52 protein-coding genes and 1 rRNA gene (1 of these 53 running past the window's edge) are annotated in these 53,709 nt (G+C 61.3%); 25 read left to right on the plus strand and 28 right to left on the minus strand.

All coding sequences use genetic code 11. The features are described from left to right. From WKI89_RS06890 to WKI89_RS06940, 11 genes are all read right to left on the minus strand, one after another. Nucleotides 1–432, minus strand: the beginning of a protein-coding gene (locus WKI89_RS06890; protein WP_337868436.1) for an FAD-dependent oxidoreductase. Its footprint begins 849 nt before the window's first position; 432 of the gene's 1,281 nt are visible here — the first part of the coding sequence; its start codon is at nucleotides 430–432; its stop codon lies off the left edge, out of view. A 126-nt stretch (nucleotides 433–558) separates the two neighbouring features. Beyond that, nucleotides 559–1,425 carry a translation initiation factor 2 gene (locus tag WKI89_RS06895; protein WP_337868437.1) on the minus strand — a complete coding sequence of 289 codons (867 nt, stop codon included), beginning with the start codon at nucleotides 1,423–1,425 and terminating at the stop codon, nucleotides 559–561. Between the two features lie 9 nt (nucleotides 1,426–1,434). Next, nucleotides 1,435–1,866: a rhodanese-like domain-containing protein gene (locus tag WKI89_RS06900; protein ID WP_337868438.1), complete on the minus strand. Its 432-nt coding sequence runs from the start codon at nucleotides 1,864–1,866 to the stop codon at nucleotides 1,435–1,437. Nucleotides 1,867–1,877: 11 nt separating this feature from the next. Continuing rightward, complete coding sequence (soxA, locus tag WKI89_RS06905; RefSeq protein WP_337868439.1) at nucleotides 1,878–2,675, minus strand: sulfur oxidation c-type cytochrome SoxA; 798 nt, start codon at nucleotides 2,673–2,675, stop codon at nucleotides 1,878–1,880. Nucleotides 2,676–2,679: 4 nt separating this feature from the next. After that, nucleotides 2,680–3,243 (minus strand): sulfur oxidation c-type cytochrome SoxX, encoded by a 564-nt coding sequence (gene soxX, locus WKI89_RS06910; protein ID WP_337868440.1) that lies wholly within the window; start codon nucleotides 3,241–3,243, stop codon nucleotides 2,680–2,682. A 19-nt stretch (nucleotides 3,244–3,262) separates the two neighbouring features. Further along, on the minus strand, nucleotides 3,263–4,969 hold the full coding sequence (gene soxB, locus WKI89_RS06915; RefSeq protein WP_337868441.1) for a thiosulfohydrolase SoxB: 1,707 nt from the start codon (nucleotides 4,967–4,969) through the stop codon (nucleotides 3,263–3,265). A gap of 57 nt (nucleotides 4,970–5,026) precedes the next feature. Continuing rightward, nucleotides 5,027–5,602 (minus strand): sulfur oxidation c-type cytochrome SoxX, encoded by a 576-nt coding sequence (gene soxX / locus WKI89_RS06920; RefSeq protein WP_337868442.1) that lies wholly within the window; start codon nucleotides 5,600–5,602, stop codon nucleotides 5,027–5,029. 9 nt (nucleotides 5,603–5,611) lie between these two features. Then, a complete protein-coding gene (soxA, locus tag WKI89_RS06925; RefSeq protein ID WP_337868443.1) occupies nucleotides 5,612–6,403 on the minus strand; it encodes a sulfur oxidation c-type cytochrome SoxA in 792 nt (263 codons plus the stop codon). 9 nt (nucleotides 6,404–6,412) lie between these two features. Further along, nucleotides 6,413–6,739 (minus strand): thiosulfate oxidation carrier complex protein SoxZ, encoded by a 327-nt coding sequence (gene soxZ / locus WKI89_RS06930; RefSeq protein WP_337868444.1) that lies wholly within the window; start codon nucleotides 6,737–6,739, stop codon nucleotides 6,413–6,415. 11 nt (nucleotides 6,740–6,750) lie between these two features. Then, nucleotides 6,751–7,212: a thiosulfate oxidation carrier protein SoxY gene (gene soxY, locus WKI89_RS06935; RefSeq protein ID WP_337868445.1), complete on the minus strand. Its 462-nt coding sequence runs from the start codon at nucleotides 7,210–7,212 to the stop codon at nucleotides 6,751–6,753. Then, complete coding sequence (locus WKI89_RS06940; RefSeq protein WP_337868446.1) at nucleotides 7,205–7,639, minus strand: thioredoxin fold domain-containing protein; 435 nt, start codon at nucleotides 7,637–7,639, stop codon at nucleotides 7,205–7,207. The genes soxY and WKI89_RS06940 overlap by 8 nt, the downstream gene beginning before the upstream one ends. A 265-nt stretch (nucleotides 7,640–7,904) precedes the next feature. Between WKI89_RS06940 and WKI89_RS06945 the strand changes: the two genes are divergently transcribed. Further along, on the plus strand, nucleotides 7,905–8,384 hold the full coding sequence (locus WKI89_RS06945; protein ID WP_337868447.1) for a TlpA disulfide reductase family protein: 480 nt from the start codon (nucleotides 7,905–7,907) through the stop codon (nucleotides 8,382–8,384). 84 nt (nucleotides 8,385–8,468) lie between these two features. Here the strand turns inward: WKI89_RS06945 and WKI89_RS06950 are convergent, their stop codons facing one another. The 7 genes from WKI89_RS06950 to WKI89_RS06980 form a co-directional block, all read right to left on the minus strand. Then, nucleotides 8,469–8,921: a CZB domain-containing protein gene (locus WKI89_RS06950; protein WP_337868448.1), complete on the minus strand. Its 453-nt coding sequence runs from the start codon at nucleotides 8,919–8,921 to the stop codon at nucleotides 8,469–8,471. Between the two features lie 261 nt (nucleotides 8,922–9,182). Beyond that, on the minus strand, nucleotides 9,183–9,947 hold the full coding sequence (locus tag WKI89_RS06955; RefSeq protein ID WP_337868449.1) for a sulfite exporter TauE/SafE family protein: 765 nt from the start codon (nucleotides 9,945–9,947) through the stop codon (nucleotides 9,183–9,185). Further along, nucleotides 9,938–10,312 (minus strand): rhodanese-like domain-containing protein, encoded by a 375-nt coding sequence (locus WKI89_RS06960; RefSeq protein WP_337868450.1) that lies wholly within the window; start codon nucleotides 10,310–10,312, stop codon nucleotides 9,938–9,940. Before WKI89_RS06960 ends, WKI89_RS06955 begins: the two co-directional genes overlap by 10 nt. Then, nucleotides 10,288–10,629 (minus strand): rhodanese-like domain-containing protein, encoded by a 342-nt coding sequence (locus WKI89_RS06965; RefSeq protein WP_337868451.1) that lies wholly within the window; start codon nucleotides 10,627–10,629, stop codon nucleotides 10,288–10,290. The genes WKI89_RS06960 and WKI89_RS06965 overlap by 25 nt, the downstream gene beginning before the upstream one ends. Continuing rightward, the gene (locus WKI89_RS06970) at nucleotides 10,626–11,288 is read right to left on the minus strand and encodes a rhodanese-like domain-containing protein (RefSeq protein WP_337868452.1); all 663 of its coding nucleotides are present in this window, start codon (nucleotides 11,286–11,288) and stop codon (nucleotides 10,626–10,628) included. The genes WKI89_RS06965 and WKI89_RS06970 overlap by 4 nt, the downstream gene beginning before the upstream one ends. 37 nt (nucleotides 11,289–11,325) lie before the next feature. Then, nucleotides 11,326–11,634 (minus strand): rhodanese-like domain-containing protein, encoded by a 309-nt coding sequence (locus WKI89_RS06975; RefSeq protein WP_337868453.1) that lies wholly within the window; start codon nucleotides 11,632–11,634, stop codon nucleotides 11,326–11,328. Nucleotides 11,635–11,701: 67 nt separating this feature from the next. Further along, a complete protein-coding gene (locus WKI89_RS06980) occupies nucleotides 11,702–13,144 on the minus strand; it encodes a rhodanese-like domain-containing protein (protein WP_337868454.1) in 1,443 nt (480 codons plus the stop codon). Nucleotides 13,145–13,358: 214 nt separating this feature from the next. Between WKI89_RS06980 and WKI89_RS06985 the strand changes: the two genes are divergently transcribed. Next, nucleotides 13,359–14,279, plus strand: coding sequence for a LysR family transcriptional regulator (locus WKI89_RS06985; protein WP_337868455.1), 921 nt, complete (start codon nucleotides 13,359–13,361; stop codon nucleotides 14,277–14,279). Between the two features lie 54 nt (nucleotides 14,280–14,333). On the opposite strand, the gene WKI89_RS06990 is transcribed toward WKI89_RS06985, so the two are convergent. Next, nucleotides 14,334–16,160 (minus strand): Ig-like domain-containing protein, encoded by a 1,827-nt coding sequence (locus WKI89_RS06990; RefSeq protein ID WP_337868456.1) that lies wholly within the window; start codon nucleotides 16,158–16,160, stop codon nucleotides 14,334–14,336. Between the two features lie 381 nt (nucleotides 16,161–16,541). On the opposite strand from WKI89_RS06990, the gene WKI89_RS06995 reads away from it, so the two are divergent. Beyond that, the gene (locus tag WKI89_RS06995) at nucleotides 16,542–17,633 is read left to right on the plus strand and encodes a GAP family protein (RefSeq protein ID WP_337868457.1); all 1,092 of its coding nucleotides are present in this window, start codon (nucleotides 16,542–16,544) and stop codon (nucleotides 17,631–17,633) included. A gap of 301 nt (nucleotides 17,634–17,934) precedes the next feature. Continuing rightward, a complete protein-coding gene (locus tag WKI89_RS07000) occupies nucleotides 17,935–19,341 on the plus strand; it encodes a mercuric reductase (RefSeq protein WP_337868458.1) in 1,407 nt (468 codons plus the stop codon). A 53-nt stretch (nucleotides 19,342–19,394) separates the two neighbouring features. On the opposite strand, the gene WKI89_RS07005 is transcribed toward WKI89_RS07000, so the two are convergent. Then, nucleotides 19,395–19,961, minus strand: a complete 567-nt coding sequence (locus tag WKI89_RS07005) for a DUF99 family protein (protein ID WP_337868459.1) — start codon at nucleotides 19,959–19,961, stop codon at nucleotides 19,395–19,397. A 47-nt stretch (nucleotides 19,962–20,008) separates the two neighbouring features. On the opposite strand from WKI89_RS07005, the gene argC reads away from it, so the two are divergent. From argC to WKI89_RS07030, 5 genes are read left to right on the plus strand one after another with little or no spacing between them, the layout of a single operon-like run. Beyond that, the gene (gene argC / locus WKI89_RS07010) at nucleotides 20,009–21,046 is read left to right on the plus strand and encodes an N-acetyl-gamma-glutamyl-phosphate reductase (RefSeq protein ID WP_337868460.1); all 1,038 of its coding nucleotides are present in this window, start codon (nucleotides 20,009–20,011) and stop codon (nucleotides 21,044–21,046) included. Between the two features lie 3 nt (nucleotides 21,047–21,049). Beyond that, nucleotides 21,050–21,601: an inosine/xanthosine triphosphatase gene (yjjX, locus tag WKI89_RS07015; protein WP_337868461.1), complete on the plus strand. Its 552-nt coding sequence runs from the start codon at nucleotides 21,050–21,052 to the stop codon at nucleotides 21,599–21,601. A 36-nt stretch (nucleotides 21,602–21,637) separates the two neighbouring features. After that, nucleotides 21,638–22,447, plus strand: a complete 810-nt coding sequence (locus WKI89_RS07020; protein WP_337868462.1) for a [LysW]-aminoadipate kinase — start codon at nucleotides 21,638–21,640, stop codon at nucleotides 22,445–22,447. A 34-nt stretch (nucleotides 22,448–22,481) separates the two neighbouring features. After that, nucleotides 22,482–23,102 (plus strand): hypothetical protein, encoded by a 621-nt coding sequence (locus tag WKI89_RS07025; protein WP_337868463.1) that lies wholly within the window; start codon nucleotides 22,482–22,484, stop codon nucleotides 23,100–23,102. Then, the gene (locus tag WKI89_RS07030; protein WP_337868464.1) at nucleotides 23,033–23,413 is read left to right on the plus strand and encodes an aminoglycoside phosphotransferase family protein; all 381 of its coding nucleotides are present in this window, start codon (nucleotides 23,033–23,035) and stop codon (nucleotides 23,411–23,413) included. Before WKI89_RS07025 ends, WKI89_RS07030 begins: the two co-directional genes overlap by 70 nt. A gap of 32 nt (nucleotides 23,414–23,445) precedes the next feature. Here WKI89_RS07030 and WKI89_RS07035 read toward each other — a convergent pair whose 3' ends face one another. Then, a complete protein-coding gene (locus tag WKI89_RS07035) occupies nucleotides 23,446–24,411 on the minus strand; it encodes an NAD(P)-dependent alcohol dehydrogenase (RefSeq protein WP_337868465.1) in 966 nt (321 codons plus the stop codon). 186 nt (nucleotides 24,412–24,597) lie between these two features. On the opposite strand from WKI89_RS07035, the gene WKI89_RS07040 reads away from it, so the two are divergent. Further along, nucleotides 24,598–25,071 carry a serine hydrolase gene (locus WKI89_RS07040; protein ID WP_337868466.1) on the plus strand — a complete coding sequence of 158 codons (474 nt, stop codon included), beginning with the start codon at nucleotides 24,598–24,600 and terminating at the stop codon, nucleotides 25,069–25,071. Nucleotides 25,072–25,117: 46 nt separating this feature from the next. Here the strand turns inward: WKI89_RS07040 and WKI89_RS07045 are convergent, their stop codons facing one another. Then, nucleotides 25,118–25,618, minus strand: coding sequence for a DUF3916 domain-containing protein (locus WKI89_RS07045; RefSeq protein WP_337868467.1), 501 nt, complete (start codon nucleotides 25,616–25,618; stop codon nucleotides 25,118–25,120). 189 nt (nucleotides 25,619–25,807) lie between these two features. Here WKI89_RS07045 and WKI89_RS07050 point away from each other — a divergent pair, with 189 nt between their 5' ends. After that, nucleotides 25,808–27,586, plus strand: coding sequence for an acyl-CoA dehydrogenase (locus tag WKI89_RS07050; protein ID WP_337868468.1), 1,779 nt, complete (start codon nucleotides 25,808–25,810; stop codon nucleotides 27,584–27,586). 155 nt (nucleotides 27,587–27,741) lie between these two features. Further along, nucleotides 27,742–29,244, plus strand: coding sequence for a phosphodiester glycosidase family protein (locus WKI89_RS07055; protein WP_337868489.1), 1,503 nt, complete (start codon nucleotides 27,742–27,744; stop codon nucleotides 29,242–29,244). Here the strand turns inward: WKI89_RS07055 and WKI89_RS07060 are convergent. Beyond that, nucleotides 29,241–30,308 carry a DNA adenine methylase gene (locus WKI89_RS07060; RefSeq protein ID WP_337868469.1) on the minus strand — a complete coding sequence of 356 codons (1,068 nt, stop codon included), beginning with the start codon at nucleotides 30,306–30,308 and terminating at the stop codon, nucleotides 29,241–29,243. The genes WKI89_RS07055 and WKI89_RS07060 overlap by 4 nt on opposite strands. 360 nt (nucleotides 30,309–30,668) lie before the next feature. Here WKI89_RS07060 and bshA point away from each other — a divergent pair, with 360 nt between their 5' ends. Together bshA and WKI89_RS07070 are read left to right on the plus strand one after the other, a co-directional pair. Then, a complete protein-coding gene (gene bshA, locus WKI89_RS07065; protein WP_337868470.1) occupies nucleotides 30,669–31,949 on the plus strand; it encodes an N-acetyl-alpha-D-glucosaminyl L-malate synthase BshA in 1,281 nt (426 codons plus the stop codon). A 271-nt stretch (nucleotides 31,950–32,220) separates the two neighbouring features. Beyond that, nucleotides 32,221–33,636 (plus strand): DUF4832 domain-containing protein, encoded by a 1,416-nt coding sequence (locus tag WKI89_RS07070; protein ID WP_337868471.1) that lies wholly within the window; start codon nucleotides 32,221–32,223, stop codon nucleotides 33,634–33,636. Between the two features lie 4 nt (nucleotides 33,637–33,640). Here the strand turns inward: WKI89_RS07070 and WKI89_RS07075 are convergent, their stop codons facing one another. Beyond that, entirely contained in the window at nucleotides 33,641–34,252 is a 612-nt protein-coding gene (locus tag WKI89_RS07075) for a hypothetical protein (RefSeq protein WP_337868472.1), read from the minus strand. Between the two features lie 411 nt (nucleotides 34,253–34,663). On the opposite strand from WKI89_RS07075, the gene WKI89_RS07080 reads away from it, so the two are divergent. From WKI89_RS07080 to ilvA, 6 genes are all read left to right on the plus strand, one after another. Continuing rightward, a complete protein-coding gene (locus WKI89_RS07080) occupies nucleotides 34,664–35,962 on the plus strand; it encodes a DUF4832 domain-containing protein (RefSeq protein ID WP_337868473.1) in 1,299 nt (432 codons plus the stop codon). 17 nt (nucleotides 35,963–35,979) lie between these two features. Further along, nucleotides 35,980–36,453 (plus strand): CYTH domain-containing protein, encoded by a 474-nt coding sequence (locus WKI89_RS07085; protein WP_337868474.1) that lies wholly within the window; start codon nucleotides 35,980–35,982, stop codon nucleotides 36,451–36,453. 190 nt (nucleotides 36,454–36,643) lie between these two features. Then, a complete protein-coding gene (locus tag WKI89_RS07090; RefSeq protein WP_337868475.1) occupies nucleotides 36,644–37,639 on the plus strand; it encodes a MoxR family ATPase in 996 nt (331 codons plus the stop codon). Between the two features lie 233 nt (nucleotides 37,640–37,872). Beyond that, the gene (locus tag WKI89_RS07095) at nucleotides 37,873–40,731 is read left to right on the plus strand and encodes a hypothetical protein (protein WP_337868476.1); all 2,859 of its coding nucleotides are present in this window, start codon (nucleotides 37,873–37,875) and stop codon (nucleotides 40,729–40,731) included. A 19-nt stretch (nucleotides 40,732–40,750) separates the two neighbouring features. Further along, nucleotides 40,751–41,980, plus strand: a complete 1,230-nt coding sequence (locus WKI89_RS07100) for a VWA-like domain-containing protein (protein ID WP_337868477.1) — start codon at nucleotides 40,751–40,753, stop codon at nucleotides 41,978–41,980. 111 nt (nucleotides 41,981–42,091) lie between these two features. After that, nucleotides 42,092–43,324 (plus strand): threonine ammonia-lyase, encoded by a 1,233-nt coding sequence (gene ilvA, locus WKI89_RS07105; RefSeq protein ID WP_337868478.1) that lies wholly within the window; start codon nucleotides 42,092–42,094, stop codon nucleotides 43,322–43,324. Between the two features lie 341 nt (nucleotides 43,325–43,665). Here the strand turns inward: ilvA and WKI89_RS07110 are convergent, their stop codons facing one another. Next, the gene (locus WKI89_RS07110; protein WP_337868479.1) at nucleotides 43,666–44,544 is read right to left on the minus strand and encodes a hypothetical protein; all 879 of its coding nucleotides are present in this window, start codon (nucleotides 44,542–44,544) and stop codon (nucleotides 43,666–43,668) included. A gap of 434 nt (nucleotides 44,545–44,978) precedes the next feature. After that, complete coding sequence (crtI, locus tag WKI89_RS07115) at nucleotides 44,979–46,634, minus strand: phytoene desaturase family protein (RefSeq protein ID WP_337868480.1); 1,656 nt, start codon at nucleotides 46,632–46,634, stop codon at nucleotides 44,979–44,981. An 81-nt stretch (nucleotides 46,635–46,715) separates the two neighbouring features. Here crtI and WKI89_RS07120 point away from each other — a divergent pair, with 81 nt between their 5' ends. The 5 genes from WKI89_RS07120 to solA all read left to right on the plus strand — a co-directional run bounded on the left by WKI89_RS07120 (nucleotide 46,716) and on the right by solA (nucleotide 52,596). Then, nucleotides 46,716–47,687, plus strand: a complete 972-nt coding sequence (locus WKI89_RS07120; protein WP_337868481.1) for an NADPH:quinone oxidoreductase family protein — start codon at nucleotides 46,716–46,718, stop codon at nucleotides 47,685–47,687. A gap of 46 nt (nucleotides 47,688–47,733) precedes the next feature. Next, nucleotides 47,734–48,081: a hypothetical protein gene (locus tag WKI89_RS07125; RefSeq protein WP_337868482.1), complete on the plus strand. Its 348-nt coding sequence runs from the start codon at nucleotides 47,734–47,736 to the stop codon at nucleotides 48,079–48,081. A 289-nt stretch (nucleotides 48,082–48,370) separates the two neighbouring features. Continuing rightward, nucleotides 48,371–49,537: a xylose isomerase gene (xylA, locus tag WKI89_RS07130; protein ID WP_337868483.1), complete on the plus strand. Its 1,167-nt coding sequence runs from the start codon at nucleotides 48,371–48,373 to the stop codon at nucleotides 49,535–49,537. A 1-nt stretch (nucleotide 49,538) separates the two neighbouring features. Beyond that, nucleotides 49,539–51,017 (plus strand): xylulokinase, encoded by a 1,479-nt coding sequence (xylB, locus tag WKI89_RS07135; protein ID WP_337868484.1) that lies wholly within the window; start codon nucleotides 49,539–49,541, stop codon nucleotides 51,015–51,017. Between the two features lie 409 nt (nucleotides 51,018–51,426). Continuing rightward, nucleotides 51,427–52,596 carry an N-methyl-L-tryptophan oxidase gene (gene solA / locus WKI89_RS07140; protein WP_337868485.1) on the plus strand — a complete coding sequence of 390 codons (1,170 nt, stop codon included), beginning with the start codon at nucleotides 51,427–51,429 and terminating at the stop codon, nucleotides 52,594–52,596. 183 nt (nucleotides 52,597–52,779) lie between these two features. On the opposite strand, the gene WKI89_RS07145 is transcribed toward solA, so the two are convergent. Next, nucleotides 52,780–53,226, minus strand: a complete 447-nt coding sequence (locus tag WKI89_RS07145) for an NUDIX hydrolase (protein ID WP_337868490.1) — start codon at nucleotides 53,224–53,226, stop codon at nucleotides 52,780–52,782. A gap of 364 nt (nucleotides 53,227–53,590) precedes the next feature. After that, nucleotides 53,591–53,709 (minus strand): 16S ribosomal RNA (locus tag WKI89_RS07150); the annotation flags it as partial.

Below are 53,709 nucleotides of genomic sequence, written 5' to 3' on the forward strand. Positions count from 1 at the left end.
GCCGGGCGAGACCACCAGGTAGTTGTAGAAGACCAGGCCGCTGGTGGTGCGCACATAGCGGCCCGCCCGGTTGACCTCGATGGCCCGTTCGTTGATGATGGTGACCCCGGCCTTGGCCACATTGGCGTAATCGAAGACGATAAAGTCGAGATCCTTCACCCCACCCAGGTACAGGTTGCTCATGGGGCAGGACATAAAGGCGGGGTTCTTCTCGATCAGCACCACCTCGATGTTGGGGTTCTTGCGCCGCAGATGCCGGGCCGTGCTCACGCCGCCCCAGCCCCCACCGATAATCACCACGCGGTTGCCCCTGGCCGGCCCCAGCACGCTGCTGGGCTTGCTGAAAAACTCCTGGGCAAAGGCGCTGCTGGCTGCCGCCGCACCCGCTACCGCACCTGCTTTGAGAAGTTTTCGACGCGTTACCTTGCTCATGCTTCCTCCCATAACCCAAGCCACTTCGGGGGCTTTCCCTCGATAATCTCTGTGAGCTTGGGTTTAAAAGCAAATTTATCAGATTCTATCCAAGCCCATGACAGCCATAACAAAGGGTTATAACACCTATTGCTGGGGGCGATAGGGCTGGCCGCCCACCCCCTCCAGGATCTGGCTCATCACCCGCCGGGCCTCCTGGAGCATCCCCATGGTGGCCTGGTTCTGAGCCACCCCTGGCATGATGCCCATCAGCATGGGCTCGATGGCCCCCACCAGCACCCCGCCGGGCATGGGGGCCACAAAGAAACGGCAGGGCGCGGCAAAGCCACCGGCCGGCTGGGCCATGAACATCTCGTAGGCCCACTCGCTCTTGCAGGGCTGGATGCTCACTACCTCGCCCATCTTGACCGAGGGCAGCACGTTGAGGCCGTTATTCCCCAGCTCGCTTTCGATCAGGAGGGTGAGTTCATCCACGTTGCCCCCCTCGACCACATACATCAGGGCTGGCATCATGCCGGAGCTGGGGTCGGGCATCATGGCCGGCGCCACTTTACGGGGCAGCCCCAGGCTGGCAATTACCGCTTTGAGCCTGGCTCCCAGAAGGCGGCTCTTGGTGTTTTTGACCCCCAGCATGGCAAACATCAGGTCGGGGTCGAAGGTGCCCACCGTAACCATCCCGGGCCGGGCGGCGTGCACGTAGATGGTGGGAGGCAGGATAATGGCGGTCATCACGTTTTCCTGCACCGCAGCCAGCGCCCCGGCCTCGGGCTCGAGCACCATCAACAGGTAGTCGGGGAAGTCGGCCTTAAAGTTTTTGACCTGCCCACCCAGGTTGAGGGTGCGGGCCACCTTGAGCCCCTGGGCGCCAATGGCGGCCTCGACCCGGGCCTGGGCCTCGGCCACGCTAACCCCGCGCAGGGTGGTTTCCAGCGACTGGGCTAGAACCGACAGTGAGAGAATAAAACCCAACCACAGCATCCACTTGATCTTCATAGCTCTCCTTTAGGGTCTTTGTACCGGCAGACCTAGCTCGAGCCAGGCCCGAAAACCCCCGTTCAGGTTCTTAACTTCGCGGTAGCCCAGGGCCCGCAAATAGGCCGCCGCTACCGCACTGACGTGCCCGGTGCCGCAGTAGACCAGGATGGGCTTATCTTTTTCTTTGGGCAGCTCACCCAGGCGGTCGGGGAGCTGGCTGATGTGGATGTGCACCGAGCCGGGCAGGAAGCCCCTCGAGCGTTCCTCGGCGGTGCGAACGTCTAGGATAAAAGGCTCGAAGACCTCTACAAAGTCCTTGGCCTCGGCGGCGTAGAGCAGGTAGCTGGCGGGGTTTGTTTTCTTGATGAAGTTGCCCATCTCCTGCAGTGAGGCCGGGCTCATCTCCTGGGCCAGGCCCAGGCTACCCAGCAGCACCAGCACAACCCAACCCTTCCGCATAGATGCCTCCTTTAGCGGGTAAAGCCCGGTATTTCGGTGAACTTGTTCTTGCCCTTGGTGGCCTCGGCCAGCATGTAGATGGAGAGGGCGATGTAAGGCTCGGAATAAAACTCGGGCGCGGCGATGCCCACCGACTCGTAGCAGAAGGCAATGCGGTCTTGCAGGGTGTAGAGTTTGTCGGCCTCGAAGCGATAGGCGGGCCACTCGTTGGATAGGCCCTGGCGCGGGCTGCGCACCGGCGAGAGCCGCACCTTGCCCCCGGCGTAGGCATCGTGGCAGATGGCGCAGTTCATGTCGCGGTCGCCGGCCCGGTGGTACCACAGCTCGCGGCCCAGGTTGTACATGGCGATCTCCTGGGAGGTTTTGGGTACCACGTTGATGGGCATCTCGCTGGACTTGGAAGCCACGTAGGCGGTGAGGGCCTTCACATCTTCGCGCTTGACTTCTTCGGGTTTGAAGCCCTGTAGCCGCACCATGCAGCTCACGATGCGGGTCTCGAGGTCCTCCACCCGCCTGGTATCGGCAAAGTAACGGGGGAGCTGGGTCAGGGCGCCCTCGAGCTTCCCCGGCCCCAGGCCAAAGTCGCAGGCCTCGAGGCTGACGTTCTTGGGGCCGCGTTTCTGGGCAAAGAGTTCTTCGCCCTGGGCGGCGTACAGCTCGCCGGGCAAAATGCCGGCGGTCTGGCGGAACAGCTCCCGCTGCCGCTCGGCTTCCTTGTAGGGGTCTACTTCTTGCTGCTGGGTGAGGGCGATGCTCAGGCCCAACCCCAGCGCCAACAAAAATCCAATCCACAGGCTGCGGTTGCGCATATCATCACCTCTGGGCGTTGACCGGCGAGGCCGGGTCGAGCAGGAAGGCGGTTACGTGGGCGGTTTCCTCCGGGGTCAGAATGCCGTGGTGGCCGGCTCGGTACATCAGCGAGCAGGGCATGGTGGCCCAGGCGTTATAAATCTTGTCGTAGGTGTACTTGACCACTGCCTCACTGGTGCCGCGCTGTCCGTAGTTCACCAGCCCCGGCCCCATCCGCCCGGCCCCCGCTTCCTTGGGGTCGCCGGTGTGGCAGGCGTAGCAGTTGCCTTTGCGGGGGTTGGTGAAAAGGGCCTCGCCCTGCTTCCAGTCCCCCATCAGCTTGCCGTCGGCGGGGTACTTAATCAGGGCCCGCTGGCGCTCGAGGAAAGCCCCTACCTGTTCCGGGGGCAGTTTGTCGCGGTACTGCGAGCACAGCGCCTGGTCGGGGTCTTGCTTCATGGTCTCGACGAACTTGCTACCGCCGCTCTGGATAGCTTGCTGCACCCGCTGCTGAAAGGGGCTTTGCTGGGAAAGGGTGAGCCCTGCCAGCAGCACAACCAAAACTCCTAAGGTATACCTTTTCTTCACTTCTTGTCCTCCTCAATGGTTATCCGGGCAGTACATAGCGCTGATCCAGCACCCGCACGCTGGGGCGCGGGGGGATGTTGACGGTCTTGACCTGCTTGAGGTATTCGGCAATCAGGTCGTAGATGGGACGGGGGGTGTACTTCTCCACCAGGGTGCCGCTGCGCTGGAGGCGTCCACCATAGGAGGCCAGGGTGTACTCCCGGTTGGGGTCGAGGCGGCGGCCCTGGATGGCCACGTTGCGGATACGCTGGCCGGTGGGGGCGTTCACCGCCAGGTCGTAGGTCAGGCCGAAGACCCGGCTCATATCGCCGCCCTGCTGGTAGAAGGGGTCGGGGTTGAAGGTGTTGGCCGCTACGTCCTCCAATACAGCCTGCAGGCGTTCGCCCTTGAGCTTGAACACGTAGACCTCGGGGTAGGTATAGCCGGTGTAGGCCAGGATTTGATCCATGGTGATGGGCTGGCCCGGCAGGATGGCCGTACCCCAGCGGGTACCGGTGCCAAAAGCCACCTCCACCTCTGGGTAGGCCGCCCGAACCGCCCGCCCGGCCAGCTCATCCAGGGTGGAGTAGGTGGAGTCGCGCTTGTACAGCAGGGTCTCGGTGGTGCCCAGCACCTGGTCGAGGTAGTCCAGGTGAGGGGCGTAGGCTTCGCGGATGAAGGCCTCGAGCCCAGGGTCGGGCTTGATCAGGCGGGTGGCTACCGGCAGGGTCTTGGCCCGTATATCGGCAATCCCCCCTTTCTTCATCTGCAGGTCCACCCGCACCACGGCCTTGCCCGCCGAACCTCCGGCCACCAGCCAGGTATTACCCACCCGGATGGGCGCCGGGGTGAAGTCGTGGGTGTGGCCGGTCAGAATCAGATCCAGGCCCTTGATGCGCCCGGCCAGGGCCAGATCCAAGGGCACGCCATTGTGCGAGAGCATTACCACTGCGTCCACGCCCTTGCCCCGCAGCTCTTCCACGTATTTCTGCAGCTCGTTTTCCCGGACACCAAAAGAGAGCCCCTCGGAGAACTCCTCTGGGTGTGAGACCTTCACATAGGGGAAGGTTGAACCAATCAGGCCTATGGTATAGCCCCCGATTTCGTGGATGGCGTAGGGTGGGTAGACGGGGTCGCCAAACAGATCGTCCACAATGTTGAAGCTGATGATTTTAGCCTTCAGGGCCTGCACCAGTTCCTCCACGCGCGCACGCCCCAGGGTGTACTCCCAGTGGAAGACCATGTGGTCGAAGCCCACCCGGTTCATCCAATCCACCATGACCTGCCCCTTGGTCAGAAGCGAGATACCGGAGTTGGTCCAGGTATCGCCGCCGTCCAGTACCAGGGTGCGCTTTTCACCCGCCAGCGCTTTTTGCTGCTGGATCAGGGCCCCGATGTAGGCCCCACCCCCCATCGGACCGAACCGCTGGGCCAGGGCTGCAAAGTCCACCGAGGCGAAGGTGTAGGCCTCGAGGCTACCCCGCCGGATGCCGTAGTAGCGCAAAAACGCCTCGCCGGTGAGGTAGCCCGGCTGGCCCTCCAGGGCTTTGGCCGCCAGCAGGTTGGGCGGTTCCATGAAATAGTGGGGCCGCAGCTGGCCGTGCAGGTCGGTGTTAAAGAGCAGGGTAACGTTGCCAAAAGGAGGCAGATCGTAAAGGGTCTCAGGGCGTTCCATGGCCTGGGCGAAGGCTTTGGGGGAGGTGATGCCCAGAGCCAGCATGAGTTGTACCAGTTCACGTCGGGTCACAAAACCTCCTATCCCCAGGCCTAGGCCCGCCGGGGAACGTGTTGCGGTTGAGAAACGTTAGCGCTTCAGCGCCGGTTTGGTGTTGAAGTCCGAGGCCGGGTCGAGCAGGTAGGCCACCACATGGGCGATCTCCTCCGGCTTGAGCAGGCCGCCATGCCCGAAGCGGTACATCACCGTGCAGGGGAAGTAGGCCCAGGTGTTGTAGATCACCTCGTAGGTGTACTTCTGCACTGCCTCCGAAGTGCCGCGCTGGCCGTACTTCTCCAGGCTGGGCCCCACATTGCCCCCAATGTTGCGAGGAGAGCCCACATGGCAGGAGAAGCAGTTGCCACGGGCCAGGGTGTTAAAGATGGGGTCGCCCTGCTTCCAGTCCCCCATCAGTTTGCCGTCGGCAGGGTATTTGATGGTTTGGCGCTGGGCCTCGATGAAGGGGCCCAGCACATCGGCGGGTAGCCTGTTGCGGTGGATGGAGCACAGGGCCTGGTCGGGGGCCTGTTTGAGCAGGATGTTGGAGTAGTTCTGCCCCCCTGCCTGAATCAACCGCTGAAGCTCGGCGTCAATGTAAGACGGGCCGGTCTGCCCGAGTGCCAGGCCCAGGAGCACCAGGAGCGTAAGCAGATAAATTCGCCGCACAGAACCCTCCTAGCGTATGAAACCGGGCAAGTCCATCCGGGCCCCGTTGGCCTGCACGTTCATGAACAGGGTCAGGGCGATGATGGGCTCGGAGTAGAAGTCGGGCGCGGGCATGCTGAGGTTGCTGTAGCAAGCCCGGATGCGGTCGGCCATGGTCCAGGCCTGGTCGTTGGAGTAGCGGAAGGCGGGCCAGTGGCTGGCAGCGCGCTTATCTTTGAGGATGTCGGAGTAGGGGAGCACCCCCGCCCGCTTGCCCACGTAGCTGACGTGGCAGGTGGCACAGCCCATATCGCGCGGGCCGGCCCGCAGATAAAAGAGCCGCTCGCCCAGCTCGTAGAGTTTTTTCTCCTGGGGCAGCAAGGGGCGCACCGTAACCGGCTGCTCGTTGGAGAGCGAGGCCAGGTAAAATGCGATCGCCACCACCTCGCTGCGCTTGATTTCCTCCGGTTTGAAGCCCTGCAAGCGAATCATGCAGGTGCGGATGCGCGAGTCGAGGTCTTCCACCCGCCTTGTATCGAAGAAGTAGCGGGGCAGCCGCCCCACCGCCCCCTCGAGCCTCCCCGGCCCCCGGCCAAAGTCGCAGGCCTCGAGGCTCGCTTGCTTGGGCCCGCGCTTGGCTTTGAAGAGCTGCTCACCCTGCTCCACATACAGGTCGCTGGGGAGAATCCCCCCGCTTTGTTCCAAAAGCTGCTTCTTCTGCTTCTCGGCCTCCTTGGCCGGATCCTCTTCTTCCTGGGCCAGCACCATCAGGCTAAAAAGGGCTAGAGCAACCGCCCCTACCAAACGCCAGAAGCGACCCATCCGAACCTCCTAGGCCAGGGTGAGGTCTGCGGTTCTTTCGCCGGTCTGGCCGTTCAGGTCTTTGCAGGCGACCTTGAGCTGACCGGCTTTGCTGGCTTTCATCTTGAAGGCGAACAAGGGGTTGGCGCTGGTGCCCGGGCCCGGCTTGACCTGGGCGATGAGCTGTCCGTCCATGGTCACGTTGACCTCGGTGATGTGGTCGGCAGGGATCAGCTTCCCGCTGGCATCCCGGCGGGTGCCGGGCTCCATAGGGTGCTGTGCTACAATCTGTACCCGAACCTCGTCGCCAGCTTTGGGTTTGGCTGGGTTGAAACGAACCAAGATGTTAATCGCCATGTCATGCCTCCTTAACCGCAACCGCCTACCGTGACCCGCACCGACTGTGCGGCCATCAGGAACTTGCCGTCTTTGGTCTCAACCACGGCCCGTACCGGGGCGGATTCGGCCACCCGCACGCGGGTCGCGTAGTAAGGCAGCACCCCGTTGAGAACGACCGTAAAGAGCAGGGGGTTGGCGTTTTTGTCACAAAAGCAGTGAATGGCCTTGACCTGGTCGGCGGGCAGGCTGGCCTCGATCTCCACCGGTACGTTGGCGCCCGACTCGGCGATGGTGGGGGCTACCAGCTTAACCTGCTGCGAGGGGGTCAGGTCTTTGAAGCTCTTCCCCAGCACCTGCTGCAATCCCTTCTCGAGGTTGGCGATGTCCTCGCCCTCGAGGCCTCCCTGGGCTAGCGCTGCCGTGAGCTGATTGGCCAGCACGGTTCCGGCCACGGCCCCCGCCGATGCTTTTAGAAATGTTCTTCTATCCACAACCTTCACCTCCGGCTTTCGCACAGATCTGCTGCAGTTCGCTCAGAAACTGTGCACGGGTGCGGCTACCAAATAGCCGGCCCGCTTCTTTCAACGTACCCCCCTGGGGTACGAAGAAGACAAAACTGGGAGTGCCAAACGCCCGCATTTGCGCGCTTAGGGCGCGACCTTCGGGGCTATGGCTGTCCACGCTGGCCACCACAAAGCGGCGCTCGAGCACGCTCGAGACCTTGGGGTCGGACAGCACATAAGTGTTCATCTGGTCGCAGTAAGGACAGGCCTCACTCCAGAAATAAACCATCAGGATACGGCCATGCGATTGGGCATACCGGCTGGCTTGGTCATAGGGATACCAGCGCTCAAAGTCCACCATTTGGGCGTGAGCCGCCGTGCAAATCCCGAGTATTGTGAACAGTATGTACCGCATAGCGTACCGAAGGTTTTCGATAGCCTAATTAATACTACCTAGGGGTATGGTCGTCAACACATCCATACGCTTGAACCTGGTTTTCATAATGATTATCACACATAATTGTGCAAGCTATTGCTTGGAGATATAACCCTCATTACTTTTGGGGTTGTGCTGTGGCCGCTATTTGAAAGTATGTAAACAAGCCCCTTGTGCAAAGCTGGGCGGTTGCTATTTAATTTATAGCAGTATACCCTCTGTAGGTATCAGAATGGGAGGAAGCATGAAACGCTGGCTGGCAGTTCTAACTCTGTTTGCGGTGGGCTTGGCGGTATCCCCGGGGCAAAGCGCGCCCGACTTTCGGCTGCGCGATATGGCTGGCAAGGTCTATACCCTGGATAGCTTCAAGGGTAAGCCGATGGTGATTACCTTCTGGGCCAGTTGGTGCCCCATCTGCCGGGCCGAGTTCCCCAAGTTGCACCAGCTTGCACAGGAATACCAGGTGCCTTTTGTGGTGATCAGCCGTGAGCCCCGCGACACTGAACAGGTGGTACGGGACTACATGAAAAACTACCCCCGGTTCCTTCCGCTCCTGGCCCAGCCCGGTGGTGATAATCCGGTGGCCGTAGCCAACCGCTATAAGGCGCTGGGTCACCCCTGGACCTTTGTGCTCGACGGTGAGGGGAAGGTGGTGAACCTCTATGCGGGCCGGGTAGATGTTGAGTCTCTCAAGGACGACCTGGCCCTGGCGGGCTATGAGTGAATTACTCAATGCATTGACAGGCTAGATGCCCCATGAAAAGTAGCCACACGGCCATGTATTGGCCGTGTGGCGGGTGGGTGGAATTTAGTGAAGGGTGCGCTCTTTGTGCATGAGCGCGGCCAGGTTAAACACGATGTCTTTGGATAGACGGTCGAAGTCGGCCTCGAGCATGGCCTGAGCAGCCTCCACCCCACGCATGCGGAGGGTTTGCACCACCCGGGCGGCGTAGAGGTGGAATGTACGGTGCGTTTCCCGCAGGGCCGTAAACTCGGGGTGCAGGGCCAGGGTGCTGCGGGCGGCCTGGCCATAAAGCCACTGACCCAGCAGGCACTGGTTGTCCTGCATGATGACGCCAATATCAAGCTCTTCGTTGGAGTGGCCCAGGATGGCATCTTCGAGGCGCTTTCGCCAGGCCAGATGGGCGTTGATCACGGCCTGGACATCCAGGCCCATAAAGTGCTGCTCTGCTGCATCTAACTTGGGGGCTTCCGTGGGTTGTTTGCGGCCCCAGTTGCGGAGCCAGTCGAAAAGGTTCATAAGTGGTATGGTATGGGCGGCTTGTAGAATAAATGTGAAAAAGGCCTATTTTTGCAGCGTTAAGGGGCATTACGCGCTGTAACGAGACCTCAAGCCCTCCTGTAAGAGCTATAGAGTTGGTTTACATTGCGCAATTATGCTGGAATTGTGTTCGTACCGCCAAAGTTGCCCTGGCCTAGACTAGGTGTTGCGCTACAGAATCTTGGTGTTTTTTCCTAAGCAAAGTGCCCTTGAAAGTGCCAGATTCAACCGTAAACTGGCCTAGCCATGTAACACCTTGGGCAGGTTCTGCCACAGGATAAAGACTCCCATCACCACCAAAAACCCGGCAAAGCCGCGCCGCAAGGTGAGCTGGGGGAGCGAGGCGGCCAGGCGTCCTCCAAATAGGCTACCTGCGATGCCCAGCGCCGCAAAGATCAGCACGATATCCCAGTGCACGGTGTAGCCTTGCTCGGGCAGCAGGTGCAGGTATTTGTAGAAGCCGCTGCCCGATTTCATGGCCACAATCAGCAGGCTGGTGCCCACGGCCAGGTGCATGGGCAGCCCGCCCAGCAGTACCAAGGCCGGCACAATCAAGAACCCCCCACCCACGCCCACCAGGCCGGTCAGGATGCCCACCACCAGGCCATCCAGGACAATTTTAAAGTGGGCGCGTTTTGGTGGGGTGGCCTCGAGCCTGGGGGGGCGAAACATCATATAGGCGGCCAGCAGCATTACCACTGCAAACAGCCCCAGTTGCCAGACCCCCGGCACCCATTTGGAAAAGTAGGCCCCCAGGTAGGTGCCGGCCATGCCCGGCAGGCCAAAAAACAGCACGTTGCGCCAGTCAATCAGGCCCTTCAAGGCATAGGGCACCGCCCCCACCAGGGCAATCAGGCCCACGATGGCCAGCGACTCGGCGATGGCCAGCTTGTCGGGTTCCCCCACCAGGTAGACCAGGATGGGCACCGTGAGGATGGAGCCGCCCGAGCCCAGCATGCCCAGGGCCAGGCCGATTAGAACTGCGCCTATCCAGGCTAGGAGCATGGGGCTTCCTCGGGTTTGAACGGTACCTCGGCCGCCTGGGTTGCGGTGCGCTCGAGCGGGTAGCCCTGGGCCGCGTAGCCCTGGATACCCCCCACCAGCTTCCCCACCTCGAGGCCTTCGTACCCCAATACCTCAGCGGCCAGCCCGGCCCGGCTGCCGGTGGCGCAGATGGTCACGACGGGGCTTCGCAGGGTATCCAGCGCCTCCAAAAGCTGCTCTAGGGGAAGGTTGCGCGAACCCGGAATATGCCCGCTGGCGAACTCTTCCGGCGAACGCACGTCCAGGAGCACAGCCCCGCTCTTTTGCCAGAGGGAGAGCTCGTTGGGAAAGACGTCCTGCATCACTTCACCGGAAGCTTGTGCCACTTCCAGGCCTCGAGGCCGCCCGCCAGGTTGTAGGTTTTATAGCCTTTGGCGGCCAGAAACCGCGCGGCCTGGGCGCTGCGTGCGCCGCTTCGGCACTGGCAGATGATCTCTTTGTCCTTGGGCAGCTTCTCCCATTCGCTGGCCAGCCGATCGAGCGGCAGGGCCTGCGAGCCGGGGATTTTACCCTCCTGGCGCTCCAGGGGGGTGCGGACATCCAGAATAATGGCCCCGGCCTTGGCTTTTTCGTGGGCCTCGAGCGGGCTGAGGCGGCCCACCGCCGCCCCGCCACCCAATAGGTTTTTGAGCCAGCCGATCAACGCTCCACCTCAAAGCCCGCGCTCATCCAGCCGTAGGTGCCGCCCTCGAGGTTGCCCACGTTTTCCTTGGCAAAGCCGTGCCCCACCAGGTACTCCGAGGCCTGCGACGAACGGCCCCCCGAGGCGCAGACCACCACCAGCTTGCGGTCTTTTGGGAGCTTGCCCACCTCGCTCACGAAGCGCCCCAGGGGGATATTGACCGCGCCGGGCACGTGGCCCATGGCGTACTCGTAGGGTTCGCGCACGTCCACCGCATAGGCCCCTTCCCGGATCCACTGCTGGGCCTGGTGGGGGGTGAGTTCGGTAAAGGCGGTGTCCTGGTAGGTGACCTCGAGGGGCGCTGTGTCCAGCGGCAGCCCGGCCTGGTACCAGGCCATGATGCCCCCATCGAGGTTAAGCAGGTTCGAGTAGCCCTTGGCCGAGAGCCAGGCCGCGGCCTGGGCGCTGCGGTTGCCGCTGCGGCAGTACAACACCACCGGCTGATCCTTGGGGATTTCACCAAAGCGCCCGGCAAACTCGGACAGTGGAATAAGTTCGGCCCCCTCGATGCGCACCTGGGCAAACTCCTCGGGTTCGCGCACGTCTACAAACAGGGCCTTTTCTTCTTGCAGTTTACGGGCCTCTTGCGGGCTGATGTCTTTGTATGGAACGGTGAGCATGTTTATCCTCCCTAAATAAGGTGACTCTTTTTCTCTGCTAGACCGGACTGGCACAGGGGATCCCAGCCTCGCACCAGGCTTTGATGCCGCCCTCGAGGTGCCAGACCTTGGGGTGGCCCAGGTTTTTCAGGGTTTTGAGGGCTTCTTGTGAGCGGTTACCGCTGCGGCAGTACAGCAGCACGGGCCGGTCGCGCTCGAGGTACAGAGGGGCCAGGGCCTGAAGCCTGGACAGGGGCAGGCGCAAAGCCCCAGGCAGAAGGCCATCGGCCCACTCCTCGGGCTCGCGGACATCTACCACTTGAAAGCGTTCTAGCGTGTGGTATGCGGTTTGGACAGAAAGGTTCATGGTGCTTGGATTCGTTGGGGAGCCCCCGGCCACGGCCAGGGGGCTCGGTATGCAGGGTCAGACTCGGCTAGGCATTGACCAGCTCACGGGAAGGGCCTTTCTCAACGGGGAAGCCTTCCTGCTGCCAGGCCCGGATGCCACCGGTCAGGTTGATCAGGTTGCTAAAGCCCGCGCCCATCAGCGCGCTAATGGCCGTGGACGAACGGTCGCCGCCCAGGCAGTGCACCACCACCGGCTTGTCCTTGGGGATGCGGTTCAGGTTGTTCATCACCCGCCCGGCGTGGATGTTCTGAGCACCGGGGATGTGGCCGGCCAGGTACTCGTCGGCCCCGCGCACGTCCAGAATGGTGGCCTCGCCCTTTTCCCACAGGGCTTTGGCCTGGGCTGCGGTGACCTGAGGAACGGTCTCGAGCTCACCCTGGGCGTAGCCCTCGAGGCCCGGAATATACCCCACCACCCGATCCAGCCCGATGCGGATGAGCTGCTTGACCAGCTCGCCCACCCGTTCGGGGCTGGCCAGCAGCACCAGGTCGCGCTCGTAGGGCAGCAGCCAGCCCGCCCAGGTGCTGAAGCTCTTGCCCGCCGGGATGTTGATAGCCCCCTTTAGGTGCCCTCCGGCGAAGGCCAGCTTGTCGCGGGTATCCACCAGCAAGGCCCCCTGGCCCAGCTTCTGCTGGAACTGCTCGGGGGTGAACAGGTGGGGCTCGTGCAGGTCGCCCAGGATGGGCATCCCGTCGCGGTTGAGCCGCTTCATCTGGGCAAAGTAGTAGGGGGCTTCGGGCTGGCCCGAGAGCAGGGCCTGCACAAAGCCCTCTTCGTCGCCCGTGCGCAGGTAGTCGGCCCACCAGGCGAAGCGGCGCTCGTAGCCCACGGTGGTGCTGGCCACAGCCCCCAGACCCTTACCGCAGGCGCTACCCGCGCCGTGGCCCGGCCAGACCTGCACATAATCGGGCAGGGTGAGGAATTTTTCCTTCAGGCTTTTGAACATGCGCCGGGCGCCGGGTTCGGCGGTGCCCATAATGCCGGCGGCCTCTTCCAGCAGGTCGGGACGGCCGATATCCCCCACAAACACAAAGTCGCCGGTCAGGAAGAAGCCGGGCTCGGTGGCGGCGGCGCCGTCCTGCACCAAAAAGCTGATGTGCTCGGGGGTGTGGCCTGGGGTATGCACCACCGTGAGGGTGATGTTGCCCAGCTTGATCTGGTCGCCGTCACGCACGAGCTGGTAGTCGAAGCCCTCGAGGCCCTTGTACTTCCAGTTTTCGTCGCCCTCATCGCTCAGGTAGAGCTTGGCCCCGGTGGCTTTGGCCAGCTCGCGGGCGCCCGAGAGGTAGTCGGCGTGGATGTGGGTCTCGCTCACCGCCACGATTTGCATTCCGTTCTTGCGGGCCTCGTCCAGGTATACCTGGATATCGCGCCGGGGGTCTACCACCACCGCAGCACCCGCCGACTGGCATCCGATGAAGTAGCTGCCCTGCGCGAGTCCTTCTTCGTAGATGTGCTTGAAAAGCATTCGCTAACCTCCTGACCGTAAGGATATATCCCCAGGGGGTATTTTGTCAAATACCCATAGGGGATATATGGGGCCGGGCTCACCCACCGGTTGAAGGGGGGCTCCCTGCACCGGCCCACCCCAGCAGCTAGCAGGGTAAACCCCCGTTGCGGTTTGGGTTGTGAGCAGACTTTGTGGGGATGCCAAGTGTTATATACTTCATTGGTTTGTCCCTATGCGTCTAAACCCCCGGTACTTGGTGGTATTTTGCGTGGTGGCCGAGCTGCGCAGCCTGAGCCGTGCCGCCGAAGTGTTGCACCTGAGCCAGCCTGCGGTGAGCAAAACCCTCAAGGCCCTCGAGGACGCTGTCCGTCAACCCCTCTACGAACGTACCCCTCAGGGTATCACCCTGACCGAAGCCGGCAAAGCCCTGCTGCCCTACGCCTGTGCGGTCAGCCACAGCCTGGCCCAGGCCACCCGCTTCATCGAGGAAAGGCGGCACCAGCGCATTCCCAGCCTCGAGGTGGGCCTGGCCTGGAGCCTGATTCCTCGCTATCAGGTGGCGCTGCTGGACTGGGCCAGCAGCCAACAGGAGCGCTGCGAGTTTCGGTTGGTGCACGGCACGACCCTCGAGCTAATTTCCCAGGTGTATCAGCGAGACCTGGATGGGGCGCTGGTGCTGGGCGGAAGCGAGGCCCTGCCCGAGCCGTTGCAAGCCCACCGCCTAACCTCCGACGAGGCGGTGCTGGTGGTGGCGCCCTCACACCCCTGGGCCAGGCTGGGGGGCGTGGCCTTGGGGCAGCTCGAGGGCATGACGGTTCTGGTTCCTCAGCGCAACTCGCGCTTGCGCCTAAGGCTCGAGCAGTTCCTCGAGCGCTATGGCATCGTACCCGAGCGCTGGGTGGAGTGCGGCAGTCTGTTCGGGGTTCGGGCTGCGGCTGCTGCGGGGCTAGGGGTAGGGGTTGTGGCTCGCTCTTTCGTACAGCCGGAGGTAGAGGCTGGAACCTTGCGAGCGCTCTTTATCGAAGACCCCGGCTTTTCGCTGGGGGTGCACTGGGTTACCCACCCCGAAGCTTCGCTGGGTGTTGCTACGCGTGAACTGCTAGAGCTGTTATGGCGTGCCCTCAGCGCAGCCCAGGGGCTGGTAAAAGTTTGATAAAAAGCCAGAACCCCGACTAAACGGGGTTCTGGAACGAGTTCCGGGCTGAACTCACGGATACTCATAAGTAACGATGAGTGTGGGTTTGTAGCTCGAGGCGTTGCTGGTGATGAAGTCCGCTACATCTAACCCACCATCCATATTGGTGTTGGTGGGGAAGCGCAGGCGGAACTGCGAGCGGTTGCCCCTGGCTACCCGGTTGGTGTAATCGTCGCGTACCTTCGAGGAGACCGTACTGCTCTTCCACCCCAGATCTGGCGAACTGCTCAGGGTGGTGTAGGAGAATGGGGTGGTTTCGAAGTCGGCGGCATCTAGGCTGGGGCCATAGGAAACGCTTTCAGCGCGTAAACTACCACCCAAGTCGGTGTAGGGGGCTCCCAAAACGATGTACTGATAAGCGTACAAGGTAGCCGAGTTGATGGAGGTAGCGCCATCGGCCACCAGCGGGCTTAGGTCGAAGCTTAGGAAGCCCCGCAAGTAAGTGTTGGCAGCGGAATCACCTACGGCCAAACCAATTGTGGTGCTATATACTTCGCCGATGTTGGAAATATACCCATCCAGCGCGGCCTGGCTCTCGAGGCTTAAGGTTTTCTGCCGGATTACCAAGAAGGAGCGGGTTACCGCAGCGGCCAGGGTATTGCCCGCTAGGTCTTTGGCCGCGGTGGTCACTTGCCAGGTCACGTTGGTGCCGTAGGCGAAATCGCTGCTGGGGTTGAAGACCATGCGGCTGCTGCTGGGCCAGCTAAAGGTTCCGGTTACACCGGCAGGGCTGGTGATCTGGAAGGCGGTCTGGGTGGAAGCTTTGTCCATCGGCTCCGAAAAGGTGACCTCGATGTTGGTGCTACGGGCAACCCCGATAGCCAGGTTGGCCGGAGTATACGCGGTTACGGTGGGCTTGGTGGTATCGGGCGCGCTGGCGGTTGTGAAGCTAAAGTTGTAGGGCGCAGTCATCGGGTTGTCGGCCAGGTCTTTAGCCCCCGTACCCAGGGTCACGTTGTAGGTGGTATTGAAGCTCAGATTGGTTGGGGGGTTGCAGGTGGCCAGCTTGCTGTCGGGTGTCCAGCTCCAAGCACAGGTGATCGCAGGCGAACTCGAGAAGGCACCCTCCACCGAAGCCTTGCTCATGGCCTCGGAGAAACTGAAGGAGATATCGGTGTTGACGGGGATATTGGTGTCGCCATTGGCCGGTGCCGTGCTCAAGACGCTTGGGGGGCTGCCCACGGTGGTGAAGCTAAAGGTCTTGCTGCCCGCCAGGGCGTTGCCCGCGTGGTCTTTGCCCTCTACCGTCACGGTGTAGGTGGTCTCGCCGGCCAGATTGGTGGCTGGGTCGAAGCTGATCTTGGTGTTTTCGGGGTTCCAGGTGGGGTCGCCCAGGTCGAAACTAGGAGTGATGGTCACCGCGACCGTACCCACGTCCATATCCTCGCTGAAATTGACCTCGAGGTTGCTGTTCAAAGCGACCAGCGTGGCCCCGTTGGCCGGAAGTGTGGAGGTGATGTTGGGCGGGGCGGTATCGGGTGCGACCGGCACAGTAGCCACTTCGTCGGTTTTGGCCGACTTGAGCCCGGCAGTATCCTCCGCATCCAGGGCAAAGTAGTAGATGGTGCCGTTGGTTAGGCCGGTGATGGTTTTGCTGGTGGCGGGCTGGGGTACATATTCCACATTGGTCAATGAACCCGAGGCGCTGCCCCAGTGAACGTTGTAGCCCTTGAGGTCGGGCTCGGTGTTGGCGTTCCAATTGAGTACCACCTGCTTATCGCCCGGAATGGCTACAAAGCCAGTGGGTGTGGCGGGTGGGTTGTTGACCTGCTGGCCGCATTGCCCGGCCATCAGCAACAAGCTACCCAGTGCGAGCAATAGCCAGTTTCTGGTTCTCATACAAACCTCCTAGAGAGGCTGCCCAGAACCTTGCCGCAAAATTGCTATCCAGATGTAGCTGAACAGCATGAACTTTTTTAGCGATTGAGGCCCGCTACAGCAAGGCATCCGGGACTAAAGCGGTGAGTCTGACGATTAGAACCACGTTTTCTATCACGCAAACCCCCTTTCCCAGGCGCACCAAGCAGCCCGTGTCTAACTTAGAGAAACCAGCAGAGAAACCAACTCTAATGATTTAAGGTAACAACCTAATCTGCGTTTTGTACAGGTGCGAATGCCCCGAAAAACCCGTAATGGAGCGGTAATTTCTGGGTTCGCCGGAGTGATCTACCGGGACACAAGCCAGGGGGTCTGGGGGGTAGAACATAGGGGAGGCGCACCATGCTCAACCTGCGTGTAGTGGGGGTCTGGATTCTTTTTAGCGTGGCGGCTTTGAGCTTTGCAGAGGCGCGCACCTGCCTGTACTACTTCTGGGGGGAAGGCTGCCCGCACTGTGCACGGGTGGAAGGCCACCTGCGGGCCCTCGAGCAGCGCTACAGGTGGCTGGACATTCAGCGCTTCGAGGTCTACCAGAATCGAACCAACCTGCAACGGCTGAACGAGCTATTTGAACGTTATGGGGTTTCCCGGGGCGAGCAGGGTATTCCGGCGGCCTTCATCGGGGAGCGCTACCTGGTGGGGGATACGCCCATCCTGCAACACCTCGAGAGTCTCATACTCACCCAGCAAGGTGCGGCCTGTCCGACCCTTACCGCTGCCTCTGCACCGGCTCCTGCGTCGCTGGGTTTTCCCTTTCTGCTGACCCTCCTTGGGGCAGCCCTGGTGGACTCAATTAACCCCTGCGCCATCGCGGTTATTCTGCTGCTGTTTGGCGGCCTGATGATTTTCGAGGATGCCGAAGATCGCCGTCGGGTATTGCGCACGGGTTTGGCCTTCACCCTGGGGCTGTATGTAGCCTACCTGCTATTTGGGCTGGGAATTTTCTCCGCTTTGCGCTGGACGAGTGCCGCTCTTTGGTTCAAGACCGCGGTGGGGGTGTTAGCCATTGTGATTGGGCTGGCCAACCTAAAGGACTATTTCTGGTACGGCGGAGGTGGTTTCGTGACGGAGATTCCGCGCCGCTGGCGGCCTGCCCTGTTTGGCCTGATTCGTAGAGCCACTTCGCCCCCGGTGGCTTTTGTAACCGGACTGGCCGTTACCCTTTTCGAGCTGCCCTGCACGGGTGGGCCATACCTGTTTGTGCTGGGCCTGATGGCCGAGCGCTCGACCCAGCTCCAGGCCCTGCCCTATTTGTTGATATACAACCTGGTGTTTGTCGCGCCCCTGGTTCTGCTTACCCTGGGTGTTTATTTGGGGCGTATTGGGGTTGAAGCCACCGGCGAATGGCGTGAGCGCAATATTCGCCGGTTGCATGGCATTGCGGGTGTGGTTCTGCTGGGGTTGGGCCTGGTGGTGGTGTTGGGATGGGTGTGAGGGCAGTTCTTACTGAATACCCAGCTCAACGGTTTTGGCTGTATTGGGTAGGCTGCAGGGCGCGCTGCGTAAACGTGAGAACGGTGATGGATCGTATTTGATTGTACTTGCGCACAGTGTTTGGTATTGGTATCTAGTGGCTTGGAATTGTGAGTTAGAGAGCGGTTCTGGGTCGAACTCCAAGCATTGCCGAACAATAAGACGGCGATAAGACAAGTACATCTGTACTCAAGGCTATTCGAGCAAAAGTTAGTAAAGCGTTATACCCATTGGCGAAACTGCACCGTTTATAGTTTCCAGAATGGATGACCTGACGAAACGATTCGACGCAATCATTGTCGGTACGGGACAAGCAGGGCCCGCGCTGGCGGGTCAATTGACCAGGCACGGGCGCAAGGTGGCGATTGTCGAGGGCTACCGCTTTGGTGGTTCTTGTGTGAATTATGGTTGCCGCCCTACCAAAACCCTCATCGCCAGCGCCCATGCTGTGCACATGGCCCGGCGTGGGGCAGATTTTGGCTTTACAACAGGGTCTATCGAGGTTGATTGGAATCGCGTGCGCGAACGGGTACTCGAGATCATCGAAAATACCAGCGCTGGTATCGAAAAAGGCTTGCGTTCTACCGAGGGCCTCGAGGTCTATCAGGCCTATGCCACTTTCGAGGGCAAACAAGATGGTCTTTACCGAATTCGAGTGGGGAACGAAATCATCGCAGCACCGCAAGTCTTCCTAAACACTGGCACGCGGGCCATGGTTCCCCAGGTTGAGGACATCGAGACCGTACCTTGGCTGGACAGCGAGCGCCTGCTGCGCTTGGAAATCCTGCCAGAGCACCTGATTATTTTGGGCGGAAGCTATATCGGCTTAGAGATGGGTCAAGCCTTCCGTCGGTTGGGCAGCCGGGTAACCATCATTGAGACCAGCGAGTGCTTGATTAACCGTGAAGACCAAGACGTCAAACAAGAAATCCACCGGGTCTTCGAGCGCGAGGGTATTACCGTGCATACCCACAGCATGCTCTACAAGGCTGAACCGAGCGATAACGGTGGTGTGCGGGTCTACGTTCGCCACGATCAAGACGGTAGCGAGCATATCGTGACTGGGTCGCACTTGCTCATCGCAATCGGGCGCTTGCCCAATAGTGACCGGCTCAACTTGGGCTCGGTTGGTATCGAGACCGAGGGTCGAGGCTACATTAGGGTGAATGAGTACCTCGAGACCACTGCTCCGGGGGTATATGCGCTAGGCGATGTGAACGGCAAAGGAGCCTTCACGCACACCAGTTACCAAGACTACGAGATCGTGCGCGATAACTTGTTGTACGGCGCAAACCGTAAGTACACCGACCGTACCACCAGTTATGCCCTCTTTACAGACCCCCCGTTGGGCCGTGTGGGTTTATCGGAACGCGAGGCCAGGGCTTCGGGCCGTCGGGTGCTAATTGCAACCAAACCTATGCAACGCATTGGGCGGGCCATCGAGCAGGCCGAGACGGATGGACTCATCAAACTGTTGGTAGATGCCGATAGTGAGCAATTCCTGGGTGCGGCTGTTTTGGGGCTGCACGGCGATGAGGTGATTCAGGTTGTCGGCTACTTCATGGCCACGGGCTCGAGCTACCGGACAATGATGAACGCTCTTCCCGTCCACCCTACCGTGGCAGAGTTTTTGCCAACCATCCTGAGCGAGTTGAAACCGCTCGAGTAGAGCCAAGAACGCTTATGCCAAAGCAAGCGAATAAACCACCCCTTTGAAATCTCTCATGGTCTGGCGCGGCTCTGGCCGGTGGCGATGCCGCCTGCGATGAGGTGGGCCGTGCGCAAGGGTTCGGGAATGTGGGAGTGCACAGCAAAGTGGCGGATGGTCTGCTCGGCTTGCTTAGGGGTGAGGCCGGCGCACTGCACATAGACCCCCGCCAGGTGCTGGATGGCTCCAGCTTTCTGCACAAGTCTCCACTTCTGTTGGCCCCCGCGCACCTTGCCAAGGGCTGCCTCGATGGCTTTAAGGTTGGGCTTGCGCCTCGAGACCACCAGCACCGGCAGGGCCAGGTTTTGGGACAGCGCCTGGATGTCCACCACGTTGAACCCTCCCAGCGCGATGCCTTGCAGCATGATGAGTTGCAAGCTGGGATAAAACTTCGATTTTCGAATCAACTCGGTCAGTACGCGGGTACTGTTGCGCCCATCCCGCCGAATTTGGGCGCTGAGAACGCCCTCGAGGCGTCTCCCCGAGTAGACTGCCCCCACAATCTTCACATTGCCCCGGTGGCCGCGCTCGAAAGGGAAGTCGTCGAAACCGATCACGTAGGAGAATCCGGCAGTTTTCATAGGCCTGGTTATCGGGTATTGTAGACGCTTGATTGTTGGGGACGAAGATGGAGAAAAAAACCGTTTCGATTGTGGGAGGCTCCGGCTACGCCGGGGGGGAGTTTCTGCGGCTGGCCCTGGGGCACCCGTACCTCGAGGTCAAACAGGTCACCTCGCGCCGCATGATGGGCGACCCGGTGACGCTGGTGCACCCCAACCTGCGGGGCCGCACCAACCTGAAGTTTGTAGACCCGGCTAGCCTCGAGCCCTGCGATATTCTGGTGCTTTCCATGCCGCACGGGGTGGCGGCCAAGGAGTTCGAAAAATACCAGCACCTGGCCCCGGTCATCGTAGATCTGTCGGCAGACTTTCGCCTGAAGAACCTGGATCTGTACAAGAAATACTACGGCGAAGACCACCCCCGCCCCGACCTGGTGGGCCAGTGGGTTTATGGCAACCCCGAGCTGTACCGCGAGGCCCTCAAAACCGCCCACCACATCGCTTGCTGCGGCTGCAACGCCACCGCCACCATCCTGGGCCTTTATCCCTTGCTGCAAGAGGGCCTGCTGGCCCCTGGGCCCATCTTCGCCACGGTGATGATCTCCACCAGCGCCGCCGGGGCCGAGCCCAGCCTGGCCTCGCACCACCCCGAACGCGCGGGCAGCATCCGGGCCTACAAGCCCACCGGCCACCGCCACACCGCCGAAATTCGCGAGCACCTGCCGGGCCACCCCGAACTTCACCTGACCGCCATCGCCACCGACCGGGTGCGCGGCATCCTGATGACCGCCCAGACCTTTTTGCGCCAGGGCCTGAGCGAAAAAGAGGTCTGGGGGGCCTACCGCAAGGTGTATGGGGCGGAGCCTTTCATCCGCCTGGTGAAGCTCAAGAAGGGCATTCACCGCTACCCCGACCCCAACGTAGTGGAGGGCACCAACTACTGCGATGTGGGCTTCGAGCTGGAAGAGGATACCGGGCGGCTGGTGGTGATCGCGGCCATAGACAACCTGGTTAAGGGCACCGCGGGCCACGCCATCCAGAGCCTGAACGTGCGGATGGGCTGGCCCGAGACCGCGGGCCTCGAGTTCGGCGGGCTGCATCCGTAGGCTATGGTGGTGGTCGGCAGCACCAACCCAGCCAAGCTCGAGCCCGTGCGCTTGGTGTTCGCAGAAGTTTTCCCCGAGCTGGAAATTCGCGGGGTGGACGTGCCCAGTGGGGTGCGAGCACAACCGATTGGCTACGACGAAACCCTGCAGGGCGCCGAAAAGCGCGCTAGAGCGGCCCTAGCCGAGCCTGGGGCCAGTTGGGGCTTGGGCCTGGAAGCAGGGGTGGAGTTCAATGGGCAGGGGAGCTGGCTCTTCAATATCGCGGTAATTCTGCGGGCCGATGGGCGGTGGGGTATGGCCCGCGGCGGCTCGGTTCTGCTACCACCGCTGGTGGGGGAGCGCCTGCGCAGAGGCGAGGGGCTGGGCCTCATCATGGACGACCTGGTGGGGGAAAAAGATACCAAGAAGGGCAGCGGTGCGGTGGGCATCCTCACCCTTTCGCGCATCGAACGGGTGGAGTTCTGGCGGCACACCCTCGAGCTGGCCCTACCCCCTTTTTTGCGCCCAGAGCTTTATCCACTGGAGGGTGCAGCATGCCCGTTCCCCGACACCTAAAGAAAATCGGTATGATGACGGGCTAGAGGCTGGGCGATGATTGTAGTCAAGGTAGGCGGTTCGGAAGGTATCAACTACGAGGCGGTGGCGAAGGACGCCGCTTCGCTCTGGAAGTCGGGCCAGAAGCTCATCCTGGTGCACGGGGGCAGCAGCGAGACCAACAAAATAGCCGAGGCCCTGGGTCACCCGCCGCAGTTCCTGACCCACCCCGGCGGCCTGACCAGCCGCCTCACCGACCGGAAGACCCTGGAAATTTTCGAGATGGTCTACTGCGGCCTGGTAAACAAGCGCATCGTGGAGCTGTTGCAAAAGGAGGGCGTTAATGCGGTGGGCCTTTCGGGGCTGGATGGGCGCATCTTCGAGGGCAAGCGCAAGGACGCGGTCAAGTACATCGAAAACGGCAAGATCAAAATTCACCGGGGCGACCACACGGGCTCGGTGGAAAAGGTGAACACGGCCCTGCTGACCCTGTTGCTGGAGGCGGGCTACCTGCCGGTGCTCACCCCGCCGGCGGTCTCGTACCAAGGCGAGGCCATCAACACCGACGGCGATACCGCAGCAGCCCTGCTGGCGACGGCCTTCAAAGCCGAAGCGCTGCTGCTCCTTTCCAACATTCCGGGCTTGCTGGCCAACTTCCCCGACGAGTCGAGCCTGATCCGCGAGATTCCAGCAGCCCGGGTGGGCGACCCCCAGTACATGAGCGTGGCCCAGGGCCGCATGAAGAAAAAAGTGCTGGGGGCGGTAGAGGCGGTGCAGGGTGGGGTGGGCCGGGTGGTGTTTGGGGATGCCCGCATCGAGCAGCCCATCTCGGCAGCGCTGGCGGGGGCCGGTACGGTGGTGCGGTAAGTGAGGGATGCGTTGGGCGTAGAGTTGGTAAAAGGTGAGCCGCGAACAAGTAGACCTTCTTCGAGCGAAATATCAACTGGGTGCAACCAGTTTGCTGGGCAAGGGCATGGAGGCCGAGGCCCATGCCTATGGCGATGGACAGGTTTTGAAGGTTTATACCAACGACATCACCCTGGAGTACCTTCGTACCCTGCAAGCCTTTTACGCTGACCTGGACGCTTCCATGCTCAGCTATCAGCTACCCCATATTTATCGAGTCTGGGAAGAGGAAGGCTTGGTGCTGAGCCTCGAGCGGCGGTTGCCGGGGGTGGCTTTGAGTACTAAGCTGGCAAACTTGAAGGAAAGTGAACTCGAGGCCGTTTTCCAGTACTACCTGGAGGCGATTATCGAGCTGCGCCAGGTGCGTTTTCCCAGCCCACTTGAGCGCTACAAGCTGTTTGACCCAGAGGGCCTTAGCCTGCAATCCAAAGGCGATTTCAACAGGTTTCTGTCGCGCTATCTGGAGGCACGCCTGGCCTGGTGTGAGCTATATGTGCAGCGCGACGTGGAAGACTGGGAGCAGAAAAAACGCACCTCCAAGCCCTTTTGGGTCAACCCTATACGGGCGAATATGCCCTGGTGCACGGCGACTTCTTCCCGGCCAACCTGCTGGTAGACGACCACAACCGTATCACCGCCCTGCTCGACTTTGGCTGGATGACTCAGTATGGCGACCCCCGCTACGACCTAGCCACCGGCTGGGTATTCTTCGATATGTACGATGAGCTGAAACGAGACACCAAGGCGCGTTTGGCGCGGTTGGTTCGGACACGGGTGCTCGAGGGTGAGGTGGGCATTCTGTACCGCTACATCCTGCTCTACAGCATCTTTACCGCCAACGCCTATGCCTACGAGGGCGGGGATGGGCACTACCGGTGGTGTGTGGGAAATCTGAACAACCCGGCCTATTGGGCCGGGTTGGCGTAAAAATGCATGTGGTTCTCCCGCTCGAGCCACCCCTATTCGACCGTTAGGACCACCTTCCCCCTGGCGTGTCCGCTGCCCAAATAGCGCATCGCATGGGCGGTCTCGGTCAGCGGGTAGCGCTTGTCAATGACGGGCATGAGCCGGCCCGCCTCGAGGAGTTTTTTGAGGTAGTCCAGGTCTTGCAGACGGATGGTAGCCATCATGTTCCCCATCTTCTGACCATTTCTGGACATCCACGGCCCCAGCAACAGAGCCTGAAAGATTTGCGCGGGGGTTCCCCCAATCATCACATACCGTCCACCTGGTGCCAGGGCTCGCCTGTAATCCGAGAGCGGACGGTAGCCATTGACCCCTAGAATCAGGTCGTAGCTCTGGGGATTTTGGGCGAAGTCTTCTTGGGTGTAGTCAATTACGTGGTCGGCACCCAGTTGGCTCGATTGTTCCAGATTGCGGGTGCTGCACACCGCGGTGACTTCGGCTCCCAAAAGCTTGGCTAACTGTACTGCAAAGGTTCCCACGCCCCCTGCCGCTCCGTGAATCAGCACCTTTTGTCCAGCCTGTAGGCCCCCGGCATCGCGCAAGGCTTGTAGCGCGGTGGTGGCCGCCATCGGAACGGCTGCTGCTTCCTCGAAGGTGAGGTTGGTAGGCTTCAGGGCCAGGGCCTTTTCGGGGGCAGCAACATACTCAGCAAACCCGCCGCCGGACAAGCAGCCAAATACCGCATCCCCCGGCTTGAAGCGCCGTACCTCTTTACCCACGGCCTCGACCTCTCCGGCAATATCCGCGCCCAGAATTTGGATTTTGGGTTTGAGCAATCCTCGGTTAAGGCGAACCAGGAAGATGTCGGCGGTCAGGATATGCCAGTCGTAGGCGTTGAGCGAGACCGCCCGGATTTTGACCAGTACCTCATTGTCCTTTGGGACGGGCTTCTCGACCTCTTTTAGCTGCAGAACGTCGGGCTGGCCGTACTGCTCGTAGATGATGGCTTTCATTTGCATGTGTCCTCTTTAGTAGTGCACTATATAACTAATACACTAAGACTCGAGGCTCGGTTTGTCAATAGGGAAGTGGACAGCTACCGCGGTTCCCTCTATTTTAGCCGCTAACGAAAACGAGAATGCGTCTGGGCGCAGACGCATGTTTTCGAGTTACCTAGCGGCAAAAAACAAGTTCAGCACCTGGACATGGAGTGTAGCTACTTCCCGTTCCGCACCCAGCCCAAACATTCCTCGGCCCCGCTCAGCCCGGTCTGGGTTGGGGGCACCGACTTTAGCCGCTCGCCCGCCCTCACTGCCGACTGGGCTGGGGGCGGTGTGGCCAGCACCACCAACGACTTGCTGAAGTTCGCTCAAGCGCTGATGGAGGGGAGCCTGGTTCGAATCCAGATCCCCGAGTACCTTGCCCAGCCCCCCAACCGCTTTGAGCGTGTGATCCGCTATGGGCGCGGGGTGATGCGCCTCCGGTTTGCCGACATCTTCCCGCTGCTCTTGGGCTACCCCGATATGATCGGGTACATGGGCATTTTGGGTACGCAACTGTTCTTCGACCCCAAGAACAAGGTCATCGTTATCATCTCGCTGGGCTCGACTGGCTATATGGAAGCCAGCGTGCGGCTGCCGATCGAGACCGTGGGGGTGTTACGGAGGGTTCGGTCTTGAGTTTCTGGTAGTCGAGGGGCACGCACCAGCCCCTCGAGATAGATCCTCACAGGGGCTCTCCCACCGTCCACCACTCTTCTTCTATCTGGTTTTCCCTGTCAATCACGCAAAATCCGCGCTCGACGAAACCCTCGGGAATCGAGAGGCCGAACTCGGAGGAGAGCGTTCGCGGCTCGAGTTCGTTGCGCTCGCCGTAGAACCCGGCGTAGTAGTCGGGGTCGTAGAAGATCGTCACCTCGCTCTGGTGGAGCCAGGGCAGCACGAATAGACAGGCCACCCTGTAATAGCCTGGGGAATCACTCGGACGAGCGTCGGCGATGTGCCTTGCAGCTCGAAGCATATGGACGATGCAAGTTTTCTGTATGTCCTTGGTCGTTTTGGGCGGCTGGACGAGGCTCGAGATCACCGGAATTTTCCAGTGGCGGTATGGCCTTCCATCGGGTGGCCAGAAGGAACCTTCAAAAGCATCGGCCCATCTGGATAAGGCCCGTAGCCGTCGGGGAATTCCCCGCAGTTTTTTATGCTCGAACAAATCCAGTTGACGCATGCAATACTAATTATAAAGCCGTGTGGGTGCTCCAGTAAGTTGGTTTTCGATCCGGTAACAGCGTTTCTCGCGAATAAGCGTACGGCCAAATTACGACCTGTACGGCTTAATGTAAGCTCCCGTACGGGAGCTTACATGTGGGAAGCCCTGTAAGCGCTTATAGGGTCTAGGCGTTAGAATTTGCCAATCATGAACCAGCTCATCTCCCGGCGCGATCTAGAATTCCTCCTCTACGAAGTGCTGGAGGTCGAGGCCCTCACCCGGCGCGAGCGCTACCGCGACCACAGCCGCGAGACCTTCAAAGATACCCTGGATGTGGCTTACCGCATCGCAGTCGAGCACTTCGCCACCCACAACAAGAAAAACGACCAGGAAGAGCCCTGGTTCGACGGGGAAAAAGTGCATACCAACCCTGAAGTCAAAACTGCCCTGGAGGAGTACCGCAAAGCGGGCTTGTTTGCTGCCACACACGACTACGAGCTGGGCGGCGTCCAATTGCCCTACGTGATTGCCACAGCCTATGGTGCTTTTTTCAAAGCGGCCAACATCGCCACTTCCAGCTATGCCTTGCTGACGGCGGGCAACGCCAATGTGCTTCGCAAATACGGTTCCGAGGCCCAGCAGAAGAAATACCTGATACCACAGCTCGAGGGCCGCTTCTTTGGCACCATGTGCCTCTCCGAGCCCCATGCCGGCTCCTCGCTCACCGACCTCCTGACCCGCGCCGAACCCCAAGCGGATGGCACCTACCGGCTCAACGGCTCCAAGATGTGGATTTCCGGCGGCGATCACGAGGTCTCGGAGAACATTGTGCATCTGGTGCTGGCCAAGATTCCGGGCGGGCCACCGGGGGTCAAGGGAATTTCACTGTTCATTGTGCCCAAGTACCGGGTCAACGACGACGGTAGCCTGGGTCTGCGCAACGGGGTCAAGCTGGCGGGTCTCAACCACAAGATGGGCTACCGCGGGATTCCCAACTGCTTGCTGAGCCTCGAGGACGCGGTGGGTGAGCTGGTGGGCGCGCCGCACCAGGGCCTGTCCTACATGTTCACCATGATGAACGAGGCCCGCATTGGCGTGGGCATGGGCGCGATGGCGCTGGCCTACACCGGCTACCTGCACGCGCTGGAATATGCCCAGACCCGCACCCAGGGCCGTCGTCTGCACGACAAGAACCCGGCCAGCCCCGCCGTTCCCATCATCCAGCACCCCGATGTGCGCCGCATGCTGATAATGCAAAAAGCCTACGCCGAGGGCTGCTTGCACCTGTGTCTGTATGCGGCCCGGCTGGTAGACGAGGAGCGCACTGCCCCTACCCCCGAGGCAGCCGAGCAGGCCCGTTTGCTGCTCGAGGTGCTCACCCCGGTGGTCAAGGGCTGGTCGAGCGAGCTGGGTATGCGGGCCAACGAGCTGGCTATTCAGGTGCATGGGGGCTATGGCTACACCCGCGACTACAACGTCGAGCAATTTTACCGCGACAACCGCCTCAACGCCATCCACGAGGGCACCAACGGCATCCAGGCCCTCGACCTGCTGGCGCGCAAGGTGGGGATGCAGGAGGGGGTGGGCTTCCGGCTGTGGGCCCAGGAGGTCGAGCGCACCATCCAGGCCTGCCGGGGTGTGGAGGCTTTGCAGCCGTACACCGCAGCCCTCGAGCAGGCCCTGAAGACCACCACCGAGGTCACCCAGCACCTGCTGAACAAAGCGGCCCAGGGGGAAGTCGAACGGGCTTTTGCCAACTCCTTTGCCTATCTGGAGCTGTTCGGCACCGTGACGCTGGCCTGGCTGTGGCTGGAGCAGGCGCACAAGGCGATGGGGAAGGAAGGGTCTTTTTACCGGGGCAAGCTCGAGGCCGCCCGCTACTTTTTTCTCTACGAACTCGACAAGGTGCCGCTGCTGGCTTCAAGGCTGATGCGTCTGGACGATGTGTTTTTGTACCCCGAGCAGGACTGGTTGATCGCAGGGTGATCGGATAGTTTGCCCAAGCGTCGGGTTGCTCCTTGATCGGTGCTGGATCGCAGCTTCAGGGACTGCCTTTTTGCCTCTTTGCGCCTTTGACATAAAAGGCCGATTGAGCCTTTGCCCATCTTTATGTGACCAATATGGTTTGAAATAGAGCCATGATGCGTTGGTGGATGATTCTACCGGTGCTTTGGGGTGTGGTCTACGCGCAAACTCCCCTTTCCTCGACGCCGATGCTTCCGGCTTCCAAGCTGGGGCTGAGTGTTACGCAGGAGAACGGGGCCACCACCTTTCGCAAAGCCGAGCTGAGCTTTACGTATGTGGAAGGCCTGGGCTGGACACCGCCCCTGGAAGCGGGCCTGCCCCCACCCCAGGGGGAGTTGCTGCCGGTGGAGGTGATCCGGGCGGTGGGCCTGGTAGCGGCGCCGGAGGCCGGGGTGCGCTACTCGGCCGACGCCAGCCGCATGCGCGTGGTCTTTGACCTGCCCGAGGGCGATGCGGTGCAGCCGGCCCCTTCCGACCTGGCCCCCTATCCGGGCTCCCTCGAGCTGAGCGTCCCCTATTTTGTGCCAGGCCTCGAGGCGGTGCGGCCTGCCGGGGTGGGGGTAGAGGCCCGCTACGAGCTGCAAAGCACCCTGCTTAGGCTGCAAGCCCCGCCGGGGCGCTTTTACCGCTACCAGACCTTTTTGCTTTCCAACCCCAGCCGCTACGTGCTGGATGTGTACTACCTCGAGCCCGAGCGCGAAGAAGCCCTCCAGCCGGGTTTCCGCTACCGCGAGCTGTGGGCTTGGACGCCCGAGCCGGTGCGTATGTACTGGCTCGAGGCCCTGCCAGGCCGCTGGCGCATGGAGCCGGTGGGCCGTCCGGGCGAGCGCCGGGCTTTGCCAGAGATGGCCCCAGGGGCCTTGGCCATCCTGAACGGGGGCTACTTTGATGGGCGCACCGGAACGCCCATTGGCCTCTGGGTGCGCGAGGGGGTGCCCCTGAGCTTTCCCTTTGGCCGCAGTGCGCTGTTTTGGCAGGGGGACTCGATTTACGCTGCCCGCCCTCAATTTTCCGCCTCAGTTCAACTTGTTGACGGACGCAGCATTCGGGTGGGGGTCAACCTGAACCGGGCCAGGTACACGGTGCATACGCTGCCGGGGCCGGTGGGAAGGGCAGGCGAAAATGTACACCTCGTGCAGGGCGAACAGATTATCGCTACTTACCCCGCACCTTACGAGCTCCCCGTGGGTTTCTGGGCGCTTACTTTTCCTGCGGAAGAACCCATCGCTCGTACCGGTGAGTCCCTGCGGCTATTGGTGAGCCTCGAGCCGCCGGCAAACTACGCGCTCGAGGCCGGCCCCCTGCTGCTGCAAGGGGGGGTGAACGTTTTTGACCCCAACGCCGAGCCCTTCCGCGACCGGGCCCCGGTGGAAGCCGTGGCCGCCCAGTCGGTGGTGGCCTGGTCGCAGGAGGGGGCGCTGTTTTTTATCGTGACCGAGCCCATGCGCCCCGAGGCTTTGGCCCGGGTGCTGCAAGGGCAGGGCTTCTGGGGGGCCATTCGCATGGATGGGGGCGGCTCGGCCCAGCTCTGGGTACAGGGCCGCCTGCGCAACCCAGGCAACGGCCTGCTGGGGGTGCGCCCAGTGGTGAGTGGGTTGGCGCTGTACCCCAGGCCCTAACCTGCCAGCCGTCTCGTCGTCTTCGAGCGCAAAGCGTTGAAAACCTTTTTGCTATGGGTTGCCACAAACAGATACTCCTCGTTTTCGGTATGGGAAACCTGCCCCACTTTCTGGCCTTGGGGGTTGTAGATGCCGATGCGGGCGCCCACGTAGCGGCGGTGGGTCTGGTTCATCCGTACCACATAGCCCCACTCTTTGAGCATGGCCTCAATTTCTTCGGTGCGGAAAAAACCTTCGTTGTTAAACGATAGTACCAGGTGTTTGGCCTGTAGACTCCCCAGCAGTTTTTCCATCGCGCCTTTGGCTTCGCGCTTGGAGTTGAAGGGGCTCTTGCGCTCCTGCACATCGGTGCGCTTGCGAGCGATCCCATAGGTTTGGGGGTTGTCCCAGCGAACCAGGGTTTCCCACAGGTGGTAGTTGCCCAGATAGGAGTGCTGGTTGTAGGGGGGGTCGAGGTAGAAGAGGTCGGTCCGCAGGTGGGCAGCCATCTCCAAGGCGTCGGCCTGTAAGGCCCATCCCTCACCGGGCAGCAGCGGGGGGTATTCCAGTCGCAACTCGCCATAGGAGCGTGGAGCCCAGCGTTTGAGGTAGGCCATCTGGATGCCGGTGGTGGAGTCCACTTTGTCGGCGGCGATCATCAGGCTATAGAGCAAGATGGCCCGCAAAATTTCATCTCCGGCGGCCTCGAGCTCGATCCGGGTTCGGATGGCTTCAATTTTGGCTCCGTTGTGCGGCTGAATGAAGCGGGACTCCTGGCAGTAGGTGCGGGTAAACCAGCCTGCCTTGCCCTTCCGCTTTTGCAGCCGCTGCAAGATGGGCAGAATGCGCTCGGGCGGGTACTTGGTAGCATCGGCTTGTACCAGTGCTTGCGCCAGCACCAGGGCATAGGTGTGAATGTCGTTGGAGGTAACCAAAAGCCCCATGTTTTTGAGGGCATGGCCGACCCTGGCGCTGCCCGAAAACAAATCTACGGCATCCCGGAGCGGGTTTATGGCATTAATCTGCTCCACAACCCCGGTAATCCAGGGCAAAAGAGCGCGCTTGGAGCCAATATATTTGACCACTACGTCAATTCTACACTCATATACAGCGAATTGTGCAATAGCGACGGTGTAATTTGTAAATTGACACTGCAAAAACAAGATGAGAACGGCGAATTTCCTTTCCACTAAACTGGAAGAAATTGGGGTTGTTGTTCACGATGGCCCAAATACCCAATCCGGCCCATTTTCATGAAAGCAGGTCTTTAAGTTTTCTTGAACTGGACTTTACTTAATTTCTCACTTCGAAGCTTTAGCCTAAACACGCCCCCAGGTGGTTCCTCGAAGCTGAAGCTGTGCTGACCAGGCCCGCTCAGTATGGAGACGCTGCTTTGGAGGGCTCACAGCCGTCCTGATCTTGAAATCGCTCGAATGGGAGGTTGCATGAATATAGCCATTCTTTGCCATGCTAGTGCGGGAGGTTCAGGGGTGGTGGCCACCGAGTTGGCGCTGGCCTTAGCCGGGCTGGGGCATTCGGTGCATGTGGTTGCAACCGAACGGCCCTTTCGCCTGACCGAAGAACGCCTGAGCCAGCTTGGCCTGAGCAGCAATCTGCTGGGTGCAAGCGCCGTCTCGGTGGGCCAAACCCCCATCGGCGGGCTGGGCCGCATCTTCCAGGCTTCAAAAAGGAGCGTAGCCCGTTGGTTGGGTTTGATCAACAAGCCGCTCAAAAGCGGTTCGCTGCATTTCCACCAGATCCTAAGTGCCGACTATCCCTTGTTTCAAGAGCCCCTTACCCCGCTCACCGCGGCCAACTCCATCGCCGAGTTGATCGAACGTTTCAAGATTGAGCTGGTGCATGCCCATTACGCGATTCCCCACGCCACCAGTGCCATTCTGGCCCGCGATATGGGGTTGGACATCAAGGTGGTGACCACCCTGCACGGCACCGATGTGACCCTGGTGGGACGCGAGCCGGCCTTTGCCAAAACCACCCAGCACGCGGTGCGCACCTCGGATGCGGTGACGGCGGTCTCCCACTCGTTGGCCCACGACACCTACCGCAAGCTGGGGGTAGAGCGCGAGATCGAGGTGATCTACAACTGGGTGGATCCCGAGCGCTTCAAGCCCAACCGCGACCCGGTCTACCGCGCCCGCTTTGCCCAGCCCGAAGAGGCCATTGTGCTGCACGTCTCCAACTTTCGCTCGGTCAAGCGCCCCCTGGATGCCCTGCGGGTGTTTGCCGGCATCCTCGAGCGCATGCCGGCCCGCCTGCTCATGATTGGCGATGGGCCGCTGCGCCAGGAATGTGTCGAACTGGCGCACGAGCTGGAAATTGCCGGGCGGGTGCAGTTTTTGGAGTCTACGCCAAGCATCGAAAAGTTCATGAGCGTGGCCGACCTGTTCTTACTGCCCTCCGAGCAGGAATCTTTCGGGCTGGTGGCTTTGGAGGCCATGGCCAGCGGGGTGCCGGTGGTGGCCAGCCGGGTGGGGGGGCTGCCCGAGTTAATCGAGGAGGGCAAAACCGGTTTCCTGTGCCCGATGGGCGACATTCAGGGGATGCTCGAGGCCAGCCTGGAAATCCTCACCAGCCGCACCCGCCGCCGCAATATGGGCGAGGCGGCCCGCGCACGGGCTATCGAACGCTTCCGGCCCGAGGTGGTGCTGCCCCGCTACCTCGAGGTCTATGAGAAGACCCTGGACTTGCAGGTAGCGAGAGGCTAGAATTTCCCCCAAGCGGGCACCAAAAGACCAAAAACCAGTTGATTTCTCGATGGGGCTTCCACGATAGCCCCTTCCTTTTTGAACTTTTCCGCACACCCCCACTGGCCAGTGTTACGTTTTTCGAAAATGGAGATTAAGAAATATTAACGCAAAAAGTGCGATTAGCTCAAATAAACTGCGATTCGCGAAACAAGGTTTTACCTTAAACGTTACTTAACGCTCGGCTAACGTCACGCCATCAATCACAAAATAGCCTTGCTTCGTGACCTTTATGCGAAACGTACCAAAGCCTCTTTACTCGCGTATTCTTTCCGGTTTGTTGCTGAGCCTGCTGGCAGCGTGTGGCACACAAAATAGCAACCCCGATGGGTCTAATCCCAATCCCTCGCCCCTTAGCGGTAAAACCGTGACCTATTCCCCCTCCGATGAGGTATTCCTCAATCCTGAGCGGGGTTTCCGGCCAGGGGTGCAGTTGGGCTACAGCCAGGGCTCCACCTCGCTGGCGGGGGTAAACCTGCCGGGGATGCGGGGACGGGGCTACACGCTCATTCAGGCTTACATCAGCCTCGAGCCCTTCCAGAATGGCCCTATCTCTGATACCTATCTGAATCAGCTACGGGGGCGCTTACAAGGAATGCGCGATGCCGGTATCAAAGGCTCCGTGCGTTTCTGGTACACCTGGGGGGGCACGCCGCGTTCATCCAAGGCCACCATTTTGGGACACATTCGGCAGCTTACCCCGCTTTTGCGCGACTATGCCGATGTGATGGTTGCACTGCAAGCCGGTTTTTTGGGTTCCTGGGGCGAGTGGGGCGACCACGGCGAGATGAACAGCGCCGAGAACAAGCGCGAGCTGGTGAGCGCACTGCTGGCAGCGCTCCCACCGGATCGGCGGGTGCAGTTGCGTACCGTAGAGCACCTGCGGCTTTTTGTGCCGGGTGGCATGAGCGAAGCCCAGGCCTTTGAGGCAGGCTTTATCGGCTCGAGGCTGGGCCACCACAACGACTGTTTTATGGTCAACCAGAGCGATGCCGGAACCTATGCCTGGAGCGACCCCCAGCGTACCACCGACCGCAACTATCTCTCGAGCATGTCCAAGTTCATGCCCATTGGTGGGGAGATGTGCGGCGATGTGCCGGAAGCAGGCACCGACCCCTACAACCGCCGCACCCCCCAGGGGCAGCTCGACGAACTGGCCCGCTTTAACTGGAGTTGGATCTCCAACGACTTTGGCAACATAGACCGCTGGCGGCAGTGGGGCATCTACGACACCATCGCCCGCAAGCTGGGCTACCGCTTTGCCCTCGTGCAGTCGGTGGTGCCAGAGGTGGCGAGCGGAGGCCGCCTGCGCCTGAGCTTCACGGTGCGCAACGATGGCTGGGCTGCGCCCTTCAACCCCCGCCCGGTGCGGGTGGTGCTGCGCAACACCCAGAGCCGCCAGGTTTACAGCGTCAACGTCAACACCGATCCCCGCCGCTGGTTTGCGGGAAGCACCCAGACCATCCAGGTAGACCAGCCCCTGCCCGCTGGCATTGTGCCGGGCAGTTACGAGGTTTTGCTGCACCTGCCCGACCCCTACCAGAGCATCGCGGCCCGCCCCGAGTACGCCATCCGCCTGGCCAACCCCGACGTGTGGGAGGCTGCGACTGGCTACAACAAGCTCAACCAGACGGTGCGGGTGCCTTAGGACATCAGGGCTGGCGGAAGCGCAGAATAAGCTGCGGAGCGTAGTCGTCGGCGGTGCTAAACAGGGCCAGGTCACTCTGCTGGTCGTGGTTGGTAGGCTGGGCGAAACGCAGGCGGAACTGCACAGAGGATCGGCCTAAGGCCAGGTCGCCCCGGAGGGCTTCGGTAACATCGAGCTCGAGGTAGCCCTCGTCGGCGGCCTCGTTGCGGGCGGTTTCCAGGGCTGGCGCATCGAAGGCTGCAAAATCCAGCAGATTGGGAACGCGGATGTGCTCTACCACCAGGCTTTGCAACTTGGCATAGGTACGGCTGGATGGACCTTGGTAGATGCGTAGGGAGGCGCTGACAATCGGGTCGCCTTGGAAGTTTTTCGGTAAGGCTCCCAGGTCGAATTCCAGCAGACCGCGCACCGCGTTGTTCTCGCCGTCATCGCCGGCACAGATCACCCGGCGGCAATAGTAGCCGGCCTGTCCGCTACCGGCTGCATCGAGGGTGGTTTGCCTGGAGAGTAGAAGCGTTTGCCCGGATACAAGTCCGTGCAACTGCGGGTCGGAACAGCCGGCCAGAAGCAATGCGCCCAGGGTGGCGATGAGGCTGGATATTGAGAGGGTTCGCATAAGGGGTTCCCAACAAACCTTTTCTCGGTTATAGGGAAGTTGAACGGGTTCTGCATGAAAAAGGGATTACTTTGGGCATTATTTGTGAATAACCTGCTGCAACTAAAGGAGGGGTTTTCCCCTCAAAAAGGGGTCTGGATTGGGAGTGGGTGCCGTTATTGGTGGCGTTAACCAACGCGTTTCGGGTGGATGGTTCATTTCAGATATGAAGGCCTACCGCTATCCTCAAGGGAAACCTTAATGGAGCTTAAGGTTTTCTAACCTCGAGCCCTTGGACTGGCCCAATAAACTGACCCGGTGATGCACATGTTCAGACCTCTATTGCTTTGCAGCGGATGGGTAGCAGGGCTTCTGCTATCCGGGTGTGGAGAGGTTACTGGAACCATCCAACCGCCGGGTACTGGAGGCGACGTGCCGGTTTTGCCGCCGATGAGCGGCAAGACCATTACCTATCAGGCCTCGAGCGAGAACTTCCTCAACCCCGAGCGGGGTTTTCACATTGCATTTCAGCTTCAGGAGAACAACGACTACCGCAGCGTGCGCTCGGGAGGTTGGTTTAATTTTCCGGCCAGCGTGGTGTTTGCCTACGTCAAGCTGAGCGACTTTCGTAATGCCCCCATCTCGCAAGACTACCTCAACCTGCTGCGTAGCCGTTTCGAGAATGCCCGCCAGGGAGGCATCAAACTGATTCTGCGACACTACTACGCTTTCCCGGGCGTGACCGGCACCGAAGATGCGCCGCTGGACCGGATGCTGGGCCACATCGAGCAGCTCAAACCCCTCTGGAACGAGTATCAGGATGTAATTATCGCCATGCAAGCGGGGTTTATTGGCTACTGGGGCGAGTGGAACAACTCGAGCAATGGCCTTGACAACCCTACCAGCGAGAACCGGCTGGTGCAGGCTCTGCTGGCAGCCCTGCCCAAGAGCATCCCGATTCAACTGCGCACCCTCGAGGACATCGAGCGACTGTACCCACAGCCGCTATCCGCCAGCCAGGCTTTCGATGGCAGCAACCAGGCCCGCGTAGGCCACCACAACGATTGTTTTCTGGCTGGGGAAAACGATGCCGGAACCTATACCTGGAACCAGTGGGATCGGCAAAAGGGGTATCTGGAGAAAATCAGCCGCTATGTCCCGGTAGCGGGCGAGACCTGCCAGGTAAATCTGGGGCCGCGCCAGGCTTGCTCGGTGGCCTTGGCCGAGCTGCGCCGCTTTAACTGGCAAATTATTAGTGGCACCTGGTACAAGCCGGTGCTGGACCGCTGGAAAAGCGAGGGCTGCTACGATGAGGTGGCCCGTCGCCTGGGCTACCGTTTCCGGCTGGTCAAAGCAGTAATCCCCGAGCAACTGAGTAGGGGAGGACGTTTCCAGATGGGCCTCGAGGTTGCCAACGATGGCTTTGCCAACCCCATCAAGCCCCGCAATGTGCGGATAGTCCTGCGCAACAAAGCCAGCCAGCAGACCTTTACCTTTCCCATTAATTCGGATCCCCGCTTCTGGGAGCCGGACAAAACCCAAGCCCTGATGCTCGATGCTACCTTGCCGGGGGAGATACCAGCCGGCGACTACGAGGTCTTGCTGCACCTGCCCGACCCGGCCCCCAACCTTGCCAGTCGCCCCGAGTATGCCATCCGCCTCGCCAATCCGAACGTCTGGGAGGCTACCACGGGTTATAACTCCTTGCAGCACACCCTGAAGGTGCAGTAACAGTCTTACAATCAGACATGGGTACTGAGACCGAACGCAAATTCCTAGTCAAATCGTTGGCCTGGAAGAAGGGGGCGGTGGGCACACCCTACCGCCAGGGCTACCTGTGCCGACAAGAAGAGCGCACCGTGCGGGTGCGCATTGCCGGTGATGAAGCCCACCTGACCATCAAGGGCCAGGCCCTGGGCATCACCCGCCTCGAGTACGAGTACCCCATCCCCTTAGCGGAGGCCCGCGAACTGCTCGACCGGCTTTGCATAAAGCCCTTGATCGAGAAAACCCGCTACCGTGTTGAATTCTGCGGGCGGGTCTGGGAAGTGGACGAGTTTATGGGGGAGAACCGGGGCCTGGTGGTGGCCGAGGTGGAGCTCGAGTCGCCCGACCAACCCCTCGAGCTGCCCGACTGGGCGGGGGAGGAGGTAACCCACGACCCCCGCTACCTGAACGCCAACCTGGTAGAACATCCGTTCTCGCGGTGGCCCAAACCGTGACCCCAAGGTGTGTTTTCCCCGTGTCCAACGCGACCCTGAGGCCTATATGCCTTTGGGGAGGTGGTCTGCGAGGGCTTGCTATGTTGCCGATAAGGGGTGAAGAAGCCGGGTTCTCTTTAGCGCAAATTTAACAACGCTCGAATGTTCATCTGCCTACAAAAATCGCCCGTGCTTACCCCACACTAAGCGCGTGAGCCCAACCGAACTGGCAGCGTATCTTTCGGGTCTGATCGAGCATCGGATCAAAATCTCCACCATGCTGTGGGGGCCGCCGGGGGTGGGCAAGTCGTCCATTGTGGCCCAGACCGCCCGCAAGCATGGGATGGGCTTTATTGATGTGCGGCTCTCGCAACTGGCCCCCACCGACCTGCGCGGCCTGCCAGTGCCGCTGGATGGCATCTCCAAGTGGTATCCACCGGAGTTTTTGCCGCGCGAGGGGGAGGGAATTTTGTTCCTGGACGAGCTCAACATGGCCCCCCCCACCATGCAGGGCATGGCCCAGCAGCTCATCCTCGACCGCAAGGTGGGTTCTTATGAGCTGCCCGAGGGCTGGTTTGTCTGGGCGGCGGGCAACCGCAAGGAAGACCGGGCCGCGGTGTTCGACATGCCGGCCCCGCTGGCCAACCGCTTTATCCATCTGGAAGTGACCCCGGACTTCGAGAGCTTCAAGCGCTACGGTTTCGAGGCTGGGATTCACGAGCGCATACTGGCCTTCCTGGCCTTCCGCCCGGCCCTGCTACACCAGATGGATTCCAAACGTCCGGCCTGGCCCAGCCCGCGCAGTTGGGAGATGGCCTCGGCGCTTTTGAAAGCCGGGCTGGACATCGCCCCGGTGGTAGGGGAGGCGGCGGCAGCGGAGCTCGAGGCCTTCGGGCAGGTCTACGAAGTGCTACCCGAACTCACCGAGATTCTGGAGGGACACTCGAGCCGGCCTTTCCCCGAGGAGCCCTCGGCGCGCTACGCCCTCACCATGGGCCTCGCGTTGCGGGCCGAGACGGCTAAGCAGGGGCTCCACGCCTTCCGCTGGATGGTGGAGGTGGCCCCGCCAGAATGGGTGCAGTTGCTGGTGGCCGATCTCTACCAGCGGATGAAGCAGCGGGGGCCGGGGGAGTTCGCCTTGATGGTGCGGGAAGACCCCCGGCTGCGGGAATTCATGCAGGCCTACCGGGAGCTGGTGCTGGGGTGAGGCTGTGCAGGTAGGTGTGGGGGTTCGAGACGTTGCCTGGCATGGATTCATAGTCGGGGGCGTAGGGGGTGGGGTGTTCCACACCGCCCACCTCCGCGAGCCGCATAGAGCCCGGCCCAGGTCGGCAGCGTTCGTGCCGTTCTACGCTTACGGGAGATGTAGGGCTGAGAATGGCTATCGGGGTATTGGATTTTGCGCGGTTATGTAATGTGGATGCGGAAGGCAGGGTTAGGATGACACTGTTGCTCGAGGAGGCGCAGAACCCACAGACCGCCCCCGAGCGGCTAAGGGCTCTGGCTTCAACGCGCAGCCCGGAGGTGCGGCGGGCGGTGGCGCGCAACCCCAACACGCCCGAGGATGTGCTGCTGCGGCTGGCGGTGCATTTTCCCGAGGAGGTGCTGGGGAACCCGCTCATTGACCTCTTGCTGCTGGTGAACCCCAACTGGCTGGCGGAAATTCCCGGCTATGCCCGCAACCGCTTGCTGGGCCACCCCCAAACCCCGCCGCATTTTCTGCGCTGGGCAGCGAGGGAGGGCGACCCTGTGGCCCTGCTCGCTTTGCTGCAAAACCCGTCTGCACCGCCTGAACTGGTCGAACCGCTCACCAACCACGGGCTGCCGGCGGTAGCGGAGGCGGCCCGGCTGCACGGGGCGCTCGAGACCTCGCCCCTCGAGCGGGCCCTGTGGTGGAGCGAGGCGGACATGGACTACCTCGAGCTGCGCCAGATGGTGCTTCTGGGGCTGGCCCCTGCCTGGATTGCGCCGCGCATCGCCGGTGAACCCGATACCGGCCTGCGGCTGGCGCTCCTGGAGCAGGCACATTTGCCCAAAGAAGTGCTGGCAGCCTTCCTCTTCGATGAGGATGAGGCGGTGCGCCGGGCCGCGCGGCAGCATCCCTCCACGCCTCCCGAAGCGGCGGAGCTGCTGGACCGTTTGGAGGGCCAGCTTCCCGTCGAGATTCCCATCGAGGCGCTGGCCCAGGGGACGATCCCCGTTGGGACGGGCAGCGGCCCGTACACCCAGGGGACGATCCCCGTTGGGACGGGCAGCGGCCCGTACACCCAGGGGACGATCCCCTTCGGGACTGCGGCTCCGCCCCAGTACACCCCAGGGACGATTCCCTTCGGGACGGGCGGTAGCCCGTACACCCAGAGCCACTACTGGATGCGGCAACTGCTGGCCCAGCATCCGCAGACCCCGCCGCACCTGCTGGAGCGCTTCCTCACCGACGACGACTGGCGGGTGCGGGGGGCACTGGCCCGCAACCCGGCGCTCCCCGCGCACTGGCTTCTCCAGCTCGCCCAGGACGGCGACCGCGAGGTGCGGCAGTGGGCCGCTACCCACCCCCGCACCCCCAGTGCAGCCCTGGAGCGGCTGGCCTGCGACGAGTACGAGGAGGTGCGCAAAGCCGCAGCCGCAAACCCCAGCGCACCCAGGCGCGTGCTCGAGCTTTTCGAGCGCGCCCAGGCCCAGGACGCGGCGCTCACGGCGGAGGAACTCGAGCGCATGGCCCGCCTGGGCGAGTGGGCCCGGCGGCTGGCGGTGGCCCACCCCAACACCCCCTCGGAGACCCTCGAGCGCTGCAAAGGCGACCCCGACTGGCACACCCGGCTGGCGGTGGCCCGCAACCCCAAAACCCCCCCCGCGACCCTAGCCGCCATGGCGGGCGACAGCGACCCCGATGTGCGGCAGGCCGTAGCCGTGCACCGGCACACCCCGCTGGAGAGCCTCGAGGGCCTGGCCCGCGACGAGCAGCCCGATGTGCGCGCCCAGGTCGCGCAGAACCCCCGTACCCCGCCCAACCTGCTGCAACTGCTGGCCCAGGATGACCACTGGCGGGTGCGCCAGGCGGTGGCCGCCAACCTTTCCACCCCGCCCCAGGTGCTGGAGCAACTGGCCCAGGACCCCGACCGCGACGTGCGCCAGGCGGTAGCCGACAACCCCCAGGTGCCCGAAACGGCGCTGGAGCCGCTGTTTGCCGGATGGTTCGCCAAGCTGGAGGCCCCCATGAGCCTGGTGGAACTCTACCGCCGGGCCAGAAACCTCGAGGCCCTGGGCCCCGAACTGCTGGACAAGCTGGCCCAGGGCAGCGACTGGGCCATGCGCCTGGCGGCACGCCACCCCTGCACACCCCCCGAGACCCTGCGAACCCTGGCGCAGGACGAGGACTGGCGGGTGCGGCAAGCTGTGGCGACCCATCCGGTGCCGCCCCCCGAGCTACTCTCGCTGCTGGCGGGCGACCCCGACGCCGACGTGCGCCGGGCGGTGGCGGCACACCCACAGGTCACCGGCGAAATACTGGAGCGCCTTTGCGCAGATGAGCAGCAGGACATCCGCCTGCAGGCAGCCAAGCACCCTGGGGCTCCGCCGCTGGCCCTGGCCATCCTGCTGGCCGACGCCGACGAGACAGTTCGACAGGCCGCCCAGGCCCATCCAAGGGCCCCGGCTGAACTGGTGGAGCTGTACCGCCGGGCCGAGGCCCTGGACCCATCCCTGGAGGGGGCGTTTTTGCAACGGCTGGCCGGTCAGACCCTCTGGAGCCGAGGGCTGGCCGCGCAAAACCCCAGCACCCCCCCTGAGGCCCTGCACGAGCTAATCCGCGACAGCGAGTGGTCGGTGCGGCAGGCCGCGGCCAAGAACCCGGCCCTTACCCCAAAGATGCTGGCGGTGCTGGCCCAGGACACCGACCGCGACGTGCGCCAGGCGGTGGCCCAGCATCCTCGTACCCCTGCGGCTACCCTGGCCGAACTGCTGCGCGATGTTGACGAGAATGTGCGCCTGTCGGCCCTGCGCAACCCCAACCTCGAGCCAGCCTCCCTGGAGCGCTACCGCGCCCAGTTGGTATTGCAGGGCTCGAGGTCGCGCTTTACCCTCAACCGCGCAGTGGCCCTCTCGAGGCCCGAGATACCCCCCCACGAACTGGCCAAGGTGCGCCACTGGGCCGCGCCGGAGTGGATGGTGCGCTACGCGGTGGCCCAGAACCCCCACACCCCCCGCCCCATCCTCGAGCGCCTGGCCCAGGACGCCAACCGGCTGGTGCGGGCGGCGGCAGCCCGCCGCCTGGCCCAGGGTGAAAGCACGGGGGCCGGATAACCGCCCCATCGAGGTCGAAATGTCCGAAACCGCTTCCCATCCACCCCAGGCGCCGGTTCAAGGGCTCGAGCGCCGCATCTCGGCTGCCTTGTTGCGCTTGCGAATCAAGTCCCCTTTCTTCGCCACCCTGGCCATGTTTGCCCGCTACAGGGCCAGCCTCGAGCTGCCCACCGCCGCCACCGACGGACGCGACGTCTTCTATAACCCGCACTTCATGGCCGCGCTCCCCGACGAGCACTTCGACGGGGTGCTGCTGCACGAGGTCTTGCACGCGGCCCTGGCCCACGTGCCGCGCCGCTCCCAGCGCGACCCCAAGGGCTGGAACATCGCCGCCGATATCGTGGTCAACGGTATCCTGCTGCAAAACGGCTTCAGCCTGCCCGAAGGGCATATCCGCCAGCCCGAGCTCGAGCACTACGCCGTGGAGGAAGTCTATGCCCTGCTCCCCCGCGAGCAACCGCCGGAGCTGGTTTTTGCGGATTTGCTCGAGGCCCCGCCCGACGACGCCGAGGCGCGCGAGGGCCAGGAGGGCAACGCTGGTAATTCCGGCGTCAAGGACAAGAAGCCCCGTGCCAAGAAGCTTACCGAGGGTGACTCGATGAGCGAGGCCGGGCGGGCCGAGCAGGAACGGTACTGGAAGCAGGCCGTCCAGCAGGCCCAGGCGGTGGCACGGGGAAGCGGCAAGGGCAGCCTTCCGGCGGGCGTGGAGCGGGCCTTCGGCCTGGCCGGGCCGCCCCAGCTCGACTGGAAGAGCCTGCTGTGGCGCTTTCTGGTGCGCACCCCCACCGACTTCTCCGGCTACGACCGCCGCCATGTGGGACGGGGCTGGTACCTCGAGACCCTCGAGGGCGAGAGCCTGCGGGTCTACATTGCGGTGGACACCTCCGGCTCGGTGGACGATGCCCTGGTCAAACTCTTCCTGAGCGAGGTGCATGGCATCCTGCGGGCCTACCCACACCTAGAGGCCCGGCTCTTCTACGCCGACGCCGCCCTCTATGGCCCCCACCCGCTCCAGCCCGACGGCGAGATTCCTGCCCCCCAGGGGGGCGGCGGTACCGACTTCCGGCCCTTCTTCGCCCACGTAACCGAGCACCACGAGCCGCACCTGGGAGGCGTGTGCATCTACCTTACCGACGGGTACGGTGATTTTCCCCTCGAGGCCCCGCCCCTCCCCACGCTCTGGGTGGTTGCGCCGGGCGGGCTGGACGAGCGCGGTTTTCCTTTTGGCGAGGTGGCCCGGCTGCTCTGAGTACCGCACGGGAAGCTTGGCCCGTCGTGGCAACGGCGTATATACGCTTCCCGCGGGAGCCCCAGGATGAGGAAAAATCAGCGGTAGGTCACTAAGCGATACAATCTGCGCATGGCAGTGCTACTCGAGCACATCCAGGCGGCCCGCGCGGTGATTCAGAGCGTAATCGCCTCCACCCCCACCCTGCCCGACCCGCTCGCCTCCGACGAGCTGGGGGCGCAGGTTTTCGTCAAAGCGGAGTGTTTGCAGAAGAGCGGCTCCTTCAAGATTCGCGGGGCCTATCACAAGATAGCGGCCCTCACCCCCGAGGAAAAAGCCCGCGGGGTGATCGCCCCTTCGGCGGGCAACCACGCCCAGGGGGTGGCGCTGGCCGCAGCCCTGCAGGGCATCCGCTCCACTATCGTGATGCCCCAGCACGCCCCCCTCACCAAGGTGGTGGCGACCCGCCGCCTGGGAGCCGAGGTGGTGCTCTACGGAGCCAGCTTCGACGACGCGGTGGCCCACGCCCACGAGCTTCAGCAGCAGCACGGCTACACCTACGTGCACGCCTTCAACGACGAAAAGATTATTGCCGGACAGGGCACCATCGGCCTCGAGCTGCTGGAAGCCCTGCCCAACCTGGACGTGCTGGTGGTGCCCATCGGCGGGGGCGGCCTGATTGGCGGCATCGCGGTGGCGGTCAAGAGCCTGCGCCCGCAAGTCCACATCGTGGGAGTGCAGGCGGCGGGCTGTGCGCCGGTCAACCCCTCGCTCAAAGCCGGGCATCCGGTGAGCGTGCCGGTGGCCCAGACCATCGCCGACGGCATTGCGGTCAAACGTCCAGGGGAGCTAACCCTCCCCCTCATCCAGCAGTACGTAGACCAGGTGCTCGAGGTCACCGACGACGAGATTGCCCGTGGCATCGCCCACTGCGCCCAGAACCTCAAGCTGGTGGTGGAAGGGGCCGGGGCCGCCGGGATGGGGGCCATCCTGGCCGGCAAAGTGCCGGTGCAGCCCGGCCAGACCGTCGCTACGGTGCTGTGCGGGGGCAACATTGATGGCAACCTGCTCTCACGGGTGATCGAGCAGGTGATGGTGCGGCAGGGCCGCTACCTGCTGCTCAAGCTGGCGGTGATAGACCGTCCAGGAGCCCTGGCACGGGTGGTGGATCACGTAGCGGCAGCCGGGGCCAACATCATTGATATTTTCCACCGCCGGGCGCTCTGGCTGGCCCCGCTGGGCAAGGTGGGGGTGGAGCTGGTGCTGGAGGTGCGGGATGTCCAGCACGGCAACGAGGTGGTAGCGGGCCTCGAGCAAGCGGGTTATGCCGTCGAGCGCGATGAACTCGGCATGTGGCCCGATTGACTGTTTTGCTTCTCTGTACCGAGATGGAAATCCGGAGCAGGGCCGCGCTTGGCCGCCTCCTGCCCCGGCTTGTTCCGGTATACCCAAAAAGAAGCAAAAAACGGTGTGCTCTATCGCGTTTCCCACAATTATACCGTTTCCGCTTGAATCCTTCACCGCGGGGCGTAGTCAAAGGTGAAGGATTCAAGCCGACCGAAGTGAGTAGAAAAGCATTTCGGTAGTATCGTTTAGGCTTGTCAAAGTGAACGATACTACCGAAATGCGTATTACTCCGCACCGCGTGCGGAGTAATTTACCCAGTACAGCAGTTTTTGCTGTACTGGGTATTCGTGGGAACCGCTCTAGGGAATGGGTGTGGCGGTCCAGGAACCCCGGCTCAGGCTGGTGCGGTCGTTCTCCCGCTGCACCAGAATAAAAGGCCCTTGAATGCTCTTGTCGGCTTGGATATCGCCTTCCCCTACAATACGCCCCTCCCGCTCGAGCTCAAAAATGACAAACACCTTCTTGTCCCCAACCAGGGCTCCCTTCACCTCGATCTTGCGGCCATCGCTCAAAACCAGCTCGCCCTTGAGCCGCACATAGCCGCCTTTATCCTTGACTTCCAGGTTTAGCCTGCCCTCGAGCTTGGTTCCCTTGGCCGGGCCATCCTCCACCAGCCCGCTAAAGTTGTAGGAAAGCTTTTGCGGTTGGGGGGTGGGCATGGGGGTCGGCCCCGAGACCGGCGTGGCAGTCCAACTGCCTCGGTCGCCTGCGGCGGGCCCCACAAACGGGCCCTTGAACACCCCGCCGTCTTCACGCTTGCCCGTGCCAATAATCAGCAGATTGTTGGCCTTGTCCAGCTCGAAGAAAATGAAGATGCGGCCTCCACGGGTCAGCACACCCTTGGCCGGCACGTTGAGGTCGTTGGCCCCGGTGAGTGCCCCCATGAACACATAGTTGCCGCCCCCCACCGGCTTGAGCTCGAGGGTTAGTTTGCCGGCCAGGGTGGTGTCCTTGCTGGGGCCTTCCTCCACCTTGCCACTAAAGTCGAATATCACTTGCTGCTCGGGTGCGCTGCTTTGTAGTTGGAGGTCGTTGCTGACCGAGCGGGCTTCCTCAACCGACATACTTTCGCTGATGGTGGGCGAAGGCGTGGAGTTGCTGGGGCTCCCACAAGCTGCCAGCAGCAAAGCCCCCGCCAGCGCACTCAAGACCCATTTGGCCGAACCCAGATTTTGCATGGTTTGCACTCCTTTCGTTGCAATGTACCCCACGGGAATCTTCATCCCACGGCCCGTCGCGGCGAGCGGCGTTTTCCTGCTCGAGCAGCTATTTGCGCTCCCCGCGGAGGCCCCAGGATGAGGGAAAATCAGTGATAGGGCACCCAGTTATTCTTTTGGAGGCCATCGTTAGAAATCTAAACTATGATGTAGAAGGAAGTGCGTACTGGTCGCGTTTTTACCTGCTGTTAATTCACATAAGTGCTTAGGTTTTCTTTAGGAAACGAGGACTATTGGCTTATCAGCTCGATTTCGGTCAAATCAGCGCCCAGTTGGTCGTTTTATCGAACGAACACTTGCAACCGTTGAAATTGCATGTACTTCAATACACCCAGGCGCCAAGGTCATTGAACAGGGGGTGTTCGCTGGAAAGCGGCCTGTTCCAAGTCGAATTTTTAGTCCGTACCCGCAACGGGCTCTGCAGGTTTGGGCGGATTGACCTTCTTCTCCACCTCGTCCACAATCCCGAAATCCTTGGCAATCAGCCGGGCGGTCATCTTGGCCGACATCATCACGCTGGGGGTGCCCGCGCCGGGCTGGGCTCCCGCGCCGACTAGGTAAAGGTTGGCGATGTCCTCGCTCCGGTTGTGGGGCCGGAAGTAGGCCGACTGGGCCAGGATGGGCTCGGGCCCAAAGGCGTTGCCCAGGTAGCTATTGAGGGTGTGCTCGAAGTAGTCGGGGGTGACAAAGCTCTTGTGCACCAGGCGCTCCATCAGGCCCGGCAGATAGCCGCGCTCGTCCAGGAAGCGGAGCACCTTGTTCACGAAGGGCTCTCCCAGCAGATCCCAGTCCAGTTTGGAGCCGTTGTGCGGTACCGGAATCAGGGTGTAGGCAGCGTGGTGGCCGGGCGGGGCCAGGCTGGAGTCGGTGAGGGTGGGAATGTGCAGGTACTGGCTGAAGTCCTTGGCCAGCACCTTGCGCCCGAAGATGTCCCGTAGCAACTCCTCGTAGCGCGGCCCCAGGATGATGTTGTGGTGGCGCAGCTTCTGGCCTTCGGTGCCGTCGGCTTTGAAGCCAAAATAGATCACCACCAGCGACATGCTCTGGGGCCGGTTCTTCACGATGACGTCGGAGTGCCAGAAGCGGTACTCAGGCTCGATTAGCTTCAGGTAGGTGTGGGCGTAGTCGGCGTTCGAGACCACGATGTCGGCGTGCAGGGCGCTACCATCGGCCAGGGTGATGCCCTTGGCGATTTTCTTGCTACCCTCGCGCACCACGTTAATCTTCTTGACCTCGGCGTTGTAGCGCATTTTGCCGCCCAGCTCCTCGAACTTTTGTACGAAACCCCGCACCAGAGCCCCGGTGCCCCCCAAAGCAAAGTGGATACCCCAGGTTTTCTCCACGAAGTGAATCATGGCGTAGATGGCCGGCACGCTAAGGGGGTTGCCCCCCACCAGCAGGGTCTCGAAGCTGAAGACCTGGCGCAGCTTGGGCGATTGGAAGTATTTGCTGGCAAAGCTGAACAAGGTGCGCACTGCATCCAGCCGGAGCAGGTCGGGCACCACCCGCAGCATGGTGCCGAGGTCGCCGAAGTGGGTGTAGCCGAGCTCGAGGAAGCCCCGCTGGAAAATGGCCTTGGCGTCGGCGTGAAAGCGCTCGTAGCCCTCGAGGTCGCCCGGCTCGCCCAGTTCCTTGACCTGGCGGCGGGTGTTCTCGGGGTCGCCGTCGTAGTCGAAGAAAGTGCCATCGTCGAAGTAAATGCGATAAAAGGGCAGAATGGGGACGATCTGCACGTACTTGCTGGTGTGGGGCCCGCCCGAGATGCCAGACTTAATGCGTGGGTCGTCGCCCAGAATTTCGGCGGGATAGTCGGGCAGGCTCAGGCCTGACCGGCCAGGCTCCAGCGAGAAAAGCTCCTCAATAAAATGCGGCACGGTAATGACGGTAGGCCCCATATCGAAGGTGAAGCCGTCTACTTTGCGCACGTAGGCCCGCCCGCCAGGGGCGTCCAGTTTTTCCACGATAGTGGTCTCGAAGCCCAGGCTTTGTAGACGCAGGCCCATGGCCAGGCCCCCAATCCCAGAGCCAATCACAATTGCTGTTCGCGCCATATCGGGCCTAAGAATACCCCTAAGTGCAGGGAACATTCTTCGGTGAAGCTACATTTGCGGCAGCGTTATATGCTGTGCAGCATGAAGGCCATCCAGGTACACCGTGCAGGCGGCCCCGAAGTCTTGGAGCTCACCGACCTTCCCAAACCCAGCCCCGGCCCTGGGCAAGTGCTCATCAAGGTCGAGGCGGTAGGCCTCAACTTTGCCGACATCTTGTACGTGGCCGGCGAGTATCTGGTGCGTACCCGCTACCCCATGATTCCCGGTATGGAGTTTGCGGGAGTGGTGGAAGCAGTGGGGGAGGGTGTGGAGCATTATCGCCCAGGGGAAGTGGTCGCGGCGCTGGGGGGCAGCGGGGCTTTTGCCGAGTATGCCGTGGTGAGTAGCAGGGCCGTTGTGCCGGTTCCACCTGGCATGAGCGCTGCCGAAGCAGCAGCCTTCCCGGTTTCCTACTTTACCGCCTATTTTGCCCTGCAAACCCAGGCCCAGGCCCGGCCCTGCGAGTGGGTTTTGATTCAGGCTGCTGCCGGAGCCCTGGGTACCGCTTCGATCCAGATAGCGAAGGCGATGGGCTTGCGGGTAGTGGCCCTGGCCAGCAGCGAGGAAAAACTGGCCCTATGCCGCAGTCTAGGGGCCGATGTGACCCTGCTCAACACCCAGGACAACCTGGTAGATGCCGTCAAGAACGCCACCGAGGGCAAAGGGGTGGACATCCTGATGGAGGTGGTGGGGGGGGCGGGTTTTGCCCATAGCCTTAAGATGCTGGCCTACCGGGGCCGTTTGTTGGTGATTGGCTCGGCCTCGCGCGAGATGGCCCAGATGTATCCGGTGGGCCTGATGAAGGGCAACCAGAGCGTAACGGGCGTCTGGCTCACCCCCTTTCTGAGCGACCCCACCGAGATGCAGGCTGCTACAGCGTTCCTGATCCCCTTGGTGGCTTCTGGCAAGATCAAACCAGTGGTGGGCGAGCGGTTCAAACTGGAAGAGGCCGCCAAGGCTTTTGCCTTTGTGCAAAGCCGTAAGAATACGGGCAAGGTGATTTTGGAGCCCTAGAGCGGTTCTCGGAAAGAACCCAGCAAGCCTCGACGGTCAAAAAACGGTGCTCCAGCCCATCCTCGAGGTCAAGCGGGCCTTTCGTGCCGACTTCGCCACCAAGTTCTTCGGCACCAGCTCGGCTCAGCGTATCTTCCAGGTTCTGCTGCAAAAGATAGATGACACCGTTCAGACCAGTTTCGCTGCGGACAACCATTATGCGGGCATCACCGAGCAATTTTTGCGGAGCCTCACCGGCGCTCTGCTTCAGCCCAGCTATGCCAAGCCCTTCCAGTCCAAGAGCGAGGCTGAGATTGACCAAATCCTCAGCGCGTTTAGTCTGGAGCGTTGTGTGGTGAGACAGGATTTAGCTCGATTAATCCGAGATTTCTCGCGCACTCCGCAGTTGTCTTAGTGGTTTGGTAAGTTAAAGATTGATATGCAGTGAAGTTCCCAAAATGAAGCGCTCAAAGCAACTCCCAGATATTAAGGGAGCCAAATCCATCCCAGCAATTAAGTTACCGGAGCACTTAGACCATGATTGAGCATTTCCAGGGTATCATTTACACAGCTTCTAGGTTGGGGAAAAGCACCGCTCTAAAAATTACACATGCGGCACTCCTACTGTCTCCCCATAGGAAAGCGACTCGGTACCTTGATAATCTTCTGCGTTGTTCCCAACATCGTAACGAAAGGATGAAGCCATGCCAGACTACATTCCCAAACCCGAGCATAAGTTTACCTTCGGCCTGTGGACGGTGGGAAATGTAGGGCGCGATCCCTTTGGCCACCCTACCCGTGAGCCCTTGGCTCCAGAGTACATTGTGTACAAACTGGCTGAACTAGGGGCCTGGGGAGTCAACCTGCACGACAACGACCTGATTCCCATCAACGCAACTGTAGCCGAGCGCAAGAAGATTCTCTCCCGCTTTAAAAAAGCCCTGAGTGATAGTGGCCTGGTGGTGCCGATGGCCACCACCAATCTCTTCGGCGACCCGGTTTTCAAAGACGGAGCCTTCACCAACGCTAACGCCAAGATTCGTGCCTACGCTATCCACAAGACCATGCACGCGATGGACTTGGGGGCCGAGTTGGGAGCCAAGATCTACGTGTTCTGGGGCGGGCGCGAGGGTGCCGAGGTGGACGCAGGGATGAACACCCTCGACGCCCTGGCCTACTACCGCGAGGCGCTTAACTTCCTGGCCGAGTACAGTGAGTCGCAGGGCTACGGCTACCGTTTTGCCCTCGAGCCCAAGCCCAACGAGCCGCGCGGTGACATCTACCTGCCTGTAGTCGGCGCTGCACTGGGCTTCATCGCTACGCTGGACAAGCCGCACCTCTTCGGTCTCAACCCGGAGGTGGCCCACGAGATGATGGCCGGGCTCAACTTCGTGCACGCGGTGGCCCAGGCCATTGACGCGGGCAAGCTCTTCCACATAGATCTCAACGACCAGAAGATGGGCCGTTTTGATCAGGATTTGCGCTTCGGGGCCGAGAACCTCAAGCTGGCCTTCCTGCTGGTCAAACTCTTGGAGGACAGCAAGTACGATGGCCCTCGCCACTTCGACGCCCACGCCCTGCGCACCGAGGACGAGGCCGGGGTCTGGGAGTTCGCCAGGGGCTGTATGCGCACCTACCTGATTCTCAGGGAGAAGGCTAGGCAGTTCAACCAGGACAAGGAAATTCAGGCCCTCATCAAGGCCTACAAGGTGCAGGATGCCGAACTCTCCAAGCTGACCAAGAAATTCAGCAAGAAGAACGCCGAGGCCCTCAAGGCCAAGAAGTTCAACCGGGTGGCCTTGGGTGAGCGGGGGCCGGGGTTGGAGAAGCTCGACCAGCTTACAGTGGAACTGCTGCTGGGGGAACGCTAGGATGCAGACGGTTGCAATAGGCATAGATCTGGGTACCAGTGGGCTCAAGGCCATTGCAATCACGGCAGAGGGACAGACCGTTGCAGAAGCCTACGCATCCTACCCCTTGCTTACCCCCAGACCCGGCTGGACTGAGCAAAATCCCACAGACTGGGTAGAAGCCACCGCCAGTGTGTTGGTCGAGTTGGTACAAAAGCTAGGGCAGGGGGGCTGGGAGCCGGTATCTATTGGGCTTTCAGGTCAGATGCATGGAGCTACTTTTTTGGATCGGCATGGCGAAGTCGTGCGCCCTGCTCCGCTGTGGAATGACCAACGCACTGCATCCGCCTGTGCTGAAATCGAGGCAACCGTTCCGCGCCGTGACCTCATCCAGCGCACTGGGAATCCAGCCGTGACGGGTTTTCAGCTTCCCAAGTTGGTCTGGCTGCGACAGGCCGAGCCGGAGCACTACGCTCGCACTGCCCATGTGCTGCTGCCCAAAGACTATTTGGCTTACGTTTTGACGGGTCAGATGGCCACCGAGCCCTCAGATGCATCCGGAATTGGTGTCCTCCATCTTGAATCACAAAACTGGGATACCGACATTCTTCAAGCCCTACAGTTAAATCTAACGCTGTTTCCCCAGGTCATTCCTTCACATGGGGTGGTCGGTTCCCTCAAAGCCGAATGGGCACAGGCCACCGGTTTGCCCCGGGGGTTGCCGGTGGTCGCTGGGGCCGGGGACAATGCAGGGGCTGCGATTGGATTGGGTCTTTCCAATGCGCGCCCAGGGCTGGGCAGTGTGAGTTTGGGCACCAGTGGGGTCATCTTTATACCGATCCAGCAGCCCACGCCAGATCCCCAAGGCCGCATCCACCTTTTTTGCCATGCGGATGGCGGCTATCACTTGCTGGGCGTAACCCTGGCGGCGGCTGGTAGTTTGCAGTGGTATCGAGACAAATTAGCCCCAGGGATGGGTTTTGAGGATTTGATGCTAGAGGCCCAAAGTATTGCGCCTGGCAGTGATGGAGTGGTCTTTATGCCCTATCTGGCCGGGGAGCGCAGTCCCTATCTTGACCCCGATTTACGGGGCGCCTGGTTGGGACTGAGCCTAGCGCACGGACGTGGACATCTTACGAGGGCCTTGCTCGAGGGAGTAGCGTTTAGTTTGCGGGATGTGCTGGAAGTAATGCACCCTCTGACCAAGATAAACAAATTGCTGGCCATTGGTGGGGGAGCCCGCTCCGATTTCTGGCTTTCGATTGTGGGCAGTGCGCTGGCCCTGCCACTGGCTCGCACCACTATCGAGGAAGGCCCGGCCCGTGGGGCTGCCATTTTGGCGCTGGTTGGGGCGGGCTTGTATCCAAATGTTGCCGAGGCCGTTAGAGCCACGGCTCCAGAGGATTTCGAAGTCGGTATCGTAGCCCTAGACACCAAGCCATTGCAAGAACGCTACCGCAAGGGGCTACGAGCTGTGCAAGGTTTCAAAGTAGGTGGTTAGCCGCAGTGTTCCCGAGCATTGATGCGATGGGTTTTTACAATAGGCTAGGACTGCCTGACACTATCAAGAAGTAGGCTGGTTAAAGTGTCCCCATAGTTGAAATGCGATATGCGATTCCCAAAGATCGGTGGGGAATTGCGCCAGATACGCATAGTCCGATTACGCAGGTTTGGCCCATCTACCCTGGCGCAACTTATACCGTTTCCGCTTGAATCCTTCACCGCCCGCCGCAGTCAGAGGTGAAGGATTCAAGCCGACCGAAGGGAGTAGAAAAGCATTTCGGTAGTATCGTTTAGGCTTGCCGAAGTGAACGATACTACCGAAATGCGCATTATACCTGATTGAGCAAAAAAACACCAAAAAGTTACTGGGCGATGCGCTTTTATCCAACGTGCGCCATACTGTGGGCATGCTATCCACAGATGTGGTCGTGGTAGGCCTAAGCGCAATGGGCAGCGCCAGCCTGTACCAGCTTGCCCGGCGCGGGGCCAGGGTCATCGGAATAGATCGGCATGTGCCCCCGCATATTTATGGTTCCAGCCACGGCGAGACCCGCATTACCCGGCAGGCCATTGGAGAGGGTACAGCCTATGTGCCGCTGGTGCTGCGTTCGCACCAGATTTGGCGCGAGCTCGAGGCCCAGACCGGGGCCTCGCTTTTCCTGCCCTGCGGAGGCCTGATTCTCAGCAGCCCGGTGGGCGAGGCCCTGCACCACGGCAAGCCGCAGTTTTTGCCGCGCACCATCCAGGCCGCCCGGCAGTTTGGTATCGCGCACGAGGTTCTGGACGCAGCCCAGATCGAGGCGCGCTTTTCCCAGTTCGGCCTGAAGGGCGACGAGACCGGCTACTACGAGCCGGGGGCCGGGCTGCTCTACCCCGAGCGCTGTGTTCAGGTTCAGCTCGAGCTGGCCCAGCGCCTGGGTGCCAGCGTGCACACGGGCGAAAGGGTGCAGAGGCTTATCCCCCAGGCCGATGGGGTACAGGTCGAAACCGATAAGAACCGCTACGCCGCAGCCAAAGTGGTGGTGAGCGCAGGGGCCTGGGCAGCCGACCTGCTGGGCGGGCCTTTTGCGCGGGTGCTGCGGGTGTATCGTCAGGTGCTGTTCTGGCTCGAGGCCCAGGATCCCCAAACCTACGCACCGGGGCGGTTTCCCATTTTCATCTGGATGTTTGGCAGTAGCGAGGGTGAGCACTTTTACGGCTTTCCCCAGGTTGCGCAAGGGGTAAAGGTAGCCACCGAGCAGTCGCGGGTATCCACCCACCTCGACCGGGTCGAGCGCACCGTGTTGGAGGCCGAAACCCAGGCCTTTCTCGAGCGCTACGTGCAGGGCCGGCTAAGAGACCTGGGCCCCGCCTGCCTCAGAAGCGCCACCTGCTTGTATACCTCCACCGCTGATGGTGATTTCATCCTCGACCACCACCCCGACTCCGAGCGCATCCTGGTGGCCTCGGCCTGCTCGGGCCACGGCTTTAAGCATTCGGCGGCGGTAGGGGAGATCATGGCCGAGCTGGCCCTGCAGGGGAAAAGCCCCTTGGATTTGAGCTCTTTTCGTCTGCATCAACGACCGGCCTGGGCGTAGGTGGGCTTCAAATACCCATAGGGGGTATGTTATGCTTCCTGGCGATACGGAGGATGTTCGATGCTCTCGAGTGTAACCCCGATAGAATGGATACTGGGCGGTGTGGTAGCACTGGGCTTGCTGCTGCTCATTCTCTTGATCACCGCCCCGTTTGCCGAGGTGTTCAAAAAGAAAGATTGAGCCTTACAGCTGCACGCCGATGGGCGTTTGTGCGTCCCAGGAGGCCAGGGCCTTGAGCACGTCGTTGCGCTCGTTCTGATGCGAAAGCCGCCTTAAGGCCTCGCGCACGGGCAACCAGGCCACCCCGTCTACTTCTTCCTTTTGCGGCTGGGGCGTTCCGCTCACATAGCCCATCAAAAAGTGGTGCACCTCTTTGGTAACGGTGGTTTGTATACCGTCGTCTTTGACGGTGAAGTGATAGCGAATGCTGCCCAGTGGGGCCAACACTTTGGCCTCGATACCGGTTTCCTCGCGCACCTCGCGGACAGCCGTTTGCGGATAGCGCTCGCCTGGCTCTACCTGGCCCTTGGGCAGACTCCAGACCCGCCCGTCCTTGATGGCAATGAGAAGCACCTCGAGGCCCTTGCCCCCAGCCCGCTCCCGCAATACCACCCCACCCGCCGAGGTCACACGGCGGCGCGATTGCGGCAATGCCTGGGATCCCCTAACCCCAGCCACGCCGCGTCTGGGCTTACGGCGGCGCGAACTAATTGAATAACGCATACAACGACTACTTCCCAATGACCCAGCAATGGGTTCCTAGGCACAGTGTACACGGATTTAGGGCTCTTGTCGTGTACAAAGGCACATATGCGGAATCAGCTTTTGAGCCCTGGCCCTGATGGATGGAGCAAAGCCTGATCTGCTTGCAACCACAAACAAAAAAAGCGCCCCGAAGGGCGCTTATCTTGAACAAAGAAAGATCAGCCGAGCTTGCTTGCAACACCGGAGGCGTTGCAAGATGACGCAGACACGCTGCGTAAATGCTCCTTAGAAAGGAGGTGATCCAACCGCACCTTCCGGTACAGTTACCTTGTTACGACTTAGCCCCAGTCATGAGCCTTACCCTAAGCGCCTGCCTGAGGCTCCCGGCGATTTCAGGCAAAACCCACT

It is taken from the genome of Meiothermus sp. (genome assembly GCF_037443965.1).
GTDB lineage: Bacteria > Deinococcota > Deinococci > Deinococcales > Thermaceae > Meiothermus.

Bases quoted from the DNA above. Each gene is read 5' to 3' on its own strand.
- WKI89_RS07045 (WP_337868467.1), bottom strand. From the start codon at position 25,618: ATGCGTCAACTGGATTTGTTCGAGCATAAAAAACTGCGGGGAATTCCC.
- WKI89_RS07000 (WP_337868458.1), top strand. From the start codon at position 17,935: ATGGATGACCTGACGAAACGATTCGACGCAATCATTGTCGGTACGGGA.
- bshA (WP_337868470.1), top strand. From the start codon at position 30,669: ATGAATATAGCCATTCTTTGCCATGCTAGTGCGGGAGGTTCAGGGGTG.
- WKI89_RS06990 (WP_337868456.1), bottom strand. From the start codon at position 16,160: ATGAGAACCAGAAACTGGCTATTGCTCGCACTGGGTAGCTTGTTGCTG.
- WKI89_RS07085 (WP_337868474.1), top strand. From the start codon at position 35,980: ATGGGTACTGAGACCGAACGCAAATTCCTAGTCAAATCGTTGGCCTGG.
- WKI89_RS07075 (WP_337868472.1), bottom strand. From the start codon at position 34,252: ATGCGAACCCTCTCAATATCCAGCCTCATCGCCACCCTGGGCGCATTG.
- WKI89_RS06940 (WP_337868446.1), bottom strand. From the start codon at position 7,639: ATGCGGTACATACTGTTCACAATACTCGGGATTTGCACGGCGGCTCAC.
- argC (WP_337868460.1), top strand. From the start codon at position 20,009: ATGGAGAAAAAAACCGTTTCGATTGTGGGAGGCTCCGGCTACGCCGGG.
- WKI89_RS06985 (WP_337868455.1), top strand. From the start codon at position 13,359: ATGCGTCTAAACCCCCGGTACTTGGTGGTATTTTGCGTGGTGGCCGAG.
- WKI89_RS07050 (WP_337868468.1), top strand. From the start codon at position 25,808: ATGAACCAGCTCATCTCCCGGCGCGATCTAGAATTCCTCCTCTACGAA.
- WKI89_RS06980 (WP_337868454.1), bottom strand. From the start codon at position 13,144: ATGCTTTTCAAGCACATCTACGAAGAAGGACTCGCGCAGGGCAGCTAC.
- soxZ (WP_337868444.1), bottom strand. From the start codon at position 6,739: ATGGCGATTAACATCTTGGTTCGTTTCAACCCAGCCAAACCCAAAGCT.
- WKI89_RS06995 (WP_337868457.1), top strand. From the start codon at position 16,542: ATGCTCAACCTGCGTGTAGTGGGGGTCTGGATTCTTTTTAGCGTGGCG.
- soxA (WP_337868439.1), bottom strand. From the start codon at position 2,675: ATGCGCAACCGCAGCCTGTGGATTGGATTTTTGTTGGCGCTGGGGTTG.
- solA (WP_337868485.1), top strand. From the start codon at position 51,427: ATGCTATCCACAGATGTGGTCGTGGTAGGCCTAAGCGCAATGGGCAGC.
- WKI89_RS07005 (WP_337868459.1), bottom strand. From the start codon at position 19,961: ATGAAAACTGCCGGATTCTCCTACGTGATCGGTTTCGACGACTTCCCT.
- xylB (WP_337868484.1), top strand. From the start codon at position 49,539: ATGCAGACGGTTGCAATAGGCATAGATCTGGGTACCAGTGGGCTCAAG.
- crtI (WP_337868480.1), bottom strand. From the start codon at position 46,634: ATGGCGCGAACAGCAATTGTGATTGGCTCTGGGATTGGGGGCCTGGCC.
- WKI89_RS06955 (WP_337868449.1), bottom strand. From the start codon at position 9,947: ATGCTCCTAGCCTGGATAGGCGCAGTTCTAATCGGCCTGGCCCTGGGC.
- WKI89_RS06945 (WP_337868447.1), top strand. From the start codon at position 7,905: ATGAAACGCTGGCTGGCAGTTCTAACTCTGTTTGCGGTGGGCTTGGCG.
- WKI89_RS06970 (WP_337868452.1), bottom strand. From the start codon at position 11,288: ATGCTCACCGTTCCATACAAAGACATCAGCCCGCAAGAGGCCCGTAAA.
- WKI89_RS06975 (WP_337868453.1), bottom strand. From the start codon at position 11,634: ATGAACCTTTCTGTCCAAACCGCATACCACACGCTAGAACGCTTTCAA.
- xylA (WP_337868483.1), top strand. From the start codon at position 48,371: ATGCCAGACTACATTCCCAAACCCGAGCATAAGTTTACCTTCGGCCTG.
- yjjX (WP_337868461.1), top strand. From the start codon at position 21,050: ATGGTGGTGGTCGGCAGCACCAACCCAGCCAAGCTCGAGCCCGTGCGC.
- WKI89_RS07035 (WP_337868465.1), bottom strand. From the start codon at position 24,411: ATGCAAATGAAAGCCATCATCTACGAGCAGTACGGCCAGCCCGACGTT.
- WKI89_RS07120 (WP_337868481.1), top strand. From the start codon at position 46,716: ATGAAGGCCATCCAGGTACACCGTGCAGGCGGCCCCGAAGTCTTGGAG.
- WKI89_RS07070 (WP_337868471.1), top strand. From the start codon at position 32,221: ATGCGAAACGTACCAAAGCCTCTTTACTCGCGTATTCTTTCCGGTTTG.
- WKI89_RS06900 (WP_337868438.1), bottom strand. From the start codon at position 1,866: ATGCGGAAGGGTTGGGTTGTGCTGGTGCTGCTGGGTAGCCTGGGCCTG.
- WKI89_RS07110 (WP_337868479.1), bottom strand. From the start codon at position 44,544: ATGCAAAATCTGGGTTCGGCCAAATGGGTCTTGAGTGCGCTGGCGGGG.
- WKI89_RS07100 (WP_337868477.1), top strand. From the start codon at position 40,751: ATGTCCGAAACCGCTTCCCATCCACCCCAGGCGCCGGTTCAAGGGCTC.
- WKI89_RS06895 (WP_337868437.1), bottom strand. From the start codon at position 1,425: ATGAAGATCAAGTGGATGCTGTGGTTGGGTTTTATTCTCTCACTGTCG.
- WKI89_RS07040 (WP_337868466.1), top strand. From the start codon at position 24,598: ATGGAGTGTAGCTACTTCCCGTTCCGCACCCAGCCCAAACATTCCTCG.
- WKI89_RS07020 (WP_337868462.1), top strand. From the start codon at position 21,638: ATGATTGTAGTCAAGGTAGGCGGTTCGGAAGGTATCAACTACGAGGCG.
- WKI89_RS07095 (WP_337868476.1), top strand. From the start codon at position 37,873: ATGACACTGTTGCTCGAGGAGGCGCAGAACCCACAGACCGCCCCCGAG.
- WKI89_RS06950 (WP_337868448.1), bottom strand. From the start codon at position 8,921: ATGAACCTTTTCGACTGGCTCCGCAACTGGGGCCGCAAACAACCCACG.
- WKI89_RS07055 (WP_337868489.1), top strand. From the start codon at position 27,742: ATGCGTTGGTGGATGATTCTACCGGTGCTTTGGGGTGTGGTCTACGCG.
- ilvA (WP_337868478.1), top strand. From the start codon at position 42,092: ATGGCAGTGCTACTCGAGCACATCCAGGCGGCCCGCGCGGTGATTCAG.
- soxA (WP_337868443.1), bottom strand. From the start codon at position 6,403: ATGGGTCGCTTCTGGCGTTTGGTAGGGGCGGTTGCTCTAGCCCTTTTT.